The sequence below is a fragment of the Tepidimonas fonticaldi genome (genome assembly GCF_001675355.1).
Classification (GTDB): domain Bacteria; phylum Pseudomonadota; class Gammaproteobacteria; order Burkholderiales; family Burkholderiaceae_C; genus Tepidimonas; species Tepidimonas fonticaldi.
Genome location: NZ_LZDH01000003.1, coordinates 1 through 57,250, shown reverse-complemented (window position 1 = coordinate 57,250; position 57,250 = coordinate 1). Strand labels below are relative to the sequence as shown.

Here is a 57,250-nt window from a genome sequence, read left to right as displayed (position 1 = left end):
ACCCGCGCCTGCTGCCCGAGCAGATCGCCTGGATCGTCAACCACGCCGAGGACCGCGTCCTGGCGTTCGACATGACGTTCTGGCCCATCGTCAAGGGCATCCACGACAAATGTCCGACCGTCCAGCGCTGGGTGGCGCTGTGCGACGACGCGCACCTGGCGCGGCTGACGGCCGACGGCACGGTGCCCAATCTGGTGAGCTACGAGTCCTGGATCGGCGCCCATCCGGCCACCTACGACTGGCCGCGCTTTTCCGACGATACGGCAAGCAGCATGTGCTACACGAGCGGCACCACCGGGCACCCGAAGGCGGCGCTCTACAGCCACAAGTCCACCATCCTGCACGCCTACGCCGCGGCGCTGCCGGACGTGATGTGCCTGAGCGCGCGCGACGCCGTGTTGCCCGTGGTGCCGATGTTCCACGTCAATGCCTGGGGCCTCCCGTATTCGGCGGCGGCCATCGGGTGCAAGCTGGTGTTCCCCGGCGGGCAGCTCGACGGCAAATCGGTCTATGAACTGTTGGAGTCCGAGCGGGTGACGTTTGCCGCCGGCGTGCCGACCGTCTGGCAGATGCTGCTGGCCCACATGGGGGCGAATGGGTTGCGCTTGCCGGCGCTCAAACGCACGGTCATCGGTGGCTCGGCCTGCCCGCCGGCGATGATCGCCGCCTTCCGCGAGCAGTACGGGGTGGAGGTGCTGCACGCTTGGGGCATGACGGAGTTGAGCCCGCTGGGCACGCTGTGCACGCTGAAGAACAAGCACCTGGCGCTGCCCGAGGAAGAGCAGATGAAAATCCGCCTCAAGCAGGGGCGGGCGATCTTTGGCATCGACATGAAGATCGTCGATGCGGACGGGCGCGAATTGCCGTGGGACGGCGTGACCCAGGGCGAACTGATGGTGCGCGGCCCCTGGGTGGTCCGCGACTACTACCGCAGCGACAAACCGAGCCCGCTGGTGGACGGGTGGTTTCCGACCGGCGACGTGGCCACCATCGACGCCGACGGGTATATGCAGATCACCGACCGCAGCAAGGACGTCATCAAGTCGGGCGGCGAGTGGATCAGCTCGATCGACGTCGAAAACATCGCCATGGCCCACCCGGCGATCCTGATGGCGGCCTGCATCGGCGTCAAACACCCCAAGTGGGACGAACGCCCGATCGTCGTCGTGGTCAAAAAGCCCGGTGCCGAGGTCACGCGCGAGGAGCTGCTGGCGTTTTACGAAGGCAAGCTCGCCAAGTGGCAGATCCCCGACGACGTGGTGTTCGTCGATGCGATCCCGCTGGGCGCCACTGGCAAGATGCAAAAGGTCAAGCTGCGCGAGATGCTGGCCGACTACCGCCTGCCGGGCCTTTGAGTCGCTTGCCGCGCCACGACGAAAAAGTGTCACCCCAATGACAGTCGCCAAGGTGATAACTCTGCGGGGTTTCCCTGATCGCTGCACCGCAATAGACGGCTAAGCTCGATTCCGTTCCACCACCCATAAAAGGAGACAAGCGCATGAAGTTCGCATTCAAAACCCTCGCGGTGGCCGCCATGGTTGGCCTGGCGCTGACCGCCACCGCGCAGGCGCAAAGCGCGCGTCAGGCCAAACGTGAGCAGGCGTCCGCCGCCTCGAACGCCCCGCTGGCGGGGCAGACCGTCAAGATCGCCTGGATCGACCCGCTGTCGGGCCTGATGGCGCCGGTGGGCTCCAACCAGGTCAAGAGCTTTCAGTTCTTTGCCGAAAAGTTCAGCGGCCCCAACAAGCACAACCCCGCCGGCGTCAAGTGGGAGGTGGTGCCGTTCGACAACAAGCTCAGCCCCGCCGAGAGCCTGACGGCGCTGCAATCGGCCATCGACCAGGGCATCCGCTACATCACGCAGGGCAATGGCTCGTCGGTGGCCGGTGCGCTGATCGAAGCGGTGGCGCGCCACAATGCGCGCAATCCGGGCAAAGAGGTCGTCTTCCTGAACCACTCGGCGGTCGATCCGGACTTCACCAACAGCAAGTGCAACTACTGGCACTTCCGCTTCGACGCCGACACCTCGATGAAGATGGAGGCGCTGACCACCTTCATGAAGGACGAAACCAGCGTCAAGAAGGTCTATCTGCTCAACCAGAACTATTCGCACGGCCATCAGGTGGCCAAGTACGCGAAGGAACTGCTGGCGAGCAAGCGGCCCGATATCCAGGTGGTCGGCGAGGACCTGCACCCGCTGGCGCAGGTGCGCGACTTCGCGCCCTACATCGCCAAAATCAAGGCCTCTGGCGCCGACGCGGTGATCACCGGCAACTGGGGCTCGGACCTGGCGCTGCTGGTCAAGGCCGCGGTCGAGGGGGGCTACAACGGCAAGTTCTACACCTACTACGCGGGTGTCACCGGCACGCCCACGGCGCTGGGGCAGTCCGCCGCGGGCAAGGTGTATCAGATCTCGTACAACCACTACCACATGGGCGGCGAGTACTCGCAGTGGCAAAACGAGTTCCAGAAGAAGTTCAACGCCGATTTCTACACGGGCTCGGTGATCCACATCTACCGTGCGCTCAGCGAGGCGATGGCCCGGGCCAAGTCCACGGATCCGGTCAAGGTCGCCAAGGAGCTGGAGGGACTGAAGTTCACCAGCTACAACGGTGAGGTCGAGATGCGCAAGACCGACCACCAACTGCAGCAGCCGCTGTACCTGTCGCGCTGGCAAAAGACGGACAACAAATTCACCTACAACGTGGAAAACACCGGCATGACGTTTGCCTTGGTGCGTGAATTCCCGTCCTACGTGTCCAGCACGCCCACCAGCTGCGCCATGCAGCGGCCCAACTGATGCGGGCGGGGGGCATCGCCCTCCGGTCCGTACACCACCTTTCCCCGCCGTCTCGACGATCCGGGCGCGCCGACTGGTCGGTCGTGCCCGGGTGGGGCGGGTTTTTGCCCGCCGTCGGTGTTCCTCGACCCTTTCGCGTGACGCCCCTGCCATGGAATTCGTCATCGTCTCGCTGCTCAACGGTGTGAGCTACGGGCTGTTGCTGTTCATGCTCAGCTCCGGGCTGACCCTCATCTTCTCCATGATGGGGGTGCTCAACTTCGCCCATGCGAGCTTCTACATGCTGGGGGCGTATGTCGCCTATGCCCTGTCCGGCATCGTCGGTTTCTGGCCAGCGCTGCTGATCGCCCCCGTGCTGGTCGGGGTGGCTGGGGCGCTGTTCGAGAAGTACAGCCTGCGCAAGGTCCACAAATTTGGCCATGTGCCCGAGCTGTTGATCACCTTTGGCCTGTCGTATGTGGTGTTGGAGCTGGTGCAGCTCGTCTGGGGCCGCACGGCGGTCAACTTCCGCCCGCCGGAGCTGCTGCAAGGGCCGGCGTTCACCCTGATCCACACCCCGCAGGACACGATGGCATTCACCTGGGGCCGTGCGGCGGCAGAGTTGTGCCAAGACGCGGTGTGCACGCCGTTTCCGGCCACGCGGGCGTTCATGATGCTGGTGGCGGTGTTGATGCTGGTGGGCCTGTGGCTGCTCATCACCCGCACCCGCGTGGGGCTGGTCATCCAGGCGGCGCTGAGTCACCCCCATATGGTGGAGGCGCTGGGGCACAACGTGCCGCGCGTGTTCATGATGGTGTTCGGGGCCGGCACGGGGCTGGCGGGTCTGGCCGGCGTGATCGGTGGCAGCACCTTCGTGACGGAGCCGGCCATGGCGGCAACGCTGGGTTCGCTGGTGTTCGCGGTGGTGGTGATCGGCGGTCTGGGGTCGCTGCCCGGGGCTTTTCTCGCGTCCCTGCTGATCGGCGTGATCCAGACCTTCGCGGTGGCGATGGACCACTCGATCGGATCGCTGCTGGAGGGGCTGGGCCTGGCCTTGTCGGAATCGATGCGCAACAAGGATTTCCTGCGGCTGACCCTGTCGCAGGTGGCGCCGGTGCTGCCCTACCTGTTCCTCGTGCTGATTCTGATTTTCCGCCCCAAGGGGTTGCTGGGCACGCGCGACCACTGATCCCTGCGAGACGAGAACCATGAGCAAGGCTTATTACCAGTTCAAGCCCTACAACGTCGGGCGCTGGATCATCTGGACGCTGTTCGCGCTGGTGCTGCTGCTGGCGCCGCAGGTGTTCACCAGCAACCTGTCGATCAGCATGCTGGCGCAGATGGGCATCGCCATCATCGCCTGCCTGTCGTACAACCTGCTGCTCGGCCAGGGCGGCATGCTCAGCTTCGGCCACGCGGTCTACAGCGGGCTGGGCTCGTACGTGGCCATCCACACGCTGCTCAAGGTGTCCGCGGGGGCATTGGCGGTGCCGGTGTCGCTGATACCGCTGATTGGGGGCGTGGCGGGCTTTTTCTTCGCCATCCTGTTTGGCTACGTCACCACCAAGAAGTCGGGCACCCCGTTTGCCATGATCACGCTCGGTGTCGGCGAGCTGGTGTTCGCGCTGTCGCTGATGTTTTCGGACTTCTTCGGCGGCGAGGCGGGCATCAGCGCCAACCGCGTGGTCGGCGACCCGGTGCTGGGCATCACCTTCGGTCCAGCGGTGCAGGTGTACTACCTGATCGCCCTCTACACCTTCGTCTGCGTGGCGGCCATGTACGCCTTCACCCGCACGCCGCTCGGGCGCATTCTGAATGCCGTGCGCGACAACCCGGAGCGGGTGGAGTTCGTCGGCTACAACACCCAGGTCGTGCGCTATCTGGCGTTCATGATTTCGGGATTTTTCGCCGGCATCGCGGGCGGGCTGGGCGCGATCCAGTTCGAGATCGTCACGGCCGAGGTGGTCGGGCCGTTGCGCTCGGGCGCCTACCTGCTGTTCACCTTTCTGGGCGGGGCGACGTTCTTTTTCGGGCCCATCATCGGCGGTGTGCTGATGGTGCTGGCGCTCGTGCTGCTGTCCGAGCTGACGAAGGCGTGGCTGCTGTACCTGGGGCTGGTGTTCCTGTTCATGGTGATGTATGCGCCGGGTGGCATCGCCGGCCTGATCATGATGAACCTGCGGGTGGCGGCGTTCGGCCGGCTGCGCGAGCTGTGGGTCAGCTACCTGGCCCTGGCCGTGACGGGGTTGGTGGCCCTGCTGGGGGCGGGCGGCGTCATCGAGATGGTGTACCACCTGCAGCTCAATGCGGCGATCGGCCCCGAGGTGCAGTACCTGGGCGCGACGCTCGACACCCGTGCGGTCGAGAGCTGGTTTGGCTCGGTGTTCGTGATGTTGACCGGCATCGGCCTGTTCGAGGTGACGCGCCGGCGCTTCCGCGAGCACTGGAGCGAGATCCAGATCGACATCGAAAAGGAAATCAAACGGCGGGAGATGGCCTGACATGCACACCACCCCCAACCCCTCGGACACCCCCGCGCTGGAGTTGCGCGACGTCTGGAAGCGCTTTGGCAAGACCGAAATCATCCGCGGCGCCAACCTGGCGGTGCGCGCCGGCGAGCGCGTCGCCGTCATCGGGCCCAACGGCGCCGGCAAGTCCACGCTGTTCAACCTGATCAGCGGGCGCTTCGAACCCTCCAGCGGCGAGATCCTGCTCAACGGCCAGCGCATCGACGGCAAAAAGCCATTTCAGATCAATCGACTGGGGCTGAGTCGGAGCTTTCAGATCACCAACATCTTCCCCAAGCTCAGCGTCTTCGAGAACCTGCGCTGCGGAGTGCTGTGGAGCCTGGGCTACCGCTACACCTTTCTGAAGTTTCTGGCCGACCTGGACGATGTCAACGAGCGCGCCGAGGAACTGCTGGACCGCATCGGGCTGCACAAAAGGCGCGACACCCTGGCGATGAACCTGACCTACGCCGAGCAGCGCGCGCTGGAGATCGGCATCACCATCGCCGGTGGCGCCAACGTGATCCTGCTCGACGAGCCCACCGCGGGTATGAGCAAGAGCGAGACGAAGCGCTTCATCGAGCTCATCCGCGAGGTAACGGTGGGCAAGACGCTGCTGACCGTGGAACATGACATGGGCGTCGTGTTCGGCTTGGCCGACCGCATCGCCGTCGTGGTGTATGGCGAGGTGATCGCCTTCGACACGCCCGAGGCGGTCAAGAACAATCCGCGCGTGCAGGAGGCGTACCTGGGCTCGGTGCTGGCCGAGCAGCAGGCCGCCGAGGCCGCGCACTGAGCCGCGACGCGGCGACGCAACCCCATTTGCCTCACCATGCTCGAAATCGACAACCTCCACGCCTTCTACGGCAAGAGCCACGTGCTCCACGGTGTGCATTTCAAGGTGGCGCCCGGCGAGATCGTGGCGCTGCTGGGGCGCAACGGCTCGGGCCGCTCGACCACGGCCAAGGCCATCATGGGCCTGGCCGACGCCGAGGGTGACATCCGCTGGAAGGGCCAGCGCATCACCGGCCTCAAGCCCTACGAAGTGGCCCACCTGGGCATCGGCTACGTGCCCGAGAGCCGCGACATCTTCCCCAAACTGACCGTGCACCAAAACCTGATGCTCGGGCAGAAGCGTGCTGGCAAGGGCGGGCGCTGGAGCTTCGACGACATGTACGCGATGTTCCCACGCCTCAAGGAGCGTCAGCACACCGAGGCGGGAGTGATGTCCGGCGGCGAGCAGCAGATGCTCACCCTTTGCCGCACGCTGATGGGGGATCCGGACCTGATCATCATCGACGAACCCACCGAAGGGCTGGCGCCCAAGATCGTCGAGCTGGTCGCCGAGTACCTGCGCACGCTCAAGGCCAAGGGGGTGTCGGTGCTGCTGATCGAGCAGAAGTTGACGATCGCCCTGCAGATTTCGGATCGGGCACTGGTCATGGGGCACGGCAGCATCGTCTTCGACGGCACGCCGGAGGAGCTCAAGGCCAACCCCTACGTGCGCAAGGAGTGGCTGGAGGTGGGCTAAGCCCGCCGCCGGCAGACAAACGCGCGACACCCGGCGGTGGGCGACGAACCGCTGTCGACCTAGAATTTCTTCAAAACCGAACGACCGTTCAGTTTTGTCCGTCATCGCTTTCGAGGAGGCACCATGACCGCTCATTACCAGGTCCACGGCGACGTGGCCGTCATCACCCTGGACAACCCGCCCGTCAACGGGCTGGGCTTGTCCACCCGCCAGGCCATCGCCCAGGGGCTGGACCGGGCGAACGAGGACACCGCCGTGCGCGCCATCGTGCTGACCGGGGCCGGCAAGGCCTTCTCGGGCGGGGCGGACATCAAAGAGTTTGGTTCACCCAAGGCCTACCAGGACCCGAACCTGCTGAGCGTGATCCTTGCGCTCGAGCACTCGGCCAAGCCGGTCGTGGCCGCCATCCACACCGTCTGTATGGGCGGCGGGCTGGAGCTGGCGCTGGGGGCGCACTACCGCATCGCCGCGCCCGGCACCAAGGTGGCGCTGCCGGAGGTGAAGCTCGGCCTGATCCCCGGCGCGGGCGGCACGCAGCGCCTGCCGCGCGTCATTGGGGTGGAGGCGGCGCTCAACATGATCGTCAGCGGCGAGCCGGTGGCGAGCGAGCTGCTGGCGAGCCTGCCGGGGCAGAAGCTGTTCGACCGCATGGCGACCTCGGCGGCGTCGCTGCTGGACGAGGCGCTGGCGCTGGCGCGCGAGGTGGCGGCGCAGCATGCCGCCGGCGCGCCGCTGCCGCTGGTGCGCCACCTGCCGTGCCGGCATCCGCAGGGCGACGCCTATTTCCAGTTCGCGCGCAACATGGTCGGTGCGCAGGCCAAGCACTACCCGGCGCCGCTCAAGTGCATCGACGCCGTGCAGGCGGCCACGACCAAACGGTTCGACGATGGGCTGGCGTATGAGCGCGAGATCTTCGTCAACCTGATGAACACCCCGGTGTGCGTGGCGCTGCGCCACCTGTTCGTCGCCGAGCGTGCCGCCAGCAAGATTGCCGACGTGCCCGAGGACACGCCGCTGCGCGAGATCCGTCAGGTCGCCGTGATCGGGGCGGGCACCATGGGCAGCGGCATTTCGATCAACTTCCTGAACATCGGGCTGCCGGTAACGATACTGGAGACCAAGCAGGAAGCGCTCGACCGCGGCGTGGCCCACATCCGCTCGGTGTACGAAGGGCAGATCAAGAAGGGCAAGCTCAAGCCCGAGCAGGCCGAGCAGCGCCTGGGCCTGCTGCGCACCACGCTGTCGTACGACGACATCCGCGATGCCGACATCGTCATCGAGGCGGTGTTCGAGGACCTGGAGGTCAAGCGCCAGGTGTTCGAGCGGCTCGACGCGGTGATGAAGCCGGGCGCGATCCTGGCCACCAACACCTCGACGCTGGACGTCAACAAGATCGCCGCCTTCACCCGGCGGCCGCAGGACGTGATCGGCACGCACTTCTTCAGCCCGGCCAACGTCATGAAGCTGCTGGAGGTGGTGCGTGGGGCGGCCACCGCGAAGGATGTGCTGGCCACCGTCATGGCCCTGGGCAAAAAGATCAAAAAGACCTGCGTCGTCAGCGGCGTGTGCGATGGCTTCATCGGCAACCGCATGATCGAGCAGTACAGCCGGCAGGCCGGCTTTTTGCTGGAGGAGGGCTGCACGCCCGAGCAGGTGGACCGCGCGATCGAGAAGTTTGGCTTTGCGATGGGGCCGTTTCGCATGGGTGACCTGGCCGGCAACGACGTGGGCTGGTACATCCGCAAGCGCCGCTATGTGGAAAAACCCCACCTGCGCTACAGCCCGATCGCCGACCGGCTGTGCGAGATGGGGCGCTTCGGCCAGAAAACCGGCGCGGGCTGGTACGACTACCAGCCGGGCAAGCGCGACGCCATCCCCAGCCCGGTCGTCAACCAAATGATCGAGGATTACCGCAAGGAGCGCGGCATCACCCCGCGCAAGATCAGCGATGAGGAGATCGTGCAGCGGCTGGTGTTTGCGCTGGTCAACGAGGGCGCGCACATCCTGGAGGAAAAAATCGCCGCGCGCGCCAGCGACATCGACATGGTGTACCTGACCGGCTACGGCTTTCCGGCCTGGCGCGGCGGGCCGATGCACTACGCCGAGCAGTTCGGCCTGTTCAACGTGATGCAGGCGATGAAGCGCTTTGCCAAGAACCCGCACGACGATGCTGCTTTCTGGCAGCCCGCGCCGCTGATCGCCCGCCTGGTTGCCGAAGGCAAGGGTTTTGCCGCCGCCTGACGCTGGCCGATATTTCCGGAGAACCGAACATGAGCAACGCCGTCATCGTTTCGACCGCCCGCACGCCGCTGGCCAAGAGCTGGAAAGGCTCCTTCAACATGACCCATGGGGCCACCCTGGGCGGACACGTGGTGCGCGCTGCCATCGAGCGCGCGCGCCTCGACGCCGCCGAGGTCGAGGACGTCATCATGGGCTGCGCCAACCCCGAGGGCGCCACGGGCATGAACATCGCGCGCCAGATCGCGCTGGCCGCAGGCTGCCCGGTCAGCGTCTCGGGCCTCACGGTCAACCGGTTCTGCTCCTCCGGGCTGCAGACCATCGCCCTGGCCGCGCAGCGCATCATCGCGGGCGAGGGCGAGATTTACGTGGCCGGCGGGGTGGAGAGCATCTCGTGCGTGCAAAACGAGATGAACAAGCACATGCTGTTCGATCCCGCGCTGGCGGCCCGCAAGCCCGAGATCTACTGGACCATGCTGCAGACGGCCGAGCAGGTGGCCAAGCGCTACGGCATCACGCGCGAGCAGATGGATGAATACGGCGCGGCCAGCCAGCAAAGGGCGTGCGCCGCCGCCGCCGCGGGCAAGTTCGACGACGAGATCGTGCCCATCACCGTCACCGCGGGGGTGTACGACAAGCAGCGCGGCCTGATCACGCGCGAGGTCACCGTCTCCCGCGACGAGGGGCTGCGCGAGGGCACGACCGTGGAAGCCATCGCCAACATCAAGCCGGCCTTGCCGGGCGGTGTGGTGGCGGCGGGCAACGCCAGCCAGTTTTCCGACGGGGCGGGCGCCTGCGTGGTGATGGACGAGAAGGTGGCCGAGCGCAAGGGGCTGCAGCCGCTCGGGCGCTTCCTCGGCTTTGCGGTGGCCGGTTGTGAGCCGGACGAAATGGGCATCGGCCCCGTTTTTGCCGTACCCAAGGTGCTGGACCGGCTGGGCCTGAGGGTGGGCGACATCGATCTGTGGGAGCTCAACGAGGCCTTCGCGGTGCAGGTGCTGTACTGCCGCGATCGCCTGGGCATTCCGGCCGATCGCCTCAACGTCAACGGCGGTGCCATCGCCATCGGCCACCCGTACGGGGTGTCGGGGCAGCGCCTGACCGGCCACGCGCTCATCGAGGGCAAACGCCGCGGCGCCAAGCGCGTCTGTGTGACCATGTGTATCGGCGGCGGCATGGGCGCAGCCGGCGTGTTCGAGGTGCTGTGATGGCCCAGGGGCTGCGCGCAGCCATCGACTTTTTGTTGTACGAGTGGCTGCAGGCGCAGACCCTCGCCACTCGGGAGCGCTTCGCCGACCACTCGCGCGAGACGTTCGACGCGGTGCTCGACACCTGCGAGCGCATCGCGCGCGAAAAATACGCGCCCTTCAACCGGCTGGTGGATACGGAGGAGCCCCGCTTCGACGGCGAGCGGGTGATTCTGCCGGCCGCCACGCACGAGGCGTGGAAGGCCTACGCCGACAGCGGCATGCTCAGTGCCGCGCAGGACTACGCCATCGGCGGCATGCAACTGCCCTACACGGTGGAGGCGGCGGGCAATGCGTTCTTCGCGGCGGCCTCGGTCAGCATCGGGGCCGGCATGCTGACGGTGGGCAACGCCAATCTGCTGATGGCGCACGGGACCGACGCGCAGCGCCGCGCCTTCGCGCTGCACGAGTTTGCCGGGCGCTTTTCCGGCACCATGTGCCTGAGCGAGCCGCAAGCCGGCTCCAGCCTCAGCGACATCGCCACGCGGGCGGTGCCCGACGGCGATGATTACGAGGCCGACCCGCTGGGGCCGCGCTACCGGCTGCGCGGCAACAAGATGTGGATTTCGGCCGGCGAGCACGAGCTGACCGAGAACATCGTCCATCTGGTGCTGGCCAAGATCCCCGGCCCCGACGGCCGGCTGCCGCCGGGGGTGAAGGGGATTTCGCTGTTCATCGTGCCCAAGAAGCTGGTGGATGCGGAGGGCCGGTTGACTGGCGAGCGCAACGACGTGGCCCTGGCCGGTCTGAACCACAAATGCGGCTGGCGTGGCACGACCAACACCCTGCTCAATTTTGGCGAAGGCCGCTACCCGGTGCGTGCCCCGGGCTTGGACGGTCGGGGCGCCGGTGCCATCGGCTACCGCGTCGGCGAGCCGGGGCAGGGCCTGCGCTACATGTTCCACATGATGAACGAGGCGCGCATCGGGGTCGGGATGGCCGCCACCATGCTCGGCATGGCCGGTTATCTGGCGAGTCTGGACTACGCACGCAACCGCCCGCAGGGGCGCCCGATCGGCCCGGCGGGCAAAGACCCGGCGCAGCCGCCCGTGCGCATCATCGAGCACGCCGACGTCAAGCGCATGCTGCTGGCCCAGAAGGCCTACTGCGAAGGCGCGTTGGCGCTGGAGCTGTATTGCGCGCGCCTGGTGGACGAGCAGCACACCGGCGACGCCGCAGCGGCCGACGAGGCACGCCTGCTGCTGGAGGTGCTGACCCCGATTGCCAAGAGCTGGCCCAGCGAATGGTGCCTGGAGGCCAACAGTTTGGCCATCCAGGTGCACGGCGGCTACGGCTATACACGCGACTTTCCCGTCGAGCAGTACTGGCGCGACAACCGCCTCAACATGATTCACGAAGGCACGCACGGCATCCAGGCGCTGGACCTGCTGGGCCGCAAGGTGCTGATGGACGAGGGGCGGGGCATGCAGTTGCTGGGTGCGCGCATGGCCGCCACCGTCGGGCGCGCTCGTGGGGTGCCGGCCCTGGCCGCGCATGCGGATGCCCTGCACGGCGCCTGGGACGCGGTCCGTGCCGCCACGCAGGCGGCCTGGGCGGATGGCGACCCGGTGCCGGCCCTGGCCAATGCGGTGCCGTATCTGCAGGCCTTTGGCCACACCGTGCTTGCCTGGATCTGGCTGGATGTGGCGCTGGCCGCCGCCGGCCGGGAAGATGCCGCCAACCGCGGTCGCCTGCAGGCCTGCCGGTATTTCTTTCATTACGAACTGCCCAAGACCGCGGCGTGGCTGCAGGTCGTGCGCGAGCGCGATCTGACCTGCGCCGAGATGCCCGAAGACGCCTTTTGATCGTTGGACCGTTTGAGCGTTTGCCCTTCCGAATCCAAACACCCCGAGGAGACCCCGACATGACCCGCACGATTGCGCAATTGTTCGACCTGAGTGGCCGCACGGCCCTCGTCACCGGCGGCTCGCGCGGCCTGGGCCTGCAACTGGCGCAGGCGCTGGGTGAGGCCGGCGCCAAGGTGATGCTGACCGCCCGCAAGGCCGACGAGCTGGAGGAGGCCACGGCCCAACTCCAATCGCAAGGCATCGATGCGCGCTGGATCGCCGCCGACTGTGCCCGCGAGGACGACATCCATCGGCTGGCCGCCGAGACGCTGCAGCGCCTGGGTGACATCGACATCTTGGTCAACAACGCGGGCGCGGCCTGGGGCGCGCCGGCCGAGGAGCATCCCCTGGAGGCCTGGGACAAGGTGATGAACCTGAACATCCGCGGCTACTTCATCCTCAGCCAGTACGTGGGCAAGCACAGCATGATCCCGCGCCGCCGTGGCAGCATCGTCAACGTCGCCTCGATCGCCGGCTTGGGCGGCAACCCGCCGGACATGAAGACCATTGCCTACAACACCTCCAAAGGCGCGGTGGTCAACTTCACCCGCGCGCTGGCGGCGGAGTGGGGGCGCTACGGCATCCGCGTCAACGCCATCTGCCCGGGCTTCTTCCCCAGCAAAATGACCCGCGGGACACTGCAGGCCATGGGCGAGGAGCGCCTGGCCTCGCACGCGCCGCTGCAGCGCCTGGGCGACGACGAGGACCTCAAGGGCACGGTGGTGCTGTTCGCGTCCGACGCGGGCAAACACATCACCGGGCAGTGGCTGGCCGTGGATGGGGGCGTCAGTGTCGTCACCGGTGGCTGACCTGCCGTTCAGCGTCCGCATCCCCTTCGTCGAGCTGCTGGGTTTTCGGCTGCGGCGCTGGGCGGAGGGCGAGGCGGAAATCGCCTTCGACCCCAGTGCCGAGCACCTGAACTCGTTCGACGTGGTGCACGGCGGGGCGAGCATGACGCTGCTCGACGTGGTGATGGCGCACGCCGCGCGCAGCGTGCAGCGCGACATGGGGGTCGTGACCATCGAGATGAAAACCAGCTTCATGCAGGCGGCGCAGGGGCCGCTGGTGGCTCGCGCGCGGCTGTTGCACCGCACGGCGACGATGGCCTTCACCGATGGCGAGATCCGCGACGCGGCGGGACGCCTGTGCGCCCACGCCACCGGCACCTTTCGCTACGTGCGCCGTTTGCCCGCCCCGGGGCGGGACGTGCGCGATCTGAACGGCCCCGCGACTGAGGCGGGCGTCGTCCCCACCGACTGACCGCGGCCAGCCCGCAGCTTTTTCTGGAGTCGTGTTCCATGCCGCTGAACAAGCAGATCCTTTTGGTCAGCCGCCCCCAGGGCGAGGCCACCGTCGACAACTTCCGTCTGGTGGAGACGCAAACCCCCGCGCTGGCCGACGGCCAGGTGCTGGTGCGCCACCACTATCTGAGCCTGGACCCGTACATGCGCGGCCGCATGAACGACAGCAAGAGCTACGCCGCGCCCCAGCCGCTGAACGAAGTGATGATCGGCGGCACCGTCGGCCAGGTGGTGGACAGCCGCCACCCGCGCTATGCGCCCGGTGACTGGGTCGTCGGCATGGGCGGCTGGCAGCAGTACAGCGTGGTCGATGCCGAACAGCCGGGGCTGCTGCGCAAGGTGGACGTCTCGCGCGTGCCGCCCAGCCATTACCTGGGCGCGGTGGGGATGCCGGGGGTGACGGCCTGGTATGGGCTGGTCAAGATCATCGACCCCAAGCCGGGCCAGACGGTGACCGTCAGTGCGGCCAGCGGGGCCGTCGGCAGCGCGGTTGGCGTGCTGGCCAAGCAGCGCGGCTGCCGCGTGGTCGGCATCGCCGGCGGGCCCGACAAATGCGCCTATGTGCGCGACGAGCTGGGCTTTGACGACTGCATCGACTACAGGGAGCACCGCGATCTGGGCGCGCTGGCGCGTGCGCTGAAGGCCGCCTGTCCGAACGGCATCGATGGTCACTTCGAAAACGTCGGCGGCACCGTGCTGGATGCGGTGATGCTGCGCGCGAATGCGTTCTCGCGCGTGGCGCTGTGCGGCATGATCGCCGGCTACGACGGCCAGCCGCTGCCGATGCTCAACCCGTCGCTGATCCTCATCAACCGCATGCGCATCGAGGGCTTCATCGTCAGCGAACACATGGAGGTGTGGCCGCAGGCGCTGGCGGAGCTGGGCGAGCTGGTCGGCAGCGGGCGTTTCCGCCCGCGCGAGACCGTGGCGCACGGCATCGAGTCGGCACCCGAGGCGTTTTTGGGGCTGCTCAAGGGCCGCAATTTCGGCAAGCAGCTCGTCAAGCTGGTGGATTGAACCGCGAGGGCCCGCCCATGATCACCGACTTCGCCGGCCGCACGGCCGTCATCACCGGGGCCGGCTCCGGCTTCGGGTTGGAGGTGGCGCGCATCGCGATGCAGCGCCGCATGAACCTGGCGCTGGTGGACGTACAGCCCGATGCGCTGGAGCGCGCCCGCGCAGAGGCGGAGGCGGCCGGCGTGCCGGTGCTGGCGCGGCGCGTCGACGTGGCCGACGCGGCCCAGATGGACGATCTGGGCCAGGCCGTGCAGGCCCGCTTCGGCGCGCCGCACTTCGTCTTCAACAACGCCGGCGTGGCCGCCGGCGGGCTGGTGTGGGAAAACACCGTCGCCGACTGGCAGTGGGTGCTGGGCGTCAACCTGTGGGGCGTGATCCACGGTGTGCGTGTCTTTACGCCGATGATGCTGGCCGCGGCGCAGGCCGATCCCGCCTGGCGCGGCCACATCGTCAACACCGCCAGCATGGCCGGGCTGCTGACGCCGCCCAACATGGGGGTCTACAACGTCAGCAAGCACGCGGTGGTGGCGCTGACCGAGACCTTGTATCAGGACCTGCGGCTGGTCACGGACCAGGTCGGCGCGAGCGTCCTGTGCCCGTACTTCGTGCCGACCGGCATCAGCCAAAGCCAGCGCAACCGCCCGGCGGACCTACCCTCGGCTGCCCCGACGCGCAGCCAGCTCATCGGGCAGGCCATGAGCGAGAAGGCGGTCAGCAGCGGCAAAGTGACCGCAGCCGAAGTGGCGTGGCAGGTGTTCCAGGCGATGGGGCAGGACCGCTTCTACATCTACAGCCACCCGCATGCCCTGGCACCGGTGGCGCAGCGCCTGCAGGCGATCGTCGAGGGCCGCAACCCGCCCGACCCGTTCGCCGACCGGCCGGAGGTCGGCGCGCAGTTGCGCGCGGCGCTGCGTTCAGGCGGCTGACGTCAGGCGGCTGAAGCCAGCCGCTCCTCGCCCTGCCGCAGGGCGGCGAACAGCCGCACGGTGTCCACCACCGGGATCAGCACCTCGCCGCCACGGGCGCGGATCAGGCGGTCGATCAGCCGCCGCGCGGCACCGCCGAACGGCGCCTCGATGATCTCGTTCGGCGCGAACTCCGGCACGGCGTGCAGCTCGTCGACCAGCAGGCCGGCGGTCTGGCCGCCGTGCTCCACCAGGATGATCTGGCGGCCCTGCACGGCGGTGTCCGCCGGGGCGGCGACGCCGAGCAGGCGGCCGAGGTCGTACACCCACAGGAAGTGGCGCACGGCGGTGTTGTCGGTCGGCGGCAGCAGACCGACGCGCGCCGGGTGGCCGTCGGCCGGGGCGCTGGTCATGCGCTCGGCCGGCACCGCCTCGCGCACGCACGCCGCATCCAGCGCCAGCAGGTCGTTGCCGAGGTAGAAGGTGGCGTACTCCTGCCCGCCGCGCGCCGCGCCGTGCGTCCAGCCGTCGTCGTGGGCGCCGCCGACCCGGGCGCTGGCGCGCCGTACCGGGCCCAGCGTCTCGATCACGAAGGCCAGCACGTGGTCGCGGTAGCCGTCGCTGGTCTTGAACTCGCGGTAGCCGGCCGAGGCCGAGGCGCCCAGCAGCACGTAGTGCCCCTCGTGCTCGATGACGCGGCTGGCGGTGGCGCCGTTGGGCAGCTCCAGCCACGGCCCGGCGGCCGCCAGCACCGTCCCCACCGGCGTGGCCGGGTCGGTGCTGGCGATGACGCGGCCCTGCCGGTCGGTCAGGTAGGCGCGCGCGTCCGGCCGCTGGCCGACGGCGCCGCGCAGCATCGCCAGCAGCTCGCGCTCGGCGTGGAAGACGATGCCGATGCCGCCGACGACATGGCCGTCCTCCGGGTGGCGGATCGCGGCGTGGTAGGTGTAGGTCGGGCGTCCGTCGGTCCACGGCTCCACCTGGAACGGCGAGACGTGGTAGCGCTGCTCGTCTTGCAGCGCCAGCACCGCCTGCAGCGTGGCCTCGTCGACGCGGCGGCCGACCAGCCCGTCGTCGCCGCCGTCGTGCGACTGGGCGACGATGCGCCCGCCGCGGTCGTAGACGAACAGCCGCGTGTAGACGGTGTAGAGCGAGTGGATGTAGCGCAGCAGCGGCGTGATCGTCTCGCGCGCACCGTCCTGGGGCTCCGGCTGCGCCAGGATGGTGCGCAGCTCCGGCGTCATCGCCCACCAGCGGCAGTCGTCGGCGCGCTCGTACAGGTTGCGGTCCAGCAGGTCCACCGCCAGGTGGGCGACGAAGCCGACGCGTTGCAGGCCGGAGGCCAGCACGGTGTCGTAGAGGTCGCGCACCGACTGCGCGAACAGCGTGTTGCTGCGCGCGCCGGTCTCGCTGATCTGGTCGAGGATGGTCTTGAGGCGCTGGCGGTCGATGTCGCGCCCGGCGGTGACGACCTGGCCGTTCCACACCACGCGGCGGATCGACTCGGTGGCGCGGATCACCTCGTACAGCGGCGGGCTGAAGCTGCGCGCGTGCGACAGCAGGCCGGCGGCGGTGCCGGGGTCCAGCGCCTCCAGCGCGCTGCCCTCGTCGCGCGTGAAGGCCAGGTCCACCGGCACCATCACCTGCCCCTGCCAGCCCTCCGGGCCCAGGTAGCCCTGGTAGCCCTCGGCACGGCGCGTGCAGACCAGGTACTCGCGCCCGGCGTGCAGCAGCAGGCGCGGCGCGCCGTCGGGATTGACCGGCACGCGCGCGCCGCGCCCGATCCAGTGCTCGTCGGAGCTGGCGATGACGCGCGCCTGAGCGTCCAGCAGCAGCAGGATGGAGCGGCCGGCCGGGTCGCCGTGCGAGCGGAAGATGCCGGCCATCTCGGCCTCGAAGCCGAACACCAGGCACAGCACGCCGGCCGGCTGGCGCGTCGTCGGGTGCAGCATGCGCTGGGCGTAGATGAGGCTGGCGCCCAGCCCGGGGCGCAGGTCGGTCGGGCGAAAGATCTGCACGTAGCCGTCCGAGGCCAGTGCCTGCTCGAGCAACGGGTCCTGCGTGCCCTCCACCGCGTGCGCGGGGTCGGTCTGCACCAGCACGTTGCCTTGCGGGTCCAGCAGCAGGATCTCGTCGTACACCGTGTACTTGCGCCGGTACGACAGCAGCCGCGCGCGCACGGCGTCGACGTCGCGCGTCAGCCCGGCGACGAACTCGCACAGCACGCGGTCGGTGGCCAGGAAGCCGACGTCGGCGGTGCGTTCGTACAGGTTGCGCACGACGATGTCGATCACGTAGCCGGCGCGCGTGCCCAGCGCCGCCATGGCGTGGTCGATCTTCTCGGCCACCAGGCTGCGCACCAGCTCGCGCTCCAGCCGGTCGAAGCCGGCGCGCGTGGCGGCAATCGTCGGCAGGATGGCCTGCGCCTCCTGCGGGCAGACCATGCGCGCGGTCGACTCGATCAGGCGCCACATCAGGTTCAGCTCGCGCAGCGACGTCTCGCAGCGCGTGACGTCGGGCATGTAGGGCAGGTAGTTGTCGATGGGGACGGCGGGCAGACTCATGGGCGGGCGGAATGCGGGTGGAGATGAATGATCACGATCGACCGCTGAGCAAACGGCGTGCCGGGGGCGCCGTGGCACACTTGCCGGTTTTCGTATCGAACCACCCCATGCCATCGACCGTGAGCACGACGATCGTTGCCCGCCTCGCCGACGAGCTCGGCGTGCGCGCCGCCCAGGTGCAGGCCGCCGTGGACCTGCTGGACGGCGGCGCCACCGTCCCCTTCATCGCCCGCTACCGCAAAGAGGCCACCGGGGGCCTCGACGACACCCAGCTGCGCCAGTTGGAGCAGCGTCTGACCTACCTGCGCGAGCTGGAAGAGCGCCGCGCCGCCATCCTGCGCAGCATCGAGGAGCAGGGCAAGCTCACGCCCGCGCTGCGGGCGGCGCTGGAGGCCGCGGCGACCAAGCAGGATCTGGAAGACCTCTACCTGCCGTACAAGCCCAAGCGCCGCACCAAGGGCCAGATCGCGCGCGAGGCGGGGCTGGAGCCGCTCGCGGATGCGCTCTGGGCCGACCCGACGCTGGATCCGCACGCCGCCGCCCAGCCTTACGTGAAGGAAGCCAAGAGCGAGGACGGCAGCGACTTCACCACCGTGGCCGCGGTGCTGGACGGCGTGCGTGACATCCTGAGCGAGCGCTGGGCCGAGGACGCCACCCTCGTGCAGCCGCTGCGCGAGTGGCTGTGGACCGAGGGGCTGCTGCGCAGCCGCCGCATCGAGGCGCGCAACCCCGACGACCCGGAGGTCGCCAAGTTCCGCGACTACTTCGAGCACGACGAGCCGATCGCGCGCGTGCCGTCGCACCGGGCGCTGGCGATGCTGCGCGGCCGCGCGCAGGAGGTGCTGGATCTGCGCCTGGCTCAGCCGCAAGAGGCGCCGGCTGGCCAGCCCTCGGTGGCCGAGGGACGCCTGGCCCGGTTGCTGGGCTGGAGCCACCAGGGCCGCGCCGCCGACGACCTGCTGCGCCGCTGCGTGGCCTGGACGTGGCGTGTGAAGCTGAGCCTGTCGATCGAGCGCGACCTGTTCGCCCGCCTGCGCGAGCAGGCCGAGGCGGTGGCGATCCAGGTGTTCGGCGCCAACCTGCGCGACCTGCTGCTGGCTGCACCGGCCGGCGCGCGCCCGACGATGGGGCTGGACCCCGGCATCCGCACCGGCGTCAAGGTGGCGGTGGTGGATGCCACCGGCAAGGTGGTGGACACTGCCACGGTCTATCCGTTCGAGCCCCGGCGCGATGTCGAAGGGGCGCTGACGGCGTTGGCCGCGCTGGTGCGGCGCCACGGCGTGGAGCTGATCGCCATCGGCAACGGCACCGCGAGCCGCGAGACCGACCGACTGGTGGCCGAGCTGCTGCAGCGCCTGCGCCAGGGCGGGGCGGGCCCGCTGCCGCAAAAGGTCGTCGTCAGCGAGGCCGGCGCCTCGGTCTACAGTGCCAGCGAGGCCGCGGCGCAGGAGTTGCCGGAGCTCGACGTGAGCCTGCGCGGGGCGGTGAGCATCGCGCGCCGGCTGCAGGATCCGCTGGCCGAGCTGGTCAAGATCGACCCCAAGAGCATTGGCGTTGGCCAGTACCAGCACGACGTCAACCAGGCGGCCCTGGCGCGCACGCTGGATGCCGTGGTGGAGGACTGCGTCAACGGCGTGGGGGTGGACTTGAACACGGCCAGCGTGCCGTTGCTCGCGCGCGTCTCGGGCCTGTCCGCGGCGACGGCGCGCGCCGTGGTGCGCTGGCGTGACGCCCACGGGGCCTTCCGCCACCGGCAGCAACTGTTGCAGGTGACGGGGCTGGGGCCCAAGACCTTCGAGCAGTGCGCGGGCTTCCTGCGCATCCGCGGCGGGGACAATCCGCTGGACATGACGGGTGTGCACCCGGAGACCTATCCCGTCGTCGAGCGCATCCTGGCTGCGGCGGGCCGCCCCATCGAGGCCGTGATGGGCAAGGCCGAGGTGTTGCGCACGTTCAAGCCCGAGGCTTTCGCCGACGACCGCTTCGGGGTGGTGACGGTGCGCGACATCCTGAGCGAGCTGGAAAAACCCGGGCGCGACCCGCGGCCGGATTTCCGGGTCGCGCGCTTCGACGACACGGTGCAGGATCTGAAGGACCTCAAGCCCAGCATGGTGCTGGAGGGTACGGTGACCAACGTGGCGCAGTTCGGCGCGTTCGTGGACGTCGGCGTGCACCAGGACGGGCTGGTGCACGTCAGCCAACTGGCCAACCGGTATGTGGCCGATGCACGCGAGGTGGTCAAGGCCGGCGACATCGTGCGCGTCAAGGTGCTGGAGGTGGACCTGCCGCGCCGGCGCATCGCGCTGACCATGCGGCTGGATGCGCAGCCGGGGCAGGCGCCGTCGGGGCGGAGCGCCGACGGGGCCGGGAACGGAGCTGGCAACGGGGCCGGGGGCGCCCGCGTGCGCGCCCGCCCGGCCGAGCCGGCCGCCACGGCCATGGCATCGGCATTCGCCAAGCTGCAGGGGCTGCGGCAGCGCGGATAATCGCACGCTGACATGACGCTCGACGAACTGCTCAACCAGGCCAAGGCGATCCCGAGCATCCCGCGTGTGGTCTCGGAGGTCACGGCCGAACTCGACCGCGACGATCCCGATCCGCGCCGCATCGCCGACCTGATCGCGACCGACCCGGGGCTGACGGCGCGCCTGCTCAAGCTGGCCAATTCGGCCTTCTTCGGGTTGACGCGGCAGATCGACAGCGTCGGCGAGGCGATCACGGTGCTGGGCTTCAACCATCTGCGCACGCTGGTGCAGGCGGTGGCGCTGGGCAGCAGCTTCAAGACCGTGCCGGGCGTCAACCTGGAACAGTTTTGGCGCTACAGCCTCAACACGGCCAAGATCTGCCGGCCGCTGGCGCGCAGCCTGCGCCTGCCGGAGGGGGCCGCCTTCACGGCGGGGCTGGTGCATGCCGTCGGGGATCTGGTCATGCACATCGGCATGCCCGACGTCGTGGCCAAGATCGACTGGCGCGTCTCGCCATTCGACATGAAGCGCGCCGAGGTCGAGCGATCGGTGCTGGGCTACACCTACGCCGACGTGGGCGCGGCCTTCGCGCAGCGCTGGGATTTCCCCGAAGTCATCGTCAAGGCGCTGCGCCACCAGCTGGTCCCGTTCGAGGGCGATATCTACGAACCGCTGGCCGGGGTCATCCACATGGCGTCGTGGCGCGCGCGCGCGCAGGAGATGAATCTGGACCGCGACGCGATGGCCGCGACCTTCCCGGACGTGGTGGCGATACTGCTCGGTCTGAGCCTGGAAACCGTGCTCGACAAGGATCCGCAGGAATGGACCTCGGCCGGTGAACTGGCCGCCTTTTTGCATTGAGGGCAGGCGATGCGATTACAGGCCCTGCTTCAGCGACCGGATGCGCTGCCCGTGGTGCCCGAGGTGGCCGCGCGCTTGATCGCCACTTTTGGGCGTGACGAGGTCGACCTCAACGCCGTGACCGCCGACATCGAGCGCGATCCCGCCCTCGTGGCCCGGCTGTTGCAGCAGGCCAATTCGGCCTTTCTGCGGCTGCTGCGGCCCGTGCACAGCGTGCGCGATGCGGTCACGGTGCTCGGGCTGCATCGGGTGCGGGCGCTGGTGCTGGCCGCCGCGGTGCAAAGCCGCTTTCCGGCCCCGCCGGGCATCGATCTGGAGCGGTTTTGGGCGTACAGCTTCGTCGCGGCGTCGGTGGCCCGCCGGGTGTGCGCCCCGCGCCGGCTGGACGACAACGTGGCCTTCACCGCCGCGCTGCTGCACGCCGTGGGCGAACTCGTCATGCACCAGGCCCTGCCCGAGGTCATGCGCGATCTGGACCGCGAGCGGCCATGGTTTGCCCTGGAGCGCGCCGGCGCGGAGTACCAGGCGCTGGGCTACTCCTACGCCGAGGTGGGCGCGGCGCTCGCGCAGCACTGGCGCTTGCCGCGGGTGCTGGTGCAGGCCATCGAGCACCACGTCGACCCGCTGCACCGCGAATCGGCCGATCCGCTGGCCGCCGTCGTTCACATGGCGGCCTGGCGCGCCCGCCTGTGGACGCTGGGCAACCAGCGCGATGCCCTGATCCACACCTACCCCGACGCGGTGGGCGAGCTGCTGCAGCTGGATCCCGACACCCTGGTCGATCCCGGCGGGGTGGACATCGAGGGCGGGGCATGACCCGGGCGCTGCGCATCCATGCCGGCCCGGCGGCGCTTGCTCACCTGCGCCGCGACGGGTTGCAACCGGCGGCGGTCGGCGTGATTCCGGGTGCCGCCGGCGGGCCCAAGGGTTTGATTCTGGGACCGTTGGACCGCTTTTTGTTTGGCGAGTGGCTGCCTCAAGGGGGGCATGCGGTGGATCTGGTGGGGGCCTCGATCGGGGCCTGGCGCATGGCCACCGCCTGTCTGGACGACCCCGTGGCGGCCTTCGAGCGGCTGGAGCGGGACTACATCGCCCAGGACTACGAAGTCGAGCCGGGGCGCAGCCGCCCCACGCCGGAGCACGTCAGCGCGTCATTTGCTCGCAATTTGCGCGATTTTTTCGGGGGCCGCCTGGGCGAAGTGCTGCACCATCCGCGCTACCGGCTCCACATCGTCACATCGCGGGGGCGCCATTTGCTGGGCCACGAGGGGCGTTGGCGCACGCCGTTGGGGTACGCGGGCGCTTTTCTGACCAATGCGCTGCGCCGCCGCGCCATGGGGGCCTGGCTGGAGCGGGTGGTGTTCTCCGCCCCGGCAGCCGGCCCCGAACGGGGCGGCGGCCTGCCGGAACTGCCGTTCGACCCCACGGACTACCGCACGCGCCAGGTGCCGCTGCAGGCGGACAACTTCATGCCCGCGCTGCAGGCCAGCTGTTCGATTCCCTTCGTACTCCAGGCGGTGCACCACATTCCGGCGGCTCCGCCCGGCGCGTACTGGGACGGCGGCATCACCGATTACCACCTGCATCTGCGCTGGCGTCCGGCGCGGGGGCTGGTGCTGTACCCGCACTTCCAGCGGCAGGTCATCCCGGGCTGGCTGGACAAGGGCCTGCGCTGGCGCCACCGCCCCACGGCCGCGCTGGACCACACCATCGTGCTGTCACCCGATCCGGACTGGGTGCGGCGGCTGCCCAATGGCAAATTGCCCGATCGGACGGACTTTCCGCGCTACGGCCACCGGCTGGCCGAGCGCATGCAGGCGTGGCAGACCGCCGTGCGCGAGGCGCAGCGCCTGGCGGACGAATTTGCCGCATGGCTGCAGCGGCCCGATCCGGCCCGCGTCGAGCCGCTCTGATCGGGCTGCGGCCGTTCACCCCTGCCCCGGGAACCGCCCGGGGACCGGTCACATCGATGCTTCGAGCATCGCGCGGTAGTCGTCGCGGGTGGCCAGCCGCGGGTTGGTCTTGTGGCAGTGGTCGGCCATCGCCCCGTCGATGATGCGCTCGAACATTGCCGGCGTCACCCCCATGTCGGCCAGCCCGGCGGGCAGGCCCAGCCGGGCGTTGAGCGCGCGGATCGCGGGACCGATGTCGTCCGGACCCGCCAGCCCCATCACACGCGCCATGCGCTGCAGCCGGCGCTCGCGCTGCACGCTCTCGGCCCCGGCGTTGAAGGCGATCACCGCCGGCAGAAAGACGGCATTGAGCGTGCCGTGGTGCAGGGCGGGGTTCAGGCCGCCTAAGCTGTGGCTGAGCGAGTGCACGCAGCCCAGCCCCTTCTGGAATGCCATGGCCCCCTGCATGCTGGCGCTCATCATGTGCAGCCGCGCCTCGCGGTCCTGGCCGTCGCGCGTGGCGCGCTCGATGTGGGCCCAGCCGCGCTCCAGTCCGTCGAGGGCGATGCCGTCGGCCGGCGGATTGAAGGCCGGGGCCAGGAAGGTCTCGATGCAGTGCGCGATGGCATCCATGCCCGTGGCCGCGGTCAGCCGCGGCGGCAGGCCCAGCGTCAGGTCGGGGTCCAGGATGGCGGCGCGGGGCAGCAGGCGCCAACTGTGAAAGCCGAGTTTGCGCCCATCGTCGACGATCAGGATCGCGCCGCGCGCCACCTCGCTGCCGGTGCCCGCCGTCGTCGGCACCGCGATCAGGGGCGGCACCCGGTCCGTGATGCGCGGCGAGCCGCCCTCGATGGTCGCGTAAGTCTTGAGCGGCCCCTCGTGCGCCACGGCGATGGCCACGCCCTTGGCGCAGTCGATCGCGCTGCCGCCGCCCAGGGCGATCAGCCCGTCGCAGCCCGCTTCGCGATAGACCGCTGCGGCCGCGCGCACCGCCGCTTCGGTCGGGTTGGATGGGGTGCCATCGTAGACGGCATGGGGCAGGGTGGGACCGCCGTCTTCCAGGGCCGCGACCGCGCGTTCCAGCAGACCGGCCGCGCGCACGCCGGCATCGGTCACGATCAGCGGGCGGGCGATCCCCGCGCGCGCGCACTCGCTGCGCAGCAGGCGCAGCGCACCGGATTCGATCTGGATGGTGGTGAGGTAGCGGATTTCGGCCACGGGTGGAGTCTCCTCATACTGAGTGGGTGGGGGGCTGGCCCGGACTGTAGCGCGCGGCGGCGGTGATGGCTTGGCTCGCGCGCGACAATCCGCCCCATGACGCACACCCATCCCCGCCAATTGCTGACCCCCGCCATGCGCGGGGTGCTGGATCGCATGGCCCGCGCGGGGCGGCCGCCCCTGCATGCCCTGACGCCCGAGCAGGCGCGGGCCTTTTACGAGGCGGGCGCCAATGTGCTGGACCTGCCGCCGCACCGCATGGCGCGGGTGGATGCGCTTGCGATCCCCGCCCGCGACGGTGCGCTGCTCGTGGCCGAGCTCGTCGTGCCGCACCGGCCACCGCACGCAGCGCCGCTACCGGTGTTGCTCTATCTGCACGGCGGGGGCTTTACGGTGGGCAGTGTGCGCACGCACGCCCCCCTGTGCCGACACTTGGCCCATCTGGCCGGCTGCGCCGTGCTGTCGCTGGATTACCGTCTGGCGCCCGAGCACCGCTTCCCCACGGCGGTGCATGACGCCTTCGATGCCCTGGCCTGGCTGCGCGGCGCCGCTGCGGGGCTGGGGCTGGATCCGGGACGCATCGCCATCGGGGGCGACAGCGCCGGTGGCACCCTGGCGGTCGTGACGGCTCTGCAGGCGCGCGATGCCGGCTGGCCGCTGGCGCTGCAACTGCTGTTCTACCCGGGGTGCTCGGCGTGGCAGGACACGGCGTCGCACCGTCGCTTCGGACACGGCTTTTTGCTGGAGGCGCCAACCATCCAGTGGTTCTTCCGCCACTACATCGACGACAGCCAGCGCGAGGACTGGCGTTTTGCCCCGCTGCTGGCCCCCGACTTCGACCATGTGGCGCCGGCCTGGATCGGCCTGGCGGAGTGCGACCCCCTGGTCGATGAAGGCGTTCTGCTCGCCGATGCCCTGCGCATGGCCGGCGTCGCCGTGGACCTGGAGATCTACCGCGGCGTGACGCACGAGTTCATCAAGATGGGGCGCATCCTCCCGGAGGCGCTGCGCGCGCACCAGGATGCGGCGCGGGCCCTGCGGCACACGTTCGGGGACGCCGGGGCATGACCCACGGGAAAACTTGGTGGGCGCTGACGCCAGCGGCGAGCGGCGGTGGCGCGGCCCTGGCCATGGCCCAGGTGACGGCCCTGTTGCAGGCCAACGCCCTGGGGGATGTCGCACACTTTGAGCAACAGGTGCAGATCGCTTTGTCCGATCTGTGACGCCCAGGGCCGGCCGGCGACGCTATGGTGTCGGCAGGAGGAAATGCCATGACCGCCATCGACCCCGCATCCAACCCCCACATCCGCATCTGGTGGGAAGACCTCGCCGTCGGCGACTCGCGCGACTTGGGCAGCCTGACCGTGACCGAGGAAGAGATCGTTGCGTTTGCCCGCCAGTACGATCCGCAGCCGTTTCACCTGGACCCCGAGGCCGCGCGCCACTCGGTGTTCGGCGCCCTGTGTGCCAGCGGCTGGCACACCTGTGCACTGGCCATGCGGCTGATGGTGACGAACTTTCTGCACGAGTCGTCGAGCCTGGGCTCGCCGGGGCTGGAGAGCCTGAAATGGCTCAAGCCCGTCTTTCCCGGTGACGAGCTGCGGCTGCGCCACACCATCGTCGACAAGCGCCCGATGGGCAAGCGGCCCGACGTCGGCTTGGTGCGCACCGTGTGGGCGCTGTTCAACCAGCACGGCGAGCAGGTGCTGCACATGGAAGGGTGGGGCATGTTCCGCCGCCGCGAGCCGGGCGCACCGCCCCAGTCCCCCTGATCGCAGCGGGGCCGCTCGTCGCACCGGGGCACGGCGCACGGCCCGCCGGCGTACACTGCACGGTTTTTCTGCGGACGCCTGCCCCCATGAATGCCCCGGTCGACGTCTCTTTCTTCCCGCGCCACGCCAAGCCGCTGACCAGCTACAAGCCGTACTGGGCCAAACGCTTCGGGGTGGCCCCCTTCCTGCCCATGAGCCGCGCCGAGATGGAGGCGCTGGGCTGGGATTCGTGCGACGTCATCCTGGTCACTGGCGACGCCTATGTGGATCACCCGAGCTTTGGCATGGCTGTGATCGGCCGCGTGCTGGAGGCGCAGGGCTTTCGCGTCGGCATCATCGCTCAGCCGGACTGGCACAGCGCCGAGGCCTTCAAGGCCCTGGGCCGCCCCAACCTGTTCTGGGGCGTGACGGCGGGCAACATGGACTCGATGATTAACCGCTACACGGCCGACCGCAAGATCCGCTCCGACGACGCCTACACCCCGGGCGGGCAGGGCGGCCGACGGCCGGACCGCGCCGCCATCGTTTACAGCCAGCGCTGCCGCGAGGCGTACAAAGACGTGCCCATCATCCTGGGTGGCATCGAGGGCAGCCTGCGCCGCATCGCCCACTACGACTACTGGAGCGAGACGGTGCGCCGCTCCATCGTGCTCGACAGCAAATGCGACCTGCTGCTCTACGGCAATGCCGAGCGCGCCTTGGTCGAAGTGGCCCACCGCCTGGCCCGGCGCGAGCCGATCGAGTCCATCACCGACGTGCGCGGCACCGCCTTCGTGCGGCGCAGCACGCCCGAGGGCTGGTTCGAGATCGACTCCACCGAAGTGGACCAGCCCGGCCGGGTGGATGCGCATGTCAACCCGTACCTGATGGTTTCGGAGCAGGCCAAGGCCCAGGGCCAGATCTGCGCGCGGGAAGACGAAGTCCCCGCCGCGCCTGTGCAACCGCTGCGCTTCATGGCCAATCCGTCCTTGCCGCACCGGGGCCGCCCGCCGCGCGAGCGCACCGTCATCCGCCTGCCGAGTTACGAGCAGGTCAAGGCCGACCCGGTCCTCTATGCCCATGCCAACCGCGTGCTGCATCTGGAGACCAACCCCGGCAACGCCCGCGCGCTGGTGCAGGCCCACGGCAGCGGGCCGGCCGCCCGCGACGTGTGGATCAACCCACCGCCCGTCCCCCTGACCACGGCCGAGATGGACTGGGTGTTCGGCCTGCCCTACGCGCGCAGCCCGCACCCCGCTTACGCCGACGAGCGCGGCCGCCACGACGGCCCGACCAAGATCCCGGCCTGGGAGATGATTCGCTTCTCGGTCAACATCATGCGCGGCTGTTTTGGCGGCTGCACCTTCTGCTCCATCACCGAGCACGAGGGCCGCATCATCCAGAGCCGCTCCGAGGACTCCATCATCAAAGAGGTGGAGGAGATTCGCGACAAGGTCGCGGGCTTCACCGGCGTCATCTCCGACCTGGGCGGGCCCACGGCCAACATGTATCGCCTGGGCTGCAAAAGCCCCGAGATCGAGGCCGCCTGCCGCAAGCCCAGCTGCGTCTATCCGGGCATCTGCGCCAACCTCACCACCGACCACGGCCCCCTGATCCGCATCTATCGCCGTGCCCGCTCGCTGCCCGGCATCAAGAAAATCCTCATCGGCTCCGGCCTGCGCTACGACCTGGCGGTGAAAAGCCCCGAGTACGTCCGGGAACTGGTGCAGCACCACGTCGGCGGCTACCTCAAGATCGCGCCCGAGCACACCGAGCCCGGCCCGCTGTCCAAGATGATGAAGCCGGGCATCGGCAGCTACGACCGCTTCAAGCAGTTGTTCGATCAATTCAGCGCCGAAGCGGGCAAAGAGCAGTACCTGATTCCGTACTTCATCGCCGCACACCCCGGCACCAGCGACGAGGACATGATGCACCTGGCGCTGTGGCTGAAGAAAAACGGCTTTCGCGCCGATCAGGTGCAAACCTTCTATCCCAGCCCCATGGCCACGGCCACGGCCATGTACCACACGGGGCTCAACCCGCTCAAAGGCATTCACCGCGACGAGCGGGCCGAGGCGGTGGACGTCGTCAAAGGCGAGAAACGCCGCCGCCTGCACAAGGCATTTTTGCGCTACCACGACCCCAACAACTGGCCGCTGCTGCGCGAGGCGCTCAAGCGCATGGGCCGCGCCGACCTGATTGGCAACGGCAAGCATCACCTCGTCCCCACCTACCAGCCGTTGACGGACGGGGGCTACCAGAGCCCGCGGCGGGCCAACTCCACCCCGCCCGGGGGGCGGCCGCGGGCGGCGGCGCCGAGCCGTACCTCCCAGCCGGTCAAAGGCCGGCTGCTGACCCAGCACACCGGCTTGCCCCCGCGGATCACGGGGGGCGAGTCCGGAGGGGCATCCGCGCCCGGGGGCGCGGCGGCGGTGGGGCGTCAGGCGCGCCGCAAGCCAAAGTCCAACGGCAGGCCGACGTAGTTTTCGGCGATGGTGCGCGCGCCGGCCTCGCTGTGGATCAGGTAGTCCAGCTCGGCTTCCTGGAATTTCTGCGCGATCTCGCCCTCACCCGGAAAGCGGTGCATCAGGCTGGTGAACCACCACGAGAACCGCTCCGCGCGCCAAATGCGCTTGAGGCAGCGCTCCGAATAGCCGTCGATTCCGGCGTCCGAGCGCTCCAGGAAATGTTCGATCAGCGCATCGGCCAGGTACTTGACGTCGGTGGCGGCGAGGTTGAGCCCCTTGGCCCCCGTCGGCGGCACGATGTGGGCCGCATCGCCCGCCAGCAGCAGCCGGCCAAAGCGCATCGGCTCGCTGACGAAGCTGCGCAGCGGGGCGATGCTCTTTTCGATCGACGGGCCGGTGACCAGCGCCTCGGCCGCGGCGGGGTCGAGTCGGCGGCGCAGCTCGTCCCAAAACGCCTGGTCCGACCAACTGTCCACCGTGTCCGACAGCGGCACCTGCAGGTAGTAGCGGCTGCGGGTGCGGCTGCGCATCGAACACAGCGCAAAGCCGCGCGGGCTGTTGACGTAGATCAGCTCCTCGTGCACCGGCGGCGTGTCGGACAGCAACCCGAGCCAGCCAAACGGGTAGACTTTTTCGTACTCGGTGATGGCGCTGCGCGGCACGCTGGCGCGGCACACGCCGTGGAAGCCGTCGCAGCCGGCGATGAAATCGGCGTCGATGCGGTGGGTGACGCCATCCTTTTCGTAGGTCACCCACGGCCGCGCGCCGTCAAAGCCGTGGATGGCGACGTGGGCGGCCTCGTACACCGTGGCCTGCCCGCTGGCGGCGCGCGCGGCCATCAGGTCGCGCGTCACCTCGGTCTGGCCATAGACCAGCACCTTTTTGCCACCGGTCAGGCCCGCCAGGTCGATGCGGTGGCGCGCCCCCTTGAACAGCAGGTCGAAGCCTGCGTGCGGCAGGCCCTCGGCGTGCATGCGCTGGCCGACCCCGGCCTCGTCGAGCACATCCACCGCCACCTGCTCCAGCACGCCGGCGCGGATGCGGCCGAGCACATACTCGGCGCTTTGGCGCTCGACGATGACGTTGTCGATGCCGGCCTTGTGCAGCAATTGGCCGAGCAGCAGCCCGGAAGGGCCGGCGCCAACGATGACGACTTGGGTACGCATGGGGGTCTCCTCAGGGAATCGATGACGCGGTCATGCTAGGGGCCGCGCACGCCCCGCGTGGTCTTGCCCTACATCGATTGCGCGGTGATCGTGCGGGTTGCGCGATCACCGCGCAAAATTCCGCATCCAGCGGGCGAATCGGGTATCGTTGCGCCATGGACATTGCCGCTGCGGACTACATCGCCGGCCTGGCCAAGGGGCTGGCGGTGCTGGAGAGCTTCGATACCGAGCGCCAGCGCCTCAACGCCACCCTGGCCGCGCAGCGCGCCGGCCTGACGCGCGCGGCCGCCCGCCGCCATCTGCTCACGCTGGCCCATCTGGGTTATCTGGAGACCGATGGGCACTACTTCTGGCTCTCGCCCAAGGTGCTGCGCTTGTCCGGCAGCTATCTGGCGTCGGCGCGCCTGCCGCGTGCGGTGCAACCGGTGCTCAACCGGCTGGCGGCGCAGGCGCGCGAGTCCTTTTCGGTGGCCGTGCTCGACGGCGACGCGGTGGTCGTCGTGGCCCGCAGTGTCGCGCCCCCGGCCGAGGGCGGCGGCGACTGGCAAGGGGCGTCGCTGGGGGATCCGTCTGCGGTCCGGGCCCGGGCACGCTGGACGGCGCATGGGCTGCACCTGGGCGCGCGCCTGCCTGCCCACGCCACGTCCACCGGCCGTGTGCTGCTTGCGGCCCTGGCGCGGCCCGCCTTGGCGCAATGGCTGGCCGAACGCACCGCAGCCACCGGCAGCCTGCCGCGCCTGACCCCCTACACCGTGACCGAGCCGGAGGCGTTGCGGCGCATCCTGCAGCAGGTGCGGCAGGCAGACCATTGCGTCTGCAGCGAGGAGCACGAGCTGGGCGTGCACGCCGTCGCGGTGCCCCTGCGCGACATGCAGGGCCGCACCGTCGCCGCCCTCAACGCCGTGCTGTCCCAGAACCGCCTGCGTGACGGCGCCGTGGAGCGGGAACTGCTGCCACTGCTGCACGAGGCGGCGCTCGAACTGCGGCCCCAGCTATGACGAAGCGCCTGTGGCTGGCGGTGGCCTTCGCGCTGGGGCTGGCCGCGTGCGGCGGGCCCGGGCCGTCCGGTCCGCCGTCCGAAGCCGCCGCGCGCGCCGTGACGGTGGTGTCGGTGCACGACGGCGACACGGTGCGCGTGCGCGATGCCAGTGGCCGGGTGTACGCGGTGCGGCTGGCCACCATCGATGCGCCGGAACTGGAGCAGCCGTACGGCCCGCAGGCGCGCGAGGCCGTCCGCGAACGCGCGCTGGGCCGCGCGGTAACCCTGGAGCCCCGCGGCCGCGACCGGTATGGCCGCACCCTGGCCGTGCTGTGGCTGCCCGGCGAGGCCCAGCCGCAGGACCTTGCCCTGTGGGTCGTGGAGCAGGGCCTGGCCTGGCACTACACGGCCCACGCGCGGGAACAACCCCTGACCGAGCGTTGGCGCTATGCGATGGCCGAAACCCTGGCCCGCACGAGTCGGCTGGGGTTGTGGGCGCAACCCGATCCGCAGCCCCCCTGGGCGTGGCGGCGCGAGCGGAGAAGCAGCCCCGCCCCGCAGTCCGTGGGGGAGGGGAGGGCAAACCGCCTCTCCGGGGTGCCGGATCCCTGAGCGGGGCCGGGTTCAGACGTCGATCGCCTGCACCGACCCGGCCCGCTTGCGCAGCTCGAATTTCTGGATCTTGCCGGTGCTGGTCTTGGGCAGTTCGCCAAACACCACTGCCCGCGGGACCTTGAAGCCGGCCAGATGCGCTCGGCAGTGCGCGATGATGGCCTCGGCCGTGACATCGGCGCCGTCCTTGAGCTCGACGAAAGCGCAGGGCGTCTCGCCCCAGCGGGGATCGGGCTTGGCCACGACGGCCGCCGCCTGCACCGCGGGGTGGCGGTAGAGCACGTCCTCCACCTCGATAGACGAGATATTCTCGCCGCCCGAGATGATGATGTCCTTGCTGCGGTCCTTGATCTTGATGTAGCCGTCCGGGTACTGCACCGCCAGATCGCCCGTGTGGAACCAGCCGCCCGCGAAGGCTTGTGCCGTCGCCTGCGGGTTCTTGAGATAGCCCTTCATGACGATGTTGCCGCGGAACATGATTTCGCCCATGGTTTCACCGTCCCAGGGCACGGGCTGCAGGGTGTCCGGATCGAGCACGCGCGCCTCGTGCTGCAGGTGGTAGCGCACGCCTTGGCGCGCGTTCAGGCGGGCCCGCTCCTCGACGGGCAGCTCGGCCCAGCCCGCCTGCGGTGCGCAGACGGTGGCGGGGCCATACACCTCGGTCAGGCCGTACACGTGGGTCAGCTCGATGCCCATGCGCTCCATCGCTTCCAGCAAGGCCGCCGGGGGCGCCGATGCGGCGACCATGCCCCGGATGCCGCGCTGCAGCCCGGCTTTGAGCGCCTCGGGGGCGTTGGCCAGCATGGCGTGCACGATCGGTGCACCGCAGTAATGGGTCACGCGGTGCGCCCGCATCAGGTCGAATACCGTCGCCGCCTCCACGCGGCGCAGGCAGACGTTGACGCCTGCGCGCGCCGCCAGCGTCCAGGGGAAGCACCAGCCATTGCAGTGAAACAGCGGCAGCGTCCACAAATAGACGGGGTGCTTGGGCATGTCCCACTCCAGGATGTTGGACAGCGCATTGAGCGCCGCCCCCCGGTGGTGGTAGAGCACGCCCTTGGGGTTGCCCGTGGTGCCGCTGGTGTAGTTGAGGGCGATCGCATCCCACTCGTCGAGCGGCATCACCCCCGCAAAGTCCGGGTCGCCCCCGGCCAGGAAGGCCTCGTAGTCCACGGCCTCCAGTACAGCCGTCGGCGCGCCAAACCCCGCATCCTGCGTCTGGATCACCAACAGCGGATCGCTCCGTTGGCGCAAGGGCAGGGCGCGCGCCAGCAGCGCGGCAAACTCCGGGTCGACCAGCACCGCGCGCGCCTCGCCGTGGTCGAGCATGAAGGCGATGGCTTCCGGGTCCAGGCGGGTGTTGAGGGTGTTGAGCACCGCGCCCGCCATCGGCACGCCAAAGTGGGCTTCCACCATGGGTGGCGTGTTGGGCAGCAGGGCCGCCACCGTGTCCTGGCGGTCGATGCCGGCTTGGCGCAGGGCGCTGGCCAGCCGGCGGCAACGGATGCGCGTCTCGTTCCAGGTTTGGCGCAGCGCCGTCTCGCCCAGCCCGTGCACGATGGCCAGCCGATCGGGATACAGCTCCGCCGTGCGATCCAGGAATGACAGCGGCGTCAGCGGCACATGGTTGGCCTCGCAGCGGGGCAGGTTACGGTCGTCGATGGGCATGGTGTGGCGTCTCCGGGTGTCGTTCAGTCGAGCAGATCGGTGGCGGTTGGGGGCCATGCGCCCGTCCAGCGCTGGGTCAGCCCGCCGTGGGCGGCCACCGCCTCGGCGATGGCGGCGGGCAGGTCGTTCGCGTCACCGTGAGCCAGCCGGGCCCCGATCAGGCCCGCCAGCACATCCCCGGTGCCCGCGCTGGCCAGCAGGCCGTCGCCACTGGCATTGACGATGGGGGCCCCGTCCGGCGCGGCGATGACCGTCCCGCTGCCCTTGAGCACGATCGTGGCGCCGAGCCGGTGCGCCAGTGCCCGGGCCGCGCCCAATCGGTCGGCCTGCACGCCTGCCACATCGGTGCCGAGCAGACGGGCGGCCTCCAGCGGGTGGGGGGTCAGGACGGTGCGCCAGCCCGCGGCACGCCGAAGCGCCCAGGGGTCGCCGGGTGCCGCCGGGCTGCGGGCGCCCTCGCGTGCCGCGGGGCCAAGGGCGTTGAGCGCGTCGGCGTCGAGCACCAGACGCGGCGCGCGGGCCAGCAGCGCGGGCAGCACCTCGGCCATCGATGCGCCGCCGCCGCAGCCGGCCACCACCACCGCCTGCTCCGGCAGCGCGGATGCCAGCACGGCCTGGGCGGTGCGCAGCATCAGCGCGGGTTGACCGCCATCCCACGGCGGCAGGGTGGCTTCGCCATTCAGCAGCCCCACGTACACCCGTCCAGCACCCGCGCGCAAGGCGGCGCGCGCCGCCAGCACTGCGGCACCGGCCATGCCGACGCCGTCGCTGGCGCTCGGCAACTGGCCGCCCACCACGACGACATCCCCCCGGCTGCCTTTGTGGCTGGCGTGCGCCCGGCGCAATGCCGGCACATCGGGCCAGCGGGAGGGCGTCGCCAGCCAGGCATCGGGGGCGTGCTGCGGGGCCGGGGCCACGCCCAGGTCGTCAAACCAGATCGCCTCGCCCGCACAAGCGCGGCCCAGCCCCGTGAACAACCCGGATTTGAGCGTCAGCAGCGACAGGGTGATGCGGGGCCCGCCGGGCTGCGGCGGCGCATCGATCCACCAGTGCCCGGTGTCCGCATCCAGCCCGCTGGCCAGGTCCACACACAGGGTGGGCACTGGGCAGCCGTGCAACCAGCGCAGGGCATCCCGCGCCGGGCCGTCCACGGGGCGCGACAGCCCCAGGCCAAAGACCGCGTCGATGATCAAATCGGCCGGCGTGGCCGGCGGGGTGGGGGCTTCGATCACGTCGACCCCGGCGGCGCGGGCCTCGGCCCACGCCCAGCGGGCATCGTCCGGCATTCGGGCGGTGGGGCCCAGCGGCCAGACCTGCACGCTGGCGCCTGGGATGCCGCGCAGATGGCGCTGCAGCAGGGCGGCGGCCAGCCACCCGTCCCCGCCGTTGTTCCCGCCCCCCGTGACCACCAGCACGCGCCGTGCGTGGGGGCGCCAGGCGCGCGCCAGCCGCGCCACCGCCTGGCCGGCACGTTGCATCAGCGCGTGCGGGGGCAGCCCTTCGGCGGCCTGCCGCTCGATCGCCCGCGACGCGGCGCTGCCGTACAGCGGCCAGCGGCGGGCCGCGCCCTTGGTGCCGTTGCCGATCGGTACGATGCGCTCCATGCGTCCGCAGTATAGGGGGAGGCGGGTCTGGAGAGAGCAACCGGGCGGCGGACCCGGCGTCGGGCTATAATCTTCAGGTTTTGCAAATCGCGCCTCTCGCCGGGGACGTGTGCAAAACCAATCGCGAGACGGTCCTTCCAGGTGTCGGTCGTGGCGGGGTATCCCGCCAGCCGATCCGGGCCGGCTTTAGACCCAACCTCAGGAACGAAAGACGATCATGTCCATTTCCATGCGCGAAATGCTGGAAGCCGGTGTCCACTTCGGGCACCAGACGCGCTTCTGGAACCCCAAGATGGCCCCTTTCATTTTCGGCCATCGCAACAAGATTCACATCATCAACCTCGAAAAGACGGTTCCGCTGTTCGAGGAAGCCCGCAAGTTCGTGCGTCAGCTCACCGCCAACGGTGGCACGGTGCTGATGGTGGGCACCAAGCGCCAGTCGCGTGACATCGTGGCGGCCGAGGCGCGCCGCGCCGGCATGCCCTACGTCGAGCAGCGCTGGCTGGGCGGCATGCTGACCAACTTTAAGACGGTCAAGACCTCCATCAAGCGCCTGAAGGACATGCAGGCCCAAAAAGAAGCCGGTCTGGACAGCATGTCCAAGAAAGAGCAACTGCTGTTCAACCGCGAGATCGAAAAGCTCGAGAAGGACATCGGCGGCATCCAGGACATGGCGGCGCTGCCGGATGCGATCTTCGTGATCGACGTCGGCTACCACAAGATCGCCGTGGCCGAAGCCAAGAAGCTGGGCATCCCCGTGATTGGCGTGGTGGACACCAACCACTCGCCGGAGGGCATCGATTACGTGATCCCGGGCAACGACGACTCCGCCAAGGCGGTCGCCATCTATGCCCGCGGCATCGCCGATGCCGTGCTGGAGGGCCGCAACGCCGCCGTGAACAACGTCGTACAGGCCGCGCGCGCCGGTGACGACGAGTTCGTCGAGGTCAAGGAAGCCTGAGCCGCAGCCGCGCGGTGAACGAAGGGGCTGCGTGCCCCTTTTTTGTCACCGTGCGGACACATCCCCGGGATTACATTCGGGCGGCGCGCGCCGCCCACAGGAGCAATACGATGGCAGCTATCACCGCTAGCATGGTCGCGGAACTCCGCGCCAAGACCGACGCCCCCATGATGGAGTGCAAGAAGGCCCTGACCGAGGCCGACGGCAACATGGAGAAGGCCGAGGAAATCCTGCGCGTCAAGCTGGGCAACAAGGCCGGCAAGGCCGCTAGCCGGGTCACCGCCGAAGGCATGGTCGCCTCGCACATCGCCGGCAACACCGGCGCGCTGATCGAGGTCAACTGCGAGACGGACTTCGTTTCCAAGAACGAGCTGTTCGCGGGCTTTTGCGCCGCGCTGGCCAAGCTGGTGGCCGAGAACGATCCGGCCGACGTGGCGGCGCTGTCCGCCCTGCCGCTGTCGACGGAAGGATTCGGTCCGACCGTCGAGGACGTGCGCAAGGGTCTGATCGGCAAGATCGGCGAGAACATGACGATCCGCCGCTTCAAGCGCTACTCGGGCGGTGGCCAACTGGCCACCTACCTGCACGGCGTGCGCATTGGCGTGATGGTCGAGTTCGACGGCGATGCCGTGGCGGCCAAGGACGTGGCCATGCACATCGCCGCGATGAAGCCGGTGGCGACCTCGTCGGCCGACGTGCCGGCCGAGCTGGTGGCCAAGGAGCGCTCGATCGCCGAGCAAAAGGCCGCCGAGTCGGGCAAGTCCGCCGACATCATCGCCAAGATGGTGGAGGGCGCCGTCCAGAAGTACCTCAAGGAGGTCTCGCTGCTGGATCAGGTGTTCGTCAAGGCCGCCGACGGCAAGCAGACCGTGGGCCAGTACCTGAAGGGCGCCAACACCACCGTCAAGGGCTTTACGCTCTACGTGGTGGGCGAGGGCATCGAGAAGAAGCAGGACGACTTCGCGGCCGAAGTGGCGGCCCAGGTCGCCGCGGCGCAAAAGGCCTGACCGACGCTTGCCCCTTCCGGACGGCCGGCTCCTGCCCAGGGGTCGGCCGTTTTTGCAGCCCGCCTCGTCGCAATCCGTCCCCCGTACAATTCTTCAAAGGTAGCGAGACCCGCCATGCCCGCTTTGCAGCGCATCCTCCTCAAGCTCTCCGGTGAAGCCCTGATGGGCGACGAGGCCTTCGGCATCCACCGCGACACGATCGAGCGCATCGTGGCCGAGGTTACCGAGGTCAGCCGCCTGGGCGTGCAGGTGGCCATCGTGATCGGCGGTGGCAACCTGTTCCGCGGCGTAGCGGGCGGGGCGGTGGGCATGGACCGCGCCACGGCCGATTACATGGGTATGCTGGCCACGGTCATGAATGCGCTGGCCATTGGCGACGCGCTGGAGCGCAGCGGCACCAAGGCTCGCGTCATGTCGGCCATCGCGATCGACCAGGTGGTCGAGCCCTATGTGCGCCCCAAGGCGCTGCAGTATCTGGAAGAGGGCAAGGTGGTGGTCTTCGCCGCCGGCACCGGTAACCCCTTCTTCACCACCGACACCGCCGCGGCCCTGCGCGGCGCCGAAATCGGCGCCGAGATCGTGCTCAAGGCCACCAAGGTGGACGGTGTCTACACCGCCGACCCCAAAAAAGACCCGAACGCCACCCGCTACCAGCGCATCAGCTTCGACGAAGCCATGGTGCGCCAACTGCAGGTGATGGACGCGACGGCCTTTGCGCTGTGCCGCGACCAGAACCTGCCGGTGCGCGTGTTCTCGATCTTCAAGCCCGGCGCGCTCAAGCGCGTGGTGCAGGGCGAGGACGAGGGCACGCTGGTGCACGTCTGAGACAACGAGAGGCCATTCGATGAGCAGCATCCCCGACATCAAAAAAACCGCCGAGCAAAAGATGCAGCAGTCGCTGGAGGCGCTGCGCAGCAGCCTGGCCAAGGTGCGCACCGGCCGTGCCAACCCGGCGCTGCTGGACACCGTGCAGGTCGAGTACTACGGCAGCATGCTGCCGATCAGCCAGGTGGCCAACCTGTCGCTGCTGGATGCGCGCACGATCGGCGTGTCCCCGTGGGAAAAGGGCATGGGCGCCAAGATCGAGAAGGCCATCCGCGAGTCCGACCTCGGGCTCAACCCGGCCTCGCACGGCGACCTGATCCGCGTGCCGATTCCGCCGATGACCGAGGAGCGCCGCCGCGAGCTGACCAAGGTCGTCAAGGCCGAGGGCGAGCACGCGAAGGTGGCGATCCGCAACCTGCGCCGCGATGCCAACGAACACGTCAAGCGGCTGGTCAAGGACAAGCTCGTCTCCGAGGACGACGAGCGCCGCGCGCAGGACGACATCCAGAAGCTGACCGACCGCATGATCGCCGAGGTCGACAAGATGGTGGCGGCCAAGGAAGCCGACATCATGGCCATCTGAGGCGGGCTGCATGTCCGTCACCCCCGCCGCGGCCCCCGGCGCCGCCCCCGACGTCGCGGGCCGGGTGCCGCACCACGTGGCCATCGTCATGGACGGCAATGGCCGCTGGGCGCGCCAGCGGCTGCTGCCCCGCGTGGCCGGACACCGCGCGGGCATGGAGACGCTGCGCCGCGTCATCGGCTGGAGCGTGCAGCGCGGTGTCCGGGTGCTGACGGTGTTCGCGTTCTCTTCGGAAAACTGGAACCGTCCCCAGGACGAGGTCGGCGCGATCCTGCGCCTGATGGTCCAGGCCCTGATGGATGAGGTCCCCCGGCTGGACGAAGCCGGGGTGCGGCTGCATGTGCCCGGCTCGCGCGAAGGGCTGCCCTCCGCGTTGGTGGACGGCATCGCCGAGGCCGAGCGCCGCACCGCCGGCAACGATCGGCTGATGCTCAACGTGTGCTTCAACTACGGCGGGCGGTGGGACATCGTGCAGGCCGCGCAGGCGCTGGCAGCGCGCGGCGAGCCGATCACGGAATCCTCCCTGTCGGCAACCCTGGCCTTGGCCCATGTGCCGGATCCGGATCTGGTGATCCGCACGGGGGGGGAGCAGCGGATCAGCAATTTTTTGCTCTGGCAGATCGCCTATAGCGAGTTGTTTTTTACCGACCGCCTCTGGCCCGCCTTTGACGAGGCGGAGTACGACCGTGCCTTGGCGGCGTATGCGCAGCGCCAGCGGCGCTTTGGGCGCACGCCCGAACAGGTGCAGGCCTCGCGGGTGGCCTGAGGTCTGGCCACCCGCACGACAGGACGCCCATGTTGCTGCAACGCGTGATCACGGCGGTGGCGCTGCTGCTGGTGCTGTTGCCCGCCATGGTGTACGCCGGGCCGCTGCCGTTTGCGGCCGTCACCGGCGTGTTGATGGGGGCGGCCGGTTGGGAGTGGTCCCGGCTGAACGGCTGTGGCCCCAAGGGGGCCTTGGTCAGCGGTTTGGGGCTGATGGGCGTGCTCGGGCTGGCATGGGGGGCGTGGGGCGATGCGCCCTGGCCGGCGATGGTCTGGTGGGGCATCACCGCGCTGTGGGCCGCCGTGCTGGTGCTGGCGCTGCGGCAAGGGGTGGAGGCCTGGGGGCGGTGGCCCGTTGTGCTGCGGCTGCCCTTTGGCTGGTTGGCACTGGCGGGCGCGTGGTGGGCGCTCGTCAACCTGCACGCCCGCGGCCTGGGTGTGCTGCTGAGTGCGCTGCTGCTGGTGTGGGTGGCGGACATCGCGGCCTACTTTGGCGGCAAGGCGTTTGGCCGGCGCAAGCTCGCGCCGCGCATCAGCCCGGGCAAGAGCTGGGAAGGGGTCGTCAGCGGAACGCTGGCCGTCCTGGTGCTGGCCTTTGCTTGGACGGCGGTCGCCGCCGTCTGGGCGCCGGCGACTCAGGCGCTGTACCCCATCCTGGTTGCGCGCGGGTGGGTGGTGGCGATCCCGGCCCTGTTGCTGTTGACGGCCGCCAGCGTCGCCGGGGATTTGTTCGAATCGCTCGTCAAGCGCAGCGCCGGGGTCAAGGATTCCAGCGCGCTGCTGCCCGGTCATGGGGGGGTGCTCGACCGCGTCGATGCGCTGCTGCCGGTGCTGCCGGCGGTGATGGCGCTGCTGGCGGACGCGGCATGACCCGACCCTGTTTCGACCCCAATCCGCCCCCAACGTCCTTCGTGCCCTGCCCTTTCGATCGTTCCGCATGACCCCCGTCACCCCCACCGAGGCCTCGTCCCCCCGCCAGCGCATCGCGGTGCTCGGCGCGACGGGCTCGATCGGCACCAACACGCTCGACGTGGTGGCCCGCCACCCGGATCGCTTCGAGGTCGTGGCCCTGAGCGCCGAGCGGCAGGTCGAAGCGCTGCTGGCGCTGTGCGAACGCTTCCGGCCTCGCTGGGCGGTGATTGGCGCGGCGCGGCTCGACGAGCTGGCGGCCGGCCTGCGCCAGCTCGGCTTGCCCACACAGGCGCTGGGCGGGCCCGCCGGGCTGACCGAGATGGCCGCGCACCCCGAGGTGGATACCGTCATGGCGGCCATCGTCGGAGCGGCGGGGCTTGCCCCCTGTCTGGCGGCGGCCCATGCGGGCAAGCGCCTGCTGCTGGCCAACAAAGAGGCGCTGGTCGTCGGCGGCGAGGTGTTTCTGGCCGCCGTGCGCGCCGGCGGGGCACGGCTGCTGCCCATCGACAGCGAGCATTCGGCCATCTTCCAAGCCCTGCCCGAGGATCCCGAGACCTGGGCCCAGCGGGTCGAGAAAATCGTGCTGACGGCCTCGGGCGGGCCGTTTCGGCAGCGCGATCCCGCGACGCTGGCCACCGTCACGCCGCAGGAGGCCTGCGCCCACCCCAACTGGGTCATGGGCCGCAAGATCTCGGTCGATTCGGCGACGATGATGAACAAGGCGTTGGAAGTCATCGAGGCGCGCTACCTGTTTGGCTTTGCGCCGGAGCAGATCGACGTGGTGATCCATCCGCAGAGCGTGGTGCACTCGATGGTTCAGTATCGGGACCGCTCCGTCGTGGCGCAACTGGGGACGCCGGACATGCGCGTGCCGATCGCCTACGGGCTGAGCTGGCCGGAGCGCATCGCCTCGGGGGCCGAGCCGCTCGATTTCGTGACCCTGGGGGCGTTGACGTTCGAGCCGCCCGACCCGCGGCGCTTTCCCGGCCTGTTCCTGGCCTGGGAGGCGCTGCGCGCCCCAGTCGGCACGACCGCCGTGCTCAATGCGGCCAACGAGGTGGCGGTCGATGCCTTTCTGGCCGGGCGGCTGCGCTTCGACCACATCCACGCGGTCAACCGCGGAACGCTGGAGGCCTTCGTGCCCTCCAAGCCGGGGTCGCTGGACGACCTGCTGGCCATCGACCGCGAGGCGCGGGCGCGGGCCGGCGAGCGCGTTCGGGGGCTGGCGCGGGGCTGAGCGCCTGGCCGTCCGCGCGACCCCATGGAAGGCACCCGATGATCACCGTTCTGTCGTTTCTGGTCGCGATCGCCGTCCTGATCGCCGTTCACGAGTGGGGGCACTACCGCATGGCGGTGGCCTGCGGGGTGCCGGTGCTGCGGTTTTCGATCGGCTTGGGCCGTCCGCTGTTGACGTGGCGCAACCGCCGGGGTACCGAGTTCGTCGTGGCGGCCCTGCCGCTGGGCGGCTATGTGCGTATGCTCGACGAGCGGGAAGCACCGGTGGCGGCCGAGCAGCGGCACCTGGCCTTCAACGCGCAGCCCCTGCGCCGCCGGGCGGCCATCGTGGCCGCGGGGCCGGCGGCCAATCTGCTGTTGGCGGTCGCGCTCTATGCCTTCGTGGCGTGGTGGGGGGTGCCGCAGGCGCAGCCCGTGCTCGCCAGCCCGACCGCGGCTTCGCTGGCCGAGCGGGCCGGCATCCGCGGCGGGGAATGGGTGAGCGCTGCCGCCACGGGCGACCAGGCCCCGCAGGCGGTGCGGTCCTTCGACGAATTGCGCTGGCGGCTGACGCAGGCGGCGTTGGAGGGGCTGGATCTGCGGCTGTGGCTCGGCGACGGACCGCAGTCCCCGGGGCGGGAGGTCACGCTGCCACTGTCCACGCTGGAGGTCCGCGATGTCGACGCCCGCCTGTTCGAGCGCATCGGCATCGTGGCCCCGTGGTCGGCACCGCAACTCGGTGAGGTGATGCCGGATGGCGCGGCCGCCGCGGCGGGCCTGCGCCCGGGTGACCGCGTGCTGGCGGTCGATGGTGAGGCCATGGTCGATGCCCAGCAACTGCGCGCGCGCATCCGCACCGCCGTGGACGAGCGCGGCCAAGCACGGCCCCAGCGCTGGCGCATCGAGCGGGACGGGGCGGTACAGGAGGTGGTGGTCACGCCGCGTCCGCAGCAGCAGGGCGATGCCTGGGTCGGCCGGGTGGGTGCCATGGTCGGCGCGGCCCCTGCGATGACGGTGGTCGAGCACGGCGTGATCGACGCCCTGGGCGAGGGGCTGCGCCGCACCTGGGACGTGTCCATCCTGTCGTTGCAGATGCTGGGCAAGATGCTGATCGGCGAGGCCTCGCTGCGCAACCTGAGCGGCCCCCTGACGATTGCCGACTACGCCGGGCAGTCCGCCAGCCTGGGCTGGATCCCGTTTCTGACGTTTTTGGCCTTGGTGAGCGTCAGCCTGGGCGTGCTCAACCTGCTGCCGCTGCCCGTCCTGGATGGGGGGCACCTGATGTATTATCTTTGGGAGGCGGTGGCCGGCCGGCCGCTGTCCGAGGTGTGGATGGACCGGCTGCAGCGAGGGGGCGTGGCCCTGCTCGTCGCCCTGATGTCGCTGGCCATCTTCAACGATCTTGCCCGATTGCTCGGCTGACCCCGGGCAGACCCGCACCGCATGAAACCATCTCACGAGCGCTCCTGGCGCGTGCGCGCCGGCGTCCTGCTGGCGACGCTGGCCACCGCCCTGCCGGCCTGGGCCGTCAATCCCTTTACCGTCCGTGACATCCGCGTCGAAGGCCTGCAGCGGGTCGAGCCCGGCACGGTGTTCGCGTCGCTGCCGTTCCGCGTGGGCGACACCTATTCGGACGAGCAGGGCGCCGCGGCGATCCGCGCGCTGTTCGGTTTGGGGCTGTTTTCGGATGTGCGCCTGCAGGTGGATGGCGACGTGCTGGTCGTCATCGTCGAGGAGCGCCCGACGGTGGCCGACGTCAGCTTCTCCGGGGTCAAGGAGTTCGACAACGAGGTGCTGCGCAAGGCGCTGCGCGACATCGGGCTGACGGAGGGGCGGCCGTTTGACCGGGCGCTCGCCGACCGCGCGGAGCAGGAGCTCAAGCGCCAGTACCTCAACCGCAGCATGTACGCGGTGCAGGTCACCACCACCGTCACGCCGATCGAGCGCAACCGCGTCAACCTCAACTTCAACGTCGTCGAGGGCGACGTCACCAAGATCCGCGAGATCCGCATCGTCGGCGCGCAGGCCTTCCCGGAAAAGACGCTGCTGGATCTGTTCGACCTGGACACCGGCGGTTGGCTGAGCTGGTACACCAAGAGCGACCGCTACTCGCGCGCCAAGCTCAACGCCGATCTGGAGTCGCTGCGGTCGTACTACCTGACGCGCGGCTACCTGGAATTCAACATCGATTCCACCCAGGTGGCGCTGTCGCCGGACAAGTCCACGCTGACGCTGACCATCAACATCACCGAAGGCCAGCGCTATGCCGTGTCCGCCGTGCGGCTGGAGGGGGACTACCTGGGCAAGGAGGCCGAGTTCCAGTCGCTCATCCGCATTCAGCCCGGGCAGGCCTACAACGCCGAGCAGGTGGCCGAGACCGTCAAGGCCTTCACCGACTACTATGGGGCGTTCGGCTATGCGTTCGCGCGCGTGGAGGCCGTGCCCGAGATCGACCGCGAGCGCAACCGCGTCGCCGTCGTGCTGCGCGGCCAGCCGTCGCGGCGCGCGTATGTGCGCCGCATCCAGATCGAAGGCAACAACCGCACCCGCGACGAAGTCATCCGGCGCGAGTTCCGCCAGCTCGAATCGGCCTGGTACGACAGCGACAAGATTCGCCTGTCGCGCGACCGGGTGGACCGCCTGGGCTTTTTCACCGAGGTGCGCATCGACACCCAAGAGGTGCCGGGCGCGCCGGATCAGGTGGACCTCGTCATGACCGTGGTCGAAAAGCCGACCGGCAACCTGACGGTGGGTGCTGGCTACTCGCAGGCCGAAAAGCTCTCGCTGCTGGCCGGCATCCAGCAGGAAAACGTCTTTGGCACGGGCAACTACCTCGGGCTCAACGTCAACACCAGCAAGTTCAACCGGCAGTTCGTGCTCAGCACGACCAACCCGTACTTCACCGAGGACGGCATCTCGCGCACGCTGGACGTGTACTACCGCACGACCCGTCCGTTCGACGCTCAAGAGGGTGACTACCGCCTGGTGACGCCGGGGGCGAGCATCCGCTTCGGCGTGCCGTTCACCGAGACCGACACGGTCTTCTTCGGCATCGGCATCGAGAAGACGAAGATCGAGCCGGGCGACCGCATGCCGGTGGCGTACAACGATTTCATCCGCGACTTCGGCGATTCGCCGACGTCGGTGCCGCTGACGATCGGCTGGGCGCGCGACGAACGCGACAGTGCGCTCGTGCCCACGCAGGGCACTCTCAAGCGCGTCAACGGCGAATTGGGCATTGCCGGCGACACCCGCTACGTCAAAGCCAGCGCTCAATATCAGCAGTACATCCCGCTGAACCGCAAGTTCACCCTGGCCTTCAATGCAGAAGCCGGCTGGGCCAAGGGCTTGAGCGGCAAGCCCGTTCCGCTGTTCAAGTACTTCTACGGCGGCGGTCTGGGGTCGGTGCGCGGCTTCGAGCAGGGCACGCTGGGCCTGCAGAGCGCGCTGACCAACAGCACCGACAAGGCCTATCTGGGCGGCAACAAGATGGTGCTGCTCAATACCGAGCTGATCACGCCCTTCCCCGGCGCGGGCAACGACCGCACCTTGCGCATGTTCGGCTTTTTCGACGTCGGCAACGTCTATGCGCCGGATCAGAAGTTCTCGCTGTCCGATCTGCGCGCCTCCGCCGGCATCGGCGTGAGCTGGATCTCGCCGGTCGGACCGCTTAGAATCGCGTTCGCCAAGCCGCTGCGCAAGCAGACCGGCGACAAGACGCAAACCGTCCAATTCTCGATCGGTACCGCTTTCTGATGAAACACATCACCCGGACCTGGGGCGCCCGCTGGGTGCTGGCGGCGGCCTTTGCCGCTGCCTCCACCGTGGCGCTGGCCCAGGATCTCAAGATCGGCTTCGTGAGCACCGAACGCATCCTGCGCGACTCCAACGCGGCCAAGGCCGCCCAGACCCGCCTGGAGCAGGAGTTCTCGCGCCGGGAGCGCGAGATCGACGCCCTGGGCAACCAATTGCGCCAAGCGACCGAAAAACTCGAAAAAGACGCGCCGACGTTGTCCGAGTCCCAGCGCGCGACGCGCCAGCGCCAGCTCGCCGAGCTGGACCGCGACTTTCAACGCCGCCGGCGCGAGTTCCAGGAGGACCTCGCCCAGCGCCGCAACGAAGAGCTGCAACAGGTCATCGAGCGCGCCAACCGCGTCATCAAGCAGATCGCCGAGGCCGAAAAGTACGACCTGATTCTGCAGGAAGCGGTCTATATCGCTCCGCGCCACGACATCACCGACAAGGTGATTTCGGGGCTGAACAACGCCAAGTGAGCGCTCGACTGTCCGACCTGCACGCCGCCCTGGGCGGCGTTTTGCATGGCACGGGCGATCGGGTCGTGGTGCGCATCGCGCCGCTGGCCGAGGCCGGGGCGGACGCGGTGGCGTTCGTCGCCCATCCGCGTTACCGTGCTGCGCTGGCCGGTTCCCGGGCCGGGGTGGTGATTGCGCCGCCCGATCTGGTGGCCGATGTGCTGGCCCGTTCCGAACCGCCCGCGGGCGGCTGGGCGTGCTGGGAGAGCCCGGACCCCTATGGGACGTTCGCCCGGTTGACCCAATGGTGGCGCCAGCATGTGCAGCCGCGCCCGGCCGCTTTGGGCGTCCACCCCACCGCCTGGGTGGCACCGGGCGCGCGCGTGCACCCGACGGCGCGGCTCGGCCCCTTCGCGGTGGTGGAGGACGGCGCGGTGGTCGATGAGGACGCCGAACTCGGCGCGCACGCGGTGGTGCAGGCGCGCGCGCACGTCGGCGCCGGCACGCGGCTCGGGGCCCACGTCGTGCTTGGCTACGACTGCCGCATCGGCGCGCGCGGCCTCGTGCACGGCGGCACGGTGATCGGCGCCGACGGCTTCGGCTTCGCCCCGGTGCCGCTGCCGGGCGGCGAGGGCAAACGCTGGGAGAAGATCGAGCAGCTTGGCGCCGTGCGCATCGGCGACGACGTCGAGATCGGTGCCAACTGCTGCATCGACCGCGGCGCGCTCGGCGACACGGTGCTCGAAGACGGCGTCAAGCTCGACAACCTGATCCAGATCGGCCACAACGTGCACGTCGGGCGCCACACCGCGATGGCCGGCTGCGTCGGCATCGCCGGCTCGGCGCGCATCGGGGCGTTCTGCACGCTGGGCGGCGGGGCCATCGTGCTCGGCCACCTGGAACTCGCGGACCATGTGCACATCTCGGCCGCGTCGGTGGTGATGCGCTCGATCCTTCAGCCGGGGCAGTACAGCGGCATCTTTCCGATCGACGACAATCGCGCCTGGGAGAAGAACGCCGCGACGCTGCGCCAGCTGCATGCGCTGCGCGAGCGCCTCAAGGCCCTGGAACGACGCACGACCCCATGATGGACATCCACCAGATCCTCAAGCAACTGCCGCACCGCTACCCGATCCTGCTGGTGGACCGGGTGCTGGAGCTGCACAAGGGCGCCTCGATCCGGGCGCTGAAGAACGTGACGATCAACGAGCCTGTGTTCACCGGGCACTTTCCGCACAGGCCGGTGTTCCCGGGCGTGCTGATGCTGGAGGCGCTGGCGCAGACGGCGGCGCTGCTGGCGTTTGCCACGCTGGGCGTGACGCCGGACGACCAGACGGTGTACTACTTCGCCGGCATCGACGGCGCGCGCTTCAAGCGCCCGGTGGAGCCGGGTGACCAGCTCGTGATGGACGTGACGCTGGAGCGCATGAAGGCCGGCATCTTCAAGTTCAAGGGCGTGGCGCGCGTCGGGGACGAGGTGGCCTGCGAGGCCGAGCTGATGTGCACGATGCGCCGCATCGCCGGCTGAAGCCGACCGAGCCCGCAATGGCCCGCATCCATCCGACCGCGCTGGTCGATCCGAAGGCCGAGCTCGACGCCGACGTCGAGATCGGCCCCTACACCGTCGTCGGCCCGCACGTGCGCATCGGCGCCGGCACGACGGTCGGCGCGCACTGCGTGCTCGACGGCCACACGACGATCGGGCGCGACAACCGCATCTACCCGTTCGTCAGCCTCGGCCTGCCGAACCAGGACAAGAAATACCGCGGCGAGCCGTGCCAGCTCGTCATCGGCGAGCGCAACACCATCCGCGAATACAGCACCTACCACGTTGGCACGGTGCAGGGCGGGGGCGTGACGCGCCTGGGCGACGACAACTGGATGATGGCCTACACCCACCTGGCGCACGACTGCATGGTCGGCAGCCACACGATCTTTGCCAACAACGCGCAGCTGGCGGGCCACGTGCAGGTGGGCGACTGGGCGATCCTGGGGGGCTTCACGGTCGTGCACCAGTTCGTGCGCATCGGCGCGCACGCGATGACGGCGATGTGCGCGCTGCTGTTTGCGGACGTGCCGCCGTTCGTGATGGCGCAGGGCCAGCCGGCGCAGGCGCGCTCGATGAACTTCGAGGGGCTGCGCCGGCGTGGGTTTTCCGCGCAGCGCATCGCCGCGGTCAAGGCCATGCACAAAGCGCTCTACCGCGAAGGGCTGACGCTCGTGCAGGCGGTCGAGCGCATCGAGGCGCTGGCGCAGACCCACCCGGAGGCCGCGGCGGACGTGGCGCTGATGCGCGACTTTCTGGCCGGCGTCGATGCGCAGCGCGGCATCGTGCGCGCGCGCCGCGGCGAGGCTTGACGGCAGCGGGGTGAAATGAGCCACCCGTCTCGGGATGCTGCCACGGGTGCCGCCGCGCCGCGGCTGGCGCTGGTGGCGGGCGAGGCCTCGGGCGACGTGCTGGCGGCGCAGCTGCTGCAGGGGCTGCGCGCGCGCTGGCCCAAGCTGCGGGCCGCCGGCATCGGCGGCCCGGCGCTGCAGGCGCAGGGGTTCGACGCCTGGTGGCCGAGCGAGAAGCTCGCCGTGCGCGGCTATGTCGAGGTGCTGCGCCATTACCGCGAGATCGTCGGCATCCGCCGCCACCTGCGCGCGCGGCTGCTGACCGAGCCGCCGGCGCTGTTCGTCGGCGTCGATGCGCCGGACTTCAACCTGGCGCTGGAGGCCGACCTGCGTGCGGCGGGCATCCCGACGGTGCACTTCGTGGCGCCGGCCGTCTGGGCGTGGCGCCCGGAGCGCGTCGAGCTGATCCGCCGCGCCTGCGACCATGTGCTGTGCATCTTTCCGTTCGAGCCGGCGCTGCTGGCCCCGCACGGCATCGACGCCACCTACGTCGGCCATCCGCTGGCCGGCGTCATCCCGCTGCGGCCGGACCGCGCCGGCGCGCGCGCGACGCTGGGCATCGACGACGCGCAGCCGCTGGTGGCGCTGCTGCCCGGCAGCCGCCGCGCCGAGATCGACCATCTGCTGCCGCGCTTCCTGGCCGCGGTGGCGATCCTGCGTGCCGAGCGGCCGCGGCTGCGCTTCGTGCTGCCGGCGGTGCCGGCGCTGGAGGGGCTCATCCGCACCCGGGTGGCCGCGAGCCCCCACGCCGCGGCGATCACCGTGCTGCGCGGGCAGTCGCACGCGGCGCTGGCCGCCTGTGACGTCGTGCTCGTGGCCAGCGGCACCGCGACGCTGGAGGCGGCGCTGTTCAAGCGCCCGATGGTGATCGCTTACCACATGCATCCGCTGTCGTGGTGGCTGACGCGGCGCAAGATGCGCCAGCCGTGGGTCGGGCTGCCCAACATCCTGTGCGGGGAGTTCGTCGTGCCGGAGCTGCTGCAGGACGCGGCCACCCCGCAGGCGCTGGCGGAGGCGACGCTGGCGTGGCTGGCCGACGACGCCGCCGCGCACGCGCGGCGCGAGCGCCTGGTGGCGCGCTTTGACGCGCTGCACGCCGAGCTGCGACGCGACACCGCGGCGCTGGCGGTGCAGGCGATCGCGCCGCTGCTCGAGCGCGGGGGGGCGCCATGAAGACGGGCTCGACGTCCCGTCCGACATCTGCCCGTCCCGACCGCCGCGCCCGGGCGCCGCTGGCCTATGGCCGGGCTGCAGCCCAACAATACGCTTTCGACTGGGGCGATGGGGGCCTGGTGGCCGGCGTGGACGAGGCCGGCCGGGGGCCGCTGGCCGGGCCCGTCGTGGCGGCTGCCGTCATCCTGGACGACCAGGACCCGATCGACGGTGTGGCCGATTCCAAGACCCTGAGCGCCGCCCGGCGCGAGGCGCTTTATGACGCCATACGGGCGCGCGCCCTGTGCCTGGGGGTCGGTGCCGCCAGTGTGGAAGAGATCGACCGGTTGAACATTCTGCAGGCGACGCTGCTGGCCATGCAGCGCGCGGTGGCCGGGCTGCGGCTGCGGCCCTCGTTGGTGCTGGTGGATGGCAACCGGCTACCGGTGCTGGAGATGCGGACCGAAGCCGTGGTGCGCGGCGATGCGACCGTGGCGGCCATCGCCGCCGCCTCCATCGTGGCCAAGGTCACGCGCGACCGGCTGATGGACGAGGCCCATGCCGCGCACCCGGCGTTCGGCTTTGACCGACATCGCGGCTATGGCACGGCGCAGCACCTGCGCGCCCTGCGGCAGCATGGCCCCACGCCGTGGCATCGGCGCAGTTTTGCGCCCGTGGCCGAGGCGCTGCGCGCATCCACCACCGGGGGGGGCGCATGACCTCGCCGCGAGCGCCCGAGCCGATTGCCTCGCGCGACAACCCGCGCGTCAAACGCCTGCGGCGCCTGGTGCAGGATGGCAGCGCCTACCGGCGCGAGGGCATCGTCTGGGTCGAAGGCGACCATTTGTGCCGTGCCCTGCTGGCCCGCGGGTGGCAGCCCGAGGCGGTGGTGAGCAGCCCCGCAGGTCTGGCATGGGTGCAGACGTGGCAGCAGACCGGGGCCCTGGCGCCCGAGGTGCCGGTCTGGCTGCTGACCGAGGCGCTGATGGCACAACTCAGCCCGCTGGAGTCTGCCACCCATGTCGGCTGCCTGGTGCCCGTGCCGCCCAATCAGGCCGTGCAGGCCGGCGTGCCCACCGTGGTGCTGGACCGGCTGCAAGATCCGGGCAACGTCGGCTCCATCCTGCGCAGCGCGGCGGCCTTTGGCTTTCGCCAAGTGGTGGCGCTGCGCGGTACGGCGGCACTGTGGTCGCCCAAGGTGCTGCGTGCCGGCATGGGGGCGCATTTCGGCCTCGCGCTGGTGGAGGCGGTGGATGCCTCCTGCCTTGCCGATTTGCAGGTGCCGCTGCTCGCGACCAGTTCCCACCACGGGGACTGGTTGCACGAGGCCCGGCTGCCCTGGCCGTGTGCCTGGTTGCTGGGTCACGAAGGGCAGGGCGTGCGCCCGGACCTGATGGCACAGGCCGCCCAGACGGTGCGGATTATCCAGCCCGGCGGCGAAGAGTCGCTCAACGTGGCCGCCGCCGCAGCGATCTGTCTGCACGCCAGCGCGGCAGCGGTGTTCCGCGGGCTATAATTTCAAGGTTTACCCAGACCGTCCGTGTCCACTCGGTGACTGTCCTGCGAGCCCCCCGACCGCCCCGCGGTCGCCGGGCGCTGCGGCGGACGGGGCCGGGTGGGTGCGGGTGCGTCCAAACCTTCCTGGAGAGTGTCCGTGTTTCCCGTCCTTGCACCCGCCATCCTCGCGCTCGCAGACGGCACGGTCTTTGAAGGTGTGGCCATCGGTTCGACCGGCCAGACCGTGGGTGAGGTGGTGTTCAACACCGCCCTCACCGGCTATCAGGAAATCCTCACCGACCCCAGCTACCGCCAGCAGATCGTGACCCTCACGTATCCGCACATCGGCAACGTTGGGGTCAACGGTGAGGACATCGAATCCGGCGCCATCCAGGCCGCCGGCCTGATCATCAAGGACCTGCCCCAGCTCCACTCCAATTTCCGCGCCGATCAGTCCCTGGGCGAGTACCTGCGCCGCGAGGGCATCGTCGCCATCGCGGGGCTGGACACGCGCGCGCTGACGCGCCGCCTGCGCGAGCACGGCGCGCAAAACGGTGCCATCGTCGCGCTGCGCGAGGGCGAGGCGGTCACCGATGCCGTGCGCGCCGAGGCCGTGGCCGCGGCGCGTGGCGCGCCGAGCATGGCCGGGCTGGATCTGGCCCAGGCCGTCACCACCGCGCAGCCCTATGAGTGGAGCGAGACCGAGTGGCGGCTGCAGCGCGAGGACGGCACGCGCGGCTACGGGCGCCTCGCGCAGCCGCGCTTTCACGTCGTCGCCTACGACTTCGGCGTCAAGCGCAACATCCTGCGCATGCTGGCCGAGCGCGGCTGCCGCGTCACCGTGGTGCCGGCGCGCACCCCGGCCGCGGACGCGCTGGCGCTGCGGCCGGACGGCGTGTTTCTCTCCAACGGCCCCGGCGACCCCGAGCCGTGCGACTACGCGATCGCGGCGGCGGCCACCGTCATCGAGCGCGGCGTGCCGACGTTCGGCATCTGCCTGGGGCACCAGATCCTGGCGCTGGCCAGCGGCGCGCGCACGTTCAAGATGAAGTTCGGCCACCACGGCGCCAACCACCCGGTCAAGGACCTCGACACCGGGCGAGTGAGCATCACCAGCCAGAACCACGGCTTTGCGGTCGACGAGGCGAGCCTGCCCGCGACGCTGCGCGCCACGCACGTCAGCCTGTTCGACGGCACACTGCAGGGCATCGCGCGCACCGACCGCCCGGCGTTCGGCTTCCAGGGCCACCCGGAGGCGAGCCCCGGCCCGCATGACATCGCCTATCTGTTCGACCGCTTCACGGCCCTGATGGCCGCTGCCGGAAAGTGATTCCATGCCCAAGCGCACCGACCTTCACAGCATCCTCATCATCGGCGCCGGGCCCATCGTCATCGGCCAAGCGTGCGAATTCGACTACTCGGGCGTGCAGGCCTGCAAGGCGCTGCGCGAGGAAGGCTACCGCGTCATCCTGATCAACAGCAACCCGGCCACCATCATGACCGACCCCGCCACGGCGGATGCGGTCTACATCGAGCCGATCACCTGGCAGACGGTCGAGAAGATCATCGCCAAGGAGCGCCCGGACGCCATCCTGCCGACCATGGGCGGCCAGACCGCGCTGAACTGCGCGCTGGACCTGTGGCGCCACGGCGTGCTGGAGCGCTACGGCTGCGAGCTGATCGGCGCGCGCCCGGAGGCCATCGACAAGGCCGAGGACCGCCAGAAGTTCAAGGAGGCAATGACGCGCATCGGGCTGGAGTCGGCGCGCTCCGGCATCGCGCACAGCATGGACGAGGCCTGGGCGGTGCAGCGCACGGTGGGCTTTCCGGCGGTGATTCGGCCCAGCTTCACGCTCGGGGGCACCGGCGGCGGCATCGCCTACAACCCGGAGGAGTTCGAGACCATCTGCAAGCGGGGGCTGGAGGCCTCGCCGACCTCGGAGCTGCTGATCGAGGAGTCGCTGGTCGGCTGGAAAGAGTTCGAGATGGAGGTGGTGCGCGACCGCGCCGACAACTGCATCATCGTCTGCTCGATCGAGAACCTCGACCCGATGGGCGTGCACACCGGCGACTCGATCACCGTGGCGCCAGCGCAGACGCTGACCGACAAAGAATACCAGCGCATGCGCGACGCCTCGATCGCGGTGCTGCGCGAAATCGGTGTCGACACCGGTGGCTCCAACGTGCAGTTCGCCATCAACCCGCGCGACGGGCGCATGATCGTCATCGAAATGAATCCGCGCGTGAGCCGCTCCTCGGCGCTGGCGTCCAAGGCCACCGGCTTTCCGATCGCCAAGGTGGCGGCCAAGCTCGCGGTCGGCTACACGCTGGACGAGCTGAGGAACGACATCACCGGCGGGGCGACGCCCGCGTCGTTCGAGCCGACGATCGACTACGTCGTCACCAAGATCCCGCGCTTCGCGTTCGAGAAGTTCCCGCAGGCCAACGACCGCCTGACGACGCAGATGAAGTCGGTCGGCGAGGTGATGGCGATTGGCCGCACCTTCCAGGAAAGCTTCCAGAAGGCGCTGCGCGGGCTGGAGGTCGGCGTCGACGGCATGAACGAAAAGACCCAGGACCGCGAGACGCTGGAGCGCGAGCTCGGCGAGCCGGGGCCGGAGCGCATCTGGTACGTCGGCGACGCCTTCGCCGCCGGCTGGTCGCTGGAGGAGGTGCACCACTTCACCAGGATCGACAAGTGGTTCCTGGTGCAGATCCAGGAGATCGTGCAGATCGAGCTGGCGCTCGACCGCCACACGGCGCAGCACGGCGCGCGGGCGCTGGAGGCGCTGGACGCCGCGACGCTGCGCACGCTCAAGCGCAAGGGCTTCTCGGACCGGCGGCTGGCCAAGCTGCTGGCCACCACCGAAGGCGAGGTGCGCGCGCGCCGCCACGCGCTGGGCGTGCGGCCGGTGTACAAGCGCGTCGACACCTGCGCGGCCGAGTTCGCCAGCCACACCGCCTACCTCTACTCCACCTACGAGCAGGAGTGCGAGGCCGCGCCGAGCGATCGGCGCAAGATCATCGTGCTCGGCGGCGGCCCCAACCGCATCGGCCAGGGCATCGAGTTCGATTACTGCTGCGTGCACGCGGCGCTGGCCTTGCGCGAGGACGGCTTCGAGACCATCATGGTCAACTGCAACCCGGAGACCGTCTCCACCGACTACGACACCAGCGACCGGCTCTACTTCGAGCCGCTGACGCTGGAGGACGTGCTGGAGATCGTCGCGGTGGAAAAGCCCGAGGGCGTCATCGTCCAGTACGGCGGGCAGACGCCGCTGAAGCTGGCGCTGGGGTTGGAGCGTGCCGGCGTGCCGATCATCGGCACCACGCCGGACATGATCGACGCCGCCGAGGACCGCGAGCGCTTCCAGCAGATGCTGCACCGGCTGGGCCTGAAGCAGCCGCCCAACGCCACCGCGCGCACCGAGGCCGAGGCGATGGACAAGGCCGCCGAGCTGGGCTACCCGCTGGTGGTGCGGCCGAGCTACGTGCTGGGCGGACGCGCGATGGAGATCGTGCATGAGCCGCGCGACCTGGAGCGCTACATGCGCGAGGCGGTCAAGGTCAGCAACGACTCGCCGGTGCTGCTGGACCGCTTCCTCAACGACGCCATCGAGTGCGACGTGGACTGCGTCCGCGACGCCAGCGGGCAGGTGCTGATCGGCGGCGTCATGGAGCACATCGAGCAGGCGGGCGTGCATTCGGGTGATTCGGCCTGCTCGCTGCCGCCGTACTACCTGTCGGCGGCCACCGTGGCCGAGATCAAGCGCCAGACCGCGGCGCTGGCCGAGGCGCTGCAGGTCGTCGGCCTGATGAACGTGCAGTTCGCGATCCAGGAGGTGGAAGAGGGCGGCGCGAAGCGCGACGTCATCTACGTGCTGGAAGTCAACCCGCGCGCCAGCCGCACCGTGCCGTTCGTCTCCAAGGCGACCGGCATTGCGCTGGCCAAGGTGGCGGCGCGCTGCATGGCGGGCAAGACGCTCGCACAACAGGGCGTCACGCGCGAGGTCACGCCGCCGTACTTCAGCGTCAAGGAGGCGGTGTTCCCGTTCGTCAAGTTCCCGGGTGTGGACACCATCCTGGGGCCGGAGATGAAGTCCACCGGCGAGGTGATGGGCGTGGGCCGCAGCTTCGGCGAGGCGTTCGTCAAGAGCCAGCTCGGCGCCGGCGTGCGCCTGCCGCGGCCCACCGACGCGGTGCGCAAGATCTTCCTGTCGGTCAAGCCCGGCGACAAGGCGCGCGTGGTGCCGATCGCGCGCGATCTGGCGGCGATGGGCTTCGAGCTCGTGGCCACGCGCGGCACCGCCGCGGCGATCCAGGCCGCCGGGGTGCCATGTACCGTGGTCAACAAGGTCACCGAGGGCCGCCCGAACATCGTGGACATGATCAAGAACGGCGAGATCGCCATGGTCATCAACACGGTGGAAGAGCGCCGCAACGCCATTGCCGACTCGCGCTACATCCGCGTGGCGTCGCTGGCCCACCGCGTGACCACCTTCACGACGATCTTCGGCGCCGAGGCGGCGGTGGAGGGCATGAAGGTGATGGACGACCTGCCGGTGTACGCGCTGGCGGAGCTGCACGCCCAACTGGTGTGATGCGGTGACCACCGACCACCCGCCGGGCGGCGTGTCCGGCTGGGTGGTTGCGCGGTAAACCGGTTATCATTACAAGCGAAACGACACCGCCGAACGGCAACGCTCGGCGGTTTGCTTTTGTGCGACAAGGATTGCTTCCATGCCCACCATTCCGCTGACCAAGCGCGGTGCCGACAAGCTCAAGGAGGAACTGCACCGCCTGAAGACCGTCGAGCGCCCCGCCGTCATCCAGGCCATCGCCGAGGCGCGTGCGCAGGGCGACCTGAGCGAGAACGCCGAATACGACGCCGCCAAGGACCGCCAGGGCTTCATCGAAGGCCGCATCAAGGAGATCGAGGGCAAGCTCGCCGCGGCCCAGATCATCGACCCGGCGCAGCTCGACGCCGGCGGCAAAGTGGTGTTCGGCGCCACCGTCGAGCTGGAGGACGAGGCCACCGGCGAGACCGTCACCTACCAGATCGTCGGCGAGGACGAGGCCGACCTGAAGCTCGGGCTGATCAACGTGTCCAGCCCCATCGCACGCGCGCTGATCGGCAAGGAGGAGGGCGACGTTGCCGAGGTGCAGGCGCCCAACGGCGTGCGCCGCTACGAGATCGTGGCGGTGCGCTACGAGTGAGGGCGCAGCCGGTGCGGACCCTCGGGCAAATCTGGCCAGCCTGGGCGCAGCGCTGGCCGCTGCTGGTGGCGGCGCTGTGGTGGGGCGCGGTGACGGCGTGGAGCTTCGTCGCCGTGCCGCTGCTGTTTGCGCACTTCAACAACCCGGCCGTGGCCGGCGGCATGGCCGCGCGGCTGTTCCAGGTGCAGTCGTGGGTCAGCGTCGCGGCGGCCCTGGCGCTGCTGCTGTGGGGGCGCGCGCAGCGCAGCCGCGGCCAGGCCGGGGACGCCAGCTGGGCGCTGCTACCGTGGCTGCTGCTGGGGGCGCTCGCCGGCCTGGTGCAGGAGTTCGGCGTCGCGCAGCGCATCCTCACCGCCCGCCAGACCGGTGCGAACTTGGCGCTTTGGCACACGCTGGGCTCGCTGCTGGTGGCGCTGCAGTGGCTATGCGCGCTGCGCAGCCTGTGGTGGCTGGCCGGGCGGGGCCGGTAGCGCCAGCATGTTCTCGATCAGGCGGACCATCACGTCCTTGTTTTGGGCGTCCGATTCCGCCACCAACAGGGCGAGTGCCGCCAGCCCGACGTCGTTGATCACCGGTTCACCGTCGCGCAACAGCCGGCCGTTGTGCGCCAGAAAGTCCACGAACAGGAATGCCCCGGTACGCTTGTTGCCGTCGGCGAAGGGGTGGTTCTTGATGACGAAATACAACAGGTGCGCGGCCTTGGTCTCCACCGTCGGGTAGGCCGCCTCGCCAAACACCGTCTGCTCCAGGTTGCCCAGGATCGCCGCGAAGGCCTCGCCGCGCTCGCGCCCGAAAAGGTCGGACGCCTCGCCGCGAGCGACCAGATCGGCCTTCAGGCGCGCGATGGCCGCACGCGCCTCCTCCAGCGTCGGCAGCACCCCGCCAGGGCTTCCCGCCGGAGCGGTCAGGAGCCCTTCGTCGTAGCGCTGCAGCCACAGGAAGGTCTGGGTGTAGCGGGCAATGACGTCCACCAGCCCGCGGCCCTGGTCGGCGGTGAGCGCTTCGCCCGCGGCGGCTTTTTTCACCAGCGCCAGCGCCGCTTCCAGTTCGGCAGCGTTGCGCTCGAAGCGCTGGCGGTCAAGCGTGTAGCCGCGCGTCAGGTGTTCGCGCAGCACCCGCGTGGCCCATTGACGAAAGCGCGTGGCGCGGCTGGAGTTCACCCGGTAGCCGACGGAGATGATGGCGTCGAGGTTGTAATATTCGACCAAATATGTTTTGCCGTCAGAGGCAGTTGTTGCATTTTTTGCAATAACTGCCTCGCGTACGAGTTCGCCGCTTTCGAAAATATTTTTTAAGTGCCTCGAGATTACAGATTTATTGCGCCCGAATAGTTCCGAAAGTTGCTGCAAGTTGAGCCATGCCGTATCGCGCGCAAGGCGAACCTCCACCCGTGTTTCGTCTATGTCGTAAATTACAATATCGAAAAAGACAGTCATTTTGAATGCGGGCTTTTAAAACGACCTCTCTGTTCTCACAACAACAATCAAATCTGGTTTGTCCTTGCTTTCTTGGATCAGATTGGGTATTTTGTCAATTGTTTTTCCCCAATGGCCGATGTAATGTACTTGTCGCATCCCGGATGATCACATAATACCCAGCCGCCGTGGATACCTGCTGGCACGCAGCATCCTGCAAGAGCTGCTGCGAGGCGCGGGAGTCGGCGGCGAGGTCTCATCCGAAGGAGTGCGATCATGATCGTGCGACTGCACAAGTTGGCGCGCACCACCCCGGCGATCCGCGCCGAGATTGCCGCCAGCGACGAGTCGATCCAGACGCTGGCGCAGCGCTACGGTGTGTCGCCCATGACCGTCTTCAAGTGGAAGCACCGCACGAGCTTCGAAGACCG

Annotated in this window: 50 protein-coding genes and 1 pseudogene (1 of these 51 cut by a window edge); 45 read left to right on the top strand and 6 right to left on the bottom strand. The window is 69.4% G+C overall.

The genetic code is table 11. The annotated features are described in order from the left end of the window. From A9O67_RS00790 to A9O67_RS00730, 13 genes are all read left to right on the top strand, one after another. Positions 1–1,355, top strand: partial view of a 3-(methylthio)propionyl-CoA ligase gene (locus A9O67_RS00790; RefSeq protein WP_068606410.1) — the 3' portion only. Its footprint begins 283 nt before the window's first position; only the last 1,355 of its 1,638 coding nucleotides appear in the window; its start codon lies off the left edge, out of view; it ends in the stop codon at positions 1,353–1,355. 143 nt (positions 1,356–1,498) lie between these two features. Further along, positions 1,499–2,800 carry a branched-chain amino acid ABC transporter substrate-binding protein gene (locus A9O67_RS00785; RefSeq protein ID WP_068606408.1) on the top strand — a complete coding sequence of 434 codons (1,302 nt, stop codon included), beginning with the start codon at positions 1,499–1,501 and terminating at the stop codon, positions 2,798–2,800. Between the two features lie 151 nt (positions 2,801–2,951). Further along, on the top strand, positions 2,952–3,968 hold the full coding sequence (locus A9O67_RS00780) for a branched-chain amino acid ABC transporter permease (RefSeq protein ID WP_068606406.1): 1,017 nt from the start codon (positions 2,952–2,954) through the stop codon (positions 3,966–3,968). Between the two features lie 19 nt (positions 3,969–3,987). Continuing rightward, positions 3,988–5,280, top strand: coding sequence for a branched-chain amino acid ABC transporter permease (locus A9O67_RS00775; RefSeq protein ID WP_068606404.1), 1,293 nt, complete (start codon positions 3,988–3,990; stop codon positions 5,278–5,280). A 1-nt stretch (position 5,281) separates the two neighbouring features. Next, positions 5,282–6,082, top strand: coding sequence for an ABC transporter ATP-binding protein (locus A9O67_RS00770; RefSeq protein WP_068606402.1), 801 nt, complete (start codon positions 5,282–5,284; stop codon positions 6,080–6,082). Between the two features lie 36 nt (positions 6,083–6,118). Beyond that, a complete protein-coding gene (locus tag A9O67_RS00765) occupies positions 6,119–6,817 on the top strand; it encodes an ABC transporter ATP-binding protein (protein ID WP_068606399.1) in 699 nt (232 codons plus the stop codon). Between the two features lie 123 nt (positions 6,818–6,940). Further along, on the top strand, positions 6,941–9,058 hold the full coding sequence (locus A9O67_RS00760) for a 3-hydroxyacyl-CoA dehydrogenase NAD-binding domain-containing protein (RefSeq protein ID WP_068606397.1): 2,118 nt from the start codon (positions 6,941–6,943) through the stop codon (positions 9,056–9,058). 29 nt (positions 9,059–9,087) lie between these two features. Further along, positions 9,088–10,263: an acetyl-CoA C-acyltransferase gene (locus tag A9O67_RS00755; RefSeq protein WP_068606395.1), complete on the top strand. Its 1,176-nt coding sequence runs from the start codon at positions 9,088–9,090 to the stop codon at positions 10,261–10,263. Further along, positions 10,263–12,107: an acyl-CoA dehydrogenase gene (locus tag A9O67_RS00750; protein ID WP_068606393.1), complete on the top strand. Its 1,845-nt coding sequence runs from the start codon at positions 10,263–10,265 to the stop codon at positions 12,105–12,107. The genes A9O67_RS00755 and A9O67_RS00750 overlap by 1 nt, the downstream gene beginning before the upstream one ends. 59 nt (positions 12,108–12,166) lie before the next feature. Next, the gene (locus tag A9O67_RS00745; protein WP_068606391.1) at positions 12,167–12,958 is read left to right on the top strand and encodes an SDR family oxidoreductase; all 792 of its coding nucleotides are present in this window, start codon (positions 12,167–12,169) and stop codon (positions 12,956–12,958) included. Position 12,959: 1 nt separating this feature from the next. Beyond that, complete coding sequence (locus A9O67_RS00740) at positions 12,960–13,409, top strand: PaaI family thioesterase (RefSeq protein WP_408033400.1); 450 nt, start codon at positions 12,960–12,962, stop codon at positions 13,407–13,409. 38 nt (positions 13,410–13,447) lie between these two features. Further along, a complete protein-coding gene (locus A9O67_RS00735) occupies positions 13,448–14,467 on the top strand; it encodes an NADP-dependent oxidoreductase (protein WP_068606387.1) in 1,020 nt (339 codons plus the stop codon). 17 nt (positions 14,468–14,484) lie between these two features. Next, on the top strand, positions 14,485–15,393 hold the full coding sequence (locus A9O67_RS00730) for an SDR family oxidoreductase (RefSeq protein WP_068606385.1): 909 nt from the start codon (positions 14,485–14,487) through the stop codon (positions 15,391–15,393). Between the two features lie 2 nt (positions 15,394–15,395). Here the strand turns inward: A9O67_RS00730 and A9O67_RS00725 are convergent, their stop codons facing one another. Further along, the gene (locus tag A9O67_RS00725; protein ID WP_068606383.1) at positions 15,396–17,936 is read right to left on the bottom strand and encodes a chemotaxis protein CheW; all 2,541 of its coding nucleotides are present in this window, start codon (positions 17,934–17,936) and stop codon (positions 15,396–15,398) included. Positions 17,937–18,043: 107 nt separating this feature from the next. On the opposite strand from A9O67_RS00725, the gene A9O67_RS00720 reads away from it, so the two are divergent. The 4 genes from A9O67_RS00720 to A9O67_RS00705 are packed head-to-tail and all read left to right on the top strand — an operon-like array spanning position 18,044 to position 23,175. Next, entirely contained in the window at positions 18,044–20,422 is a 2,379-nt protein-coding gene (locus A9O67_RS00720; protein ID WP_068606382.1) for a Tex family protein, read from the top strand. Positions 20,423–20,434: 12 nt separating this feature from the next. Next, the gene (locus tag A9O67_RS00715) at positions 20,435–21,262 is read left to right on the top strand and encodes an HDOD domain-containing protein (protein WP_068606380.1); all 828 of its coding nucleotides are present in this window, start codon (positions 20,435–20,437) and stop codon (positions 21,260–21,262) included. A gap of 9 nt (positions 21,263–21,271) precedes the next feature. Further along, complete coding sequence (locus A9O67_RS00710; protein ID WP_068606378.1) at positions 21,272–22,078, top strand: HDOD domain-containing protein; 807 nt, start codon at positions 21,272–21,274, stop codon at positions 22,076–22,078. Beyond that, positions 22,075–23,175 (top strand): patatin-like phospholipase family protein, encoded by a 1,101-nt coding sequence (locus A9O67_RS00705; protein ID WP_068606376.1) that lies wholly within the window; start codon positions 22,075–22,077, stop codon positions 23,173–23,175. The genes A9O67_RS00710 and A9O67_RS00705 overlap by 4 nt, the downstream gene beginning before the upstream one ends. A gap of 48 nt (positions 23,176–23,223) precedes the next feature. On the opposite strand, the gene A9O67_RS00700 is transcribed toward A9O67_RS00705, so the two are convergent. Next, a complete protein-coding gene (locus A9O67_RS00700; RefSeq protein ID WP_068606374.1) occupies positions 23,224–24,372 on the bottom strand; it encodes an iron-containing alcohol dehydrogenase in 1,149 nt (382 codons plus the stop codon). A gap of 96 nt (positions 24,373–24,468) precedes the next feature. On the opposite strand from A9O67_RS00700, the gene A9O67_RS00695 reads away from it, so the two are divergent. The 4 genes from A9O67_RS00695 to A9O67_RS00685 all read left to right on the top strand — a co-directional run bounded on the left by A9O67_RS00695 (position 24,469) and on the right by A9O67_RS00685 (position 28,606). Beyond that, positions 24,469–25,440, top strand: coding sequence for an alpha/beta hydrolase (locus A9O67_RS00695; protein WP_231960158.1), 972 nt, complete (start codon positions 24,469–24,471; stop codon positions 25,438–25,440). Next, complete coding sequence (locus A9O67_RS13300; protein WP_156682207.1) at positions 25,437–25,595, top strand: hypothetical protein; 159 nt, start codon at positions 25,437–25,439, stop codon at positions 25,593–25,595. The genes A9O67_RS00695 and A9O67_RS13300 overlap by 4 nt, the downstream gene beginning before the upstream one ends. A 48-nt stretch (positions 25,596–25,643) precedes the next feature. Further along, a complete protein-coding gene (locus tag A9O67_RS00690) occupies positions 25,644–26,144 on the top strand; it encodes a MaoC family dehydratase (RefSeq protein ID WP_068606372.1) in 501 nt (166 codons plus the stop codon). A gap of 86 nt (positions 26,145–26,230) precedes the next feature. Further along, positions 26,231–28,606: a YgiQ family radical SAM protein gene (locus tag A9O67_RS00685; protein WP_068606370.1), complete on the top strand. Its 2,376-nt coding sequence runs from the start codon at positions 26,231–26,233 to the stop codon at positions 28,604–28,606. On the opposite strand, the gene pobA is transcribed toward A9O67_RS00685, so the two are convergent. Beyond that, positions 28,564–29,757: a 4-hydroxybenzoate 3-monooxygenase gene (gene pobA, locus A9O67_RS00680; protein WP_068606368.1), complete on the bottom strand. Its 1,194-nt coding sequence runs from the start codon at positions 29,755–29,757 to the stop codon at positions 28,564–28,566. The genes A9O67_RS00685 and pobA overlap by 43 nt on opposite strands. A gap of 155 nt (positions 29,758–29,912) precedes the next feature. Between pobA and A9O67_RS00675 the strand changes: the two genes are divergently transcribed. Then, the gene (locus A9O67_RS00675; protein ID WP_068606366.1) at positions 29,913–30,755 is read left to right on the top strand and encodes an IclR family transcriptional regulator domain-containing protein; all 843 of its coding nucleotides are present in this window, start codon (positions 29,913–29,915) and stop codon (positions 30,753–30,755) included. After that, positions 30,752–31,348, top strand: a complete 597-nt coding sequence (locus tag A9O67_RS00670; protein ID WP_068606364.1) for a thermonuclease family protein — start codon at positions 30,752–30,754, stop codon at positions 31,346–31,348. The genes A9O67_RS00675 and A9O67_RS00670 overlap by 4 nt, the downstream gene beginning before the upstream one ends. Positions 31,349–31,360: 12 nt before the next feature. On the opposite strand, the gene A9O67_RS00665 is transcribed toward A9O67_RS00670, so the two are convergent. Both A9O67_RS00665 and A9O67_RS00660 read right to left on the bottom strand, forming a co-directional pair. After that, entirely contained in the window at positions 31,361–33,016 is a 1,656-nt protein-coding gene (locus tag A9O67_RS00665; RefSeq protein WP_068606362.1) for an acyl-CoA synthetase, read from the bottom strand. Positions 33,017–33,039: 23 nt separating this feature from the next. Further along, on the bottom strand, positions 33,040–34,620 hold the full coding sequence (locus tag A9O67_RS00660) for an NAD(P)H-hydrate dehydratase (RefSeq protein ID WP_068606360.1): 1,581 nt from the start codon (positions 34,618–34,620) through the stop codon (positions 33,040–33,042). Between the two features lie 217 nt (positions 34,621–34,837). Here A9O67_RS00660 and rpsB point away from each other — a divergent pair, with 217 nt between their 5' ends. From rpsB to A9O67_RS00560, 21 genes and pseudogenes are all read left to right on the top strand, one after another. Continuing rightward, the gene (gene rpsB / locus A9O67_RS00655; protein ID WP_068606357.1) at positions 34,838–35,581 is read left to right on the top strand and encodes a 30S ribosomal protein S2; all 744 of its coding nucleotides are present in this window, start codon (positions 34,838–34,840) and stop codon (positions 35,579–35,581) included. Between the two features lie 110 nt (positions 35,582–35,691). Then, positions 35,692–36,588 carry a translation elongation factor Ts gene (tsf, locus tag A9O67_RS00650; RefSeq protein WP_068606355.1) on the top strand — a complete coding sequence of 299 codons (897 nt, stop codon included), beginning with the start codon at positions 35,692–35,694 and terminating at the stop codon, positions 36,586–36,588. Positions 36,589–36,702: 114 nt separating this feature from the next. After that, entirely contained in the window at positions 36,703–37,413 is a 711-nt protein-coding gene (gene pyrH / locus A9O67_RS00645) for a UMP kinase (RefSeq protein WP_068606353.1), read from the top strand. Between the two features lie 19 nt (positions 37,414–37,432). Further along, complete coding sequence (gene frr / locus A9O67_RS00640) at positions 37,433–37,996, top strand: ribosome recycling factor (protein ID WP_068606351.1); 564 nt, start codon at positions 37,433–37,435, stop codon at positions 37,994–37,996. A 10-nt stretch (positions 37,997–38,006) separates the two neighbouring features. Then, positions 38,007–38,762 (top strand): polyprenyl diphosphate synthase, encoded by a 756-nt coding sequence (uppS, locus tag A9O67_RS00635; protein ID WP_068606349.1) that lies wholly within the window; start codon positions 38,007–38,009, stop codon positions 38,760–38,762. A gap of 29 nt (positions 38,763–38,791) precedes the next feature. Continuing rightward, positions 38,792–39,631: a phosphatidate cytidylyltransferase gene (locus A9O67_RS00630; RefSeq protein ID WP_068606347.1), complete on the top strand. Its 840-nt coding sequence runs from the start codon at positions 38,792–38,794 to the stop codon at positions 39,629–39,631. A 67-nt stretch (positions 39,632–39,698) separates the two neighbouring features. Further along, complete coding sequence (dxr, locus tag A9O67_RS00625) at positions 39,699–40,910, top strand: 1-deoxy-D-xylulose-5-phosphate reductoisomerase (protein ID WP_068606345.1); 1,212 nt, start codon at positions 39,699–39,701, stop codon at positions 40,908–40,910. A 38-nt stretch (positions 40,911–40,948) separates the two neighbouring features. Further along, positions 40,949–42,310 (top strand): RIP metalloprotease RseP, encoded by a 1,362-nt coding sequence (gene rseP, locus A9O67_RS00620; protein WP_068606343.1) that lies wholly within the window; start codon positions 40,949–40,951, stop codon positions 42,308–42,310. 21 nt (positions 42,311–42,331) lie between these two features. Continuing rightward, positions 42,332–44,644 (top strand): outer membrane protein assembly factor BamA, encoded by a 2,313-nt coding sequence (bamA, locus tag A9O67_RS00615; protein WP_068606341.1) that lies wholly within the window; start codon positions 42,332–42,334, stop codon positions 44,642–44,644. Continuing rightward, a complete protein-coding gene (locus tag A9O67_RS00610; RefSeq protein WP_068606339.1) occupies positions 44,644–45,162 on the top strand; it encodes an OmpH family outer membrane protein in 519 nt (172 codons plus the stop codon). Before bamA ends, A9O67_RS00610 begins: the two co-directional genes overlap by 1 nt. Continuing rightward, on the top strand, positions 45,159–46,229 hold the full coding sequence (lpxD, locus tag A9O67_RS00605; RefSeq protein WP_068606338.1) for a UDP-3-O-(3-hydroxymyristoyl)glucosamine N-acyltransferase: 1,071 nt from the start codon (positions 45,159–45,161) through the stop codon (positions 46,227–46,229). The genes A9O67_RS00610 and lpxD overlap by 4 nt, the downstream gene beginning before the upstream one ends. Then, positions 46,226–46,669: a 3-hydroxyacyl-ACP dehydratase FabZ gene (fabZ, locus tag A9O67_RS00600; protein WP_068606337.1), complete on the top strand. Its 444-nt coding sequence runs from the start codon at positions 46,226–46,228 to the stop codon at positions 46,667–46,669. Before lpxD ends, fabZ begins: the two co-directional genes overlap by 4 nt. Before the next feature lie 17 nt (positions 46,670–46,686). Beyond that, positions 46,687–47,499 carry an acyl-ACP--UDP-N-acetylglucosamine O-acyltransferase gene (lpxA, locus tag A9O67_RS00595; protein WP_068606335.1) on the top strand — a complete coding sequence of 271 codons (813 nt, stop codon included), beginning with the start codon at positions 46,687–46,689 and terminating at the stop codon, positions 47,497–47,499. 15 nt (positions 47,500–47,514) lie between these two features. Continuing rightward, positions 47,515–48,711 carry a lipid-A-disaccharide synthase gene (gene lpxB, locus A9O67_RS00590; protein ID WP_185974443.1) on the top strand — a complete coding sequence of 399 codons (1,197 nt, stop codon included), beginning with the start codon at positions 47,515–47,517 and terminating at the stop codon, positions 48,709–48,711. Then, the gene (gene rnhB, locus A9O67_RS00585) at positions 48,708–49,409 is read left to right on the top strand and encodes a ribonuclease HII (RefSeq protein ID WP_082955241.1); all 702 of its coding nucleotides are present in this window, start codon (positions 48,708–48,710) and stop codon (positions 49,407–49,409) included. The genes lpxB and rnhB overlap by 4 nt, the downstream gene beginning before the upstream one ends. After that, a complete protein-coding gene (locus tag A9O67_RS00580; protein ID WP_068606333.1) occupies positions 49,406–50,206 on the top strand; it encodes a TrmH family RNA methyltransferase in 801 nt (266 codons plus the stop codon). Before rnhB ends, A9O67_RS00580 begins: the two co-directional genes overlap by 4 nt. Before the next feature lie 138 nt (positions 50,207–50,344). Then, a complete protein-coding gene (carA, locus tag A9O67_RS00575) occupies positions 50,345–51,517 on the top strand; it encodes a glutamine-hydrolyzing carbamoyl-phosphate synthase small subunit (RefSeq protein ID WP_068606330.1) in 1,173 nt (390 codons plus the stop codon). Positions 51,518–51,521: 4 nt separating this feature from the next. After that, a complete protein-coding gene (gene carB / locus A9O67_RS00570; RefSeq protein ID WP_068606328.1) occupies positions 51,522–54,788 on the top strand; it encodes a carbamoyl-phosphate synthase large subunit in 3,267 nt (1,088 codons plus the stop codon). A 41-nt stretch (positions 54,789–54,829) separates the two neighbouring features. Beyond that, positions 54,830–54,946, top strand: a pseudogene (locus A9O67_RS13990) (hypothetical protein); the annotation flags it as partial. Further along, the gene (greA, locus tag A9O67_RS00565) at positions 54,928–55,404 is read left to right on the top strand and encodes a transcription elongation factor GreA (RefSeq protein WP_068606326.1); all 477 of its coding nucleotides are present in this window, start codon (positions 54,928–54,930) and stop codon (positions 55,402–55,404) included. The pseudogene A9O67_RS13990 and the gene greA, both read left to right, overlap by 19 nt. After that, positions 55,401–55,874: a DUF4149 domain-containing protein gene (locus A9O67_RS00560; protein WP_231960156.1), complete on the top strand. Its 474-nt coding sequence runs from the start codon at positions 55,401–55,403 to the stop codon at positions 55,872–55,874. The genes greA and A9O67_RS00560 overlap by 4 nt, the downstream gene beginning before the upstream one ends. Here A9O67_RS00560 and rhuM read toward each other — a convergent pair. Then, the gene (rhuM, locus tag A9O67_RS00555) at positions 55,827–56,840 is read right to left on the bottom strand and encodes a virulence protein RhuM/Fic/DOC family protein (RefSeq protein WP_068606324.1); all 1,014 of its coding nucleotides are present in this window, start codon (positions 56,838–56,840) and stop codon (positions 55,827–55,829) included. The two genes, A9O67_RS00560 and rhuM, sit on opposite strands and share 48 nt — an antisense overlap. A gap of 255 nt (positions 56,841–57,095) precedes the next feature. On the opposite strand from rhuM, the gene A9O67_RS13290 reads away from it, so the two are divergent. After that, the coding region (locus tag A9O67_RS13290; protein ID WP_408033399.1) for a helix-turn-helix domain-containing protein at positions 57,096–57,250 on the top strand (155 nt) is incomplete at its 3' end.

Excerpts from the sequence above, each read along its gene's own strand:
- lpxA (WP_068606335.1), top strand. The coding sequence starts at position 46,687 with ATGGCCCGCATCCATCCGACCGCGCTGGTCGATCCGAAGGCCGAGCTC.
- A9O67_RS00710 (WP_068606378.1), top strand. The coding sequence starts at position 21,272 with ATGCGATTACAGGCCCTGCTTCAGCGACCGGATGCGCTGCCCGTGGTG.
- A9O67_RS00660 (WP_068606360.1), bottom strand. The coding sequence starts at position 34,620 with ATGGAGCGCATCGTACCGATCGGCAACGGCACCAAGGGCGCGGCCCGC.
- A9O67_RS00770 (WP_068606402.1), top strand. The coding sequence starts at position 5,282 with ATGCACACCACCCCCAACCCCTCGGACACCCCCGCGCTGGAGTTGCGC.
- A9O67_RS00785 (WP_068606408.1), top strand. The coding sequence starts at position 1,499 with ATGAAGTTCGCATTCAAAACCCTCGCGGTGGCCGCCATGGTTGGCCTG.
- A9O67_RS00670 (WP_068606364.1), top strand. The coding sequence starts at position 30,752 with ATGACGAAGCGCCTGTGGCTGGCGGTGGCCTTCGCGCTGGGGCTGGCC.
- A9O67_RS00755 (WP_068606395.1), top strand. The coding sequence starts at position 9,088 with ATGAGCAACGCCGTCATCGTTTCGACCGCCCGCACGCCGCTGGCCAAG.
- A9O67_RS00760 (WP_068606397.1), top strand. The coding sequence starts at position 6,941 with ATGACCGCTCATTACCAGGTCCACGGCGACGTGGCCGTCATCACCCTG.
- rhuM (WP_068606324.1), bottom strand. The coding sequence starts at position 56,840 with ATGACTGTCTTTTTCGATATTGTAATTTACGACATAGACGAAACACGG.
- A9O67_RS00695 (WP_231960158.1), top strand. The coding sequence starts at position 24,469 with ATGACGCACACCCATCCCCGCCAATTGCTGACCCCCGCCATGCGCGGG.
- bamA (WP_068606341.1), top strand. The coding sequence starts at position 42,332 with ATGAAACCATCTCACGAGCGCTCCTGGCGCGTGCGCGCCGGCGTCCTG.
- dxr (WP_068606345.1), top strand. The coding sequence starts at position 39,699 with ATGACCCCCGTCACCCCCACCGAGGCCTCGTCCCCCCGCCAGCGCATC.
- A9O67_RS00780 (WP_068606406.1), top strand. The coding sequence starts at position 2,952 with ATGGAATTCGTCATCGTCTCGCTGCTCAACGGTGTGAGCTACGGGCTG.
- lpxB (WP_185974443.1), top strand. The coding sequence starts at position 47,515 with ATGAGCCACCCGTCTCGGGATGCTGCCACGGGTGCCGCCGCGCCGCGG.
- fabZ (WP_068606337.1), top strand. The coding sequence starts at position 46,226 with ATGATGGACATCCACCAGATCCTCAAGCAACTGCCGCACCGCTACCCG.
- rpsB (WP_068606357.1), top strand. The coding sequence starts at position 34,838 with ATGTCCATTTCCATGCGCGAAATGCTGGAAGCCGGTGTCCACTTCGGG.
- A9O67_RS00730 (WP_068606385.1), top strand. The coding sequence starts at position 14,485 with ATGATCACCGACTTCGCCGGCCGCACGGCCGTCATCACCGGGGCCGGC.
- tsf (WP_068606355.1), top strand. The coding sequence starts at position 35,692 with ATGGCAGCTATCACCGCTAGCATGGTCGCGGAACTCCGCGCCAAGACC.
- A9O67_RS00690 (WP_068606372.1), top strand. The coding sequence starts at position 25,644 with ATGACCGCCATCGACCCCGCATCCAACCCCCACATCCGCATCTGGTGG.
- A9O67_RS00775 (WP_068606404.1), top strand. The coding sequence starts at position 3,988 with ATGAGCAAGGCTTATTACCAGTTCAAGCCCTACAACGTCGGGCGCTGG.
- A9O67_RS00705 (WP_068606376.1), top strand. The coding sequence starts at position 22,075 with ATGACCCGGGCGCTGCGCATCCATGCCGGCCCGGCGGCGCTTGCTCAC.
- A9O67_RS00735 (WP_068606387.1), top strand. The coding sequence starts at position 13,448 with ATGCCGCTGAACAAGCAGATCCTTTTGGTCAGCCGCCCCCAGGGCGAG.
- A9O67_RS00765 (WP_068606399.1), top strand. The coding sequence starts at position 6,119 with ATGCTCGAAATCGACAACCTCCACGCCTTCTACGGCAAGAGCCACGTG.
- A9O67_RS00725 (WP_068606383.1), bottom strand. The coding sequence starts at position 17,936 with ATGAGTCTGCCCGCCGTCCCCATCGACAACTACCTGCCCTACATGCCC.
- A9O67_RS00610 (WP_068606339.1), top strand. The coding sequence starts at position 44,644 with ATGAAACACATCACCCGGACCTGGGGCGCCCGCTGGGTGCTGGCGGCG.
- uppS (WP_068606349.1), top strand. The coding sequence starts at position 38,007 with ATGTCCGTCACCCCCGCCGCGGCCCCCGGCGCCGCCCCCGACGTCGCG.
- carB (WP_068606328.1), top strand. The coding sequence starts at position 51,522 with ATGCCCAAGCGCACCGACCTTCACAGCATCCTCATCATCGGCGCCGGG.
- frr (WP_068606351.1), top strand. The coding sequence starts at position 37,433 with ATGAGCAGCATCCCCGACATCAAAAAAACCGCCGAGCAAAAGATGCAG.
- rseP (WP_068606343.1), top strand. The coding sequence starts at position 40,949 with ATGATCACCGTTCTGTCGTTTCTGGTCGCGATCGCCGTCCTGATCGCC.
- pyrH (WP_068606353.1), top strand. The coding sequence starts at position 36,703 with ATGCCCGCTTTGCAGCGCATCCTCCTCAAGCTCTCCGGTGAAGCCCTG.
- A9O67_RS00715 (WP_068606380.1), top strand. The coding sequence starts at position 20,435 with ATGACGCTCGACGAACTGCTCAACCAGGCCAAGGCGATCCCGAGCATC.
- rnhB (WP_082955241.1), top strand. The coding sequence starts at position 48,708 with ATGAAGACGGGCTCGACGTCCCGTCCGACATCTGCCCGTCCCGACCGC.
- A9O67_RS00685 (WP_068606370.1), top strand. The coding sequence starts at position 26,231 with ATGAATGCCCCGGTCGACGTCTCTTTCTTCCCGCGCCACGCCAAGCCG.
- A9O67_RS00675 (WP_068606366.1), top strand. The coding sequence starts at position 29,913 with ATGGACATTGCCGCTGCGGACTACATCGCCGGCCTGGCCAAGGGGCTG.
- pobA (WP_068606368.1), bottom strand. The coding sequence starts at position 29,757 with ATGCGTACCCAAGTCGTCATCGTTGGCGCCGGCCCTTCCGGGCTGCTG.
- A9O67_RS00580 (WP_068606333.1), top strand. The coding sequence starts at position 49,406 with ATGACCTCGCCGCGAGCGCCCGAGCCGATTGCCTCGCGCGACAACCCG.
- A9O67_RS00750 (WP_068606393.1), top strand. The coding sequence starts at position 10,263 with ATGGCCCAGGGGCTGCGCGCAGCCATCGACTTTTTGTTGTACGAGTGG.
- A9O67_RS00720 (WP_068606382.1), top strand. The coding sequence starts at position 18,044 with ATGCCATCGACCGTGAGCACGACGATCGTTGCCCGCCTCGCCGACGAG.
- A9O67_RS00745 (WP_068606391.1), top strand. The coding sequence starts at position 12,167 with ATGACCCGCACGATTGCGCAATTGTTCGACCTGAGTGGCCGCACGGCC.
- A9O67_RS13300 (WP_156682207.1), top strand. The coding sequence starts at position 25,437 with ATGACCCACGGGAAAACTTGGTGGGCGCTGACGCCAGCGGCGAGCGGC.
- A9O67_RS00665 (WP_068606362.1), bottom strand. The coding sequence starts at position 33,016 with ATGCCCATCGACGACCGTAACCTGCCCCGCTGCGAGGCCAACCATGTG.
- A9O67_RS00630 (WP_068606347.1), top strand. The coding sequence starts at position 38,792 with ATGTTGCTGCAACGCGTGATCACGGCGGTGGCGCTGCTGCTGGTGCTG.
- greA (WP_068606326.1), top strand. The coding sequence starts at position 54,928 with ATGCCCACCATTCCGCTGACCAAGCGCGGTGCCGACAAGCTCAAGGAG.